This is a genomic window from Streptomyces sp. NPDC035033, from assembly GCF_040636735.1.
Taxonomy (GTDB): Bacteria; Actinomycetota; Actinomycetes; order Streptomycetales; family Streptomycetaceae; genus Streptomyces.
Genome location: NZ_JBEZUZ010000037.1, coordinates 1 through 55,551 on the forward strand (window position 1 = coordinate 1; position 55,551 = coordinate 55,551).

Below are 55,551 nucleotides of genomic sequence, written 5' to 3' on the forward strand. Positions count from 1 at the left end.
GGAGGGGGGAGGGGCCCCGGTCAGGGGGTGGGGCCGGTGACGCCGTGGAGGGCCATGGTGACGGCGGCCTCCGCGATGCGGTCGGGGTCTTCGGCGGCGCCGAGCTCGATGCGGCGGACGGCGGCGTCGACGACGCCCTGGAGGAGCATGGCGGCGAGGCGGGGTTCGGTGGTGCCGAGGTCGGCGAGGGCGTCGACGACCATGGCGACGAGGCCGCCGTGGGCGGCGCGGATCTTCTCGCGGGCGCCGTCGTCGAGCTCGCCGGCGGAGATGGCGACGACGGCCCGGTGGCGGCGGTCGCCGACGAGGTCGAGCTGTTTGCGGACGTAGGCGGCGACCTTGGCCTCGGGGGTGTCGGCGGCGGCCATGGCGGCCTCGACCTCGGCGGCCCAGACGGGGAAGTCGACCGCGCACAGTTCCTCGACGACGGCGGCGCGGGAGCGGAAGTACTCGTAGACCGACGAGCGGGCGAGGCCGGTGCGCTCGGCGAGCGCGGGGAAGGTCAGCGCCTCCGTCCCGCCCTCGGACAGCAGGGAACGCGCGGCGTCCAGCAGGGCGCCGCGTTGCATGGTCCGGTGCTCGGCCACCGAGGCCGCTCGAATCCTGGGCACGGATCCACTGTACGACCGGCGGGGCGGCGTCAGCGTCCGACGTCGGCCAGTTTGGCGCGGAGCTGGAGGACGGACTTGGTGTGGATCTGGCTGACGCGGCTCTCGGTGACGCCGAGGACGTGGCCGATCTCGGCGAGGGTCAGGCCCTCGTAGTAGTAGAGCGTGACGACGGTCTTCTCCCGCTCGGGGAGGGTGTTGATGGCGCGGGCGAGGAGGCGGCGCAGTTCGCGGTCCTCGGCGACCTCGACGGGGTTGTCGGCGGCCGTGTCCTCCAGGGTGTCCATGAGGGAGAGCCGGTCGCCGCCCTCGCCGCCGACGTGCAGGAGCTCTTCGAGGGCGACGACGTTGGCCAGGGACAACTGGCTGAAAACCGCGTGCAGTTCCTCGAGCTGGATGCCGAGTTCGGCGGCGACCTCGCTCTCGGTGGGGGTGCGGCGGAGCTGGGCCTCGAGGGTGGCGTAGGCGCGCTCGACGTTGCGGGCCTTCTGGCGCACGGAGCGGGGGATCCAGTCGAGGGCGCGCAGTTCGTCGATCATCGCGCCGCGGATGCGGGTGATGGCGTAGGTCTCGAACTTGATGGCGCGCTCGACGTCGAACTTCTCGATGGCGTCGATGAGGCCGAACACCCCGGAGGAGACGAAGTCCGCCTGTTCGACGTTGGACGGCAGGCCGACGCTGACGCGGCCGGCGACGTACTTGACGAGGGGCGAGTAGTGCAGGATCAGCTGCTCCCTCAGCCGTTCGTCACCGGTGGCCTTGTAGGAGCGCCACAGTTCTTCGAGTGAGGTCGGCGCGGGCGGCCGCACGGTGCCCCGGGCTGCTGGGGGCACCGCAGCGCGGTCAGACCCGGAGGTGTGCTGGGGCATGCGTTGCCTTGAGCCGTTCTGCTGTCGGGTGCGTCGGTCTGGGTGTCCTGTGGGGAATCCTGGTGAGCGTAGCGTGAGTGCGGTGTCGCGGTGAGCGAACGGGAACGGATGGCGCCGGTCCGGGTGGGCGTGCTCGGCCACATCTTCGAACCGGGGGCGTGGCGCGTTTCGGCCTCACGGGTTCGGCCGAGAGAACTCGGTTGCTCATCGGCTTCACCTTTTCACCCGAATGCGCCTGGTCAAGTACCGCCTCGCCGCGCGTTCGACACCGGCTTGCCGCTGTTCGTCAACCTCCATCCGTCGCCGTCCCGTTCGGCGTGACCGAGGGCGTGGAGTTCGTACAGCCGGGCGAGGGCCTCGTCGGGGGTGGTTCCGGCACGGTGGGCGATCTCGGTGGCGGGGGCGGGCGGGTGGACGGGGAGGGCTTCGAGGACCTGGGCGGTGGCGGGGTGGAGGAGGTCGCGGGGCAGGACGGGGCCGCGGCGGGCGGGGGCGAGGTCGCCGATGGCGCCGATGAGTTCGATGACCTCGTCGGCGTCGGTGACGAGGGTGGCGCCGTCCCGCAGGAGTTCGTGGACGCCGGCGGAGAGGGCGCTGGTGACGGGGCCGGGGACGCCCATGGTGTGGCGGCCGAGGCGGGTGGCGGCGCGGGCGGTGACGAGGGAGCCGCTGCGGTGCTGGGCCTCGACGACGACGGTGCCGCGGGTGAGGGCGGCGATGACCCGGTTGCGGAGGATGAAGCGGCTGGGGGTGGGGTGGCCGCCGGGTGGGAGTTCGCCGATGAGGAGGCCCTGGCGGGCGATGCGGTCGAGGAGGGCGCCGTGGCCGCGGGGGTAGGGGGTGTCGACGCCGCTGGCGAGGACGGCGGCGGTGGCTCCGCCGGCGGCGAGGGCGCCGCGGTGGGCGGCGCCGTCGATGCCGTAGGCGGCGCCGGAGACGACGACCCAGCCGTGGCGGCTGAGTCCGGTGGCGAGGTCGGCGGCGGCGTGGGCGCCGTACGGGGTGCAGGCGCGGGCGCCGACGACGGCGACGGAGCGGAGGGCCCAGGTGCGCAGGGGTGCGGGGCCGCGGGTCCAGAGGCCGATGGGGCGGGTGTCGCCGAGGTCGTCGAGCTGGCGGGGCCAGTCGGGGTCGCCGGGGACGAGGAAGCGTCCGCCGAGTCGGGCGATGTGGTCGAGGTCGGCTTCGGGGGTGGTGGTGCGGGCGCGGTGGCGCCAGCCGGCGAGCCGGCGGGGGCCGGTGCCGGGGAGCGGGGGTTCGCGGGGGTCGCGGAGGAGGGCGAGGAGCGCGGTGGCTCCGTGGGTGCGCAGGGCGTGGCCGGCCTGTTCGTCGCCGGGTTCGACGATGCGGGTGAGGGCGGCGCGGGCGAGGCGTTCGGCGTCGGGGGCGGGGTGCTCGGGGAGGGGCTGCGGGGCGGAGGGGCGCTCGGGCCCGGTGTGGTCGTGGGCGGTGTGGTCGTGGGCGGGGTGGTCGTGGGTGGGGTGGTCGGTCATGGGCGGTCTCCGGTGGTGAGGGGGGTGCCCCGGGTGATGCCGGTGCGGAGTTCGAGGGCGTGGGCGATGTCGTCGTGGCCGGGGCGGTCGTGGCCGGCGAGGTCGGCGATGGTCCAGGCGACGCGGAGGACGCGGTCGAGGCCGCGGGCGGTGAGGAGGCCGCGCTCGATGTCGCGTTCGGCGTGGGCGAGGGCGCCGGGGGCGGCGAGGTAGCGGGTGCGGAGTTCGTGGCCGGGGATCTCGCTGTTGAGGGTCCAGGGGGTGCCGGTGAGGCGGGCGGTGGCGCGGGCGCGGGCTTCGCGGACGCGGTCGGCGACGGTGCTGGTGGGTTCGCCCCGGCCGCCCTGGCCGAGGAGGTCGGCGCGGGTGATGGGTTCGGCTTCGACGCGGAGGTCGACGCGGTCGAGGAGGGGGCCGGAGAGCCGGGCCTGGTAGCGGCGGATGACGGAGGGCGGGCACTCGCAGCCGGCGCCGTGGAGGGTGTGGCGGCCGCAGGGGCAGGGGTTGGCGGCGAGGGCGAGGAGGAAGCGGGCGGGGAGGCGGACGACGCCGGCGGTGCGGGCGATGACGACGTGTCCGGATTCGAGGGGCTGGCGGAGGGCGTCGAGGGATTTCGTGGAGAATTCGGGTGCTTCGTCCAGGAAGAGGACGCCTCGGTGGGCGAGGGAGACGGCGCCGGGCCTGGGGATGCCGTTTCCGCCGCCGACGAGGGACTGCATGGTGGCGGAGTGGTGGGGTGCGCAGTAGGGGGCGCGGCGGACGAGGGGTTCGCCGGGCGGGAGGATGCCGGCGACGGAGTGGACGGCGGTGACTTCGAGGGATTCCTGGCGGCCGAGGGGCGGCAGGATGCCGGGGAGCCGTTCGGCGAGCATGGTCTTCCCGGCGCCGGGCGGTCCGGTGAGGAGCAGGTGGTGGCCGCCGGCGGCGGCGATCTCCAGGGCGCGGCGGGCGGTGTGCTGTCCGGCGACGTCGGCGAGGTCGGGGCCTTCGCCGGGGGCGGGGGCGAGGCCGGTGCCGATGCCGGCGCCGGGGACGAGGAGTCCGGCGAGCATGGCGTCGGGGCGGCCCGCTTCGGTGGGTTCCTCGTCGGGGACGGGTTCGTCGGCGAGGACGGCGATGAGCTGGCGGAGGGTGCGGACGCCGAGGACGGAGACGCCGGGGACGAGGGATGCCTCGCCGGCGGTCTGTTCGGGGACGACGACCTGGTGGTAGCCGGCGTCGGCGGCGGCGAGGACGGCGGGGAGGATGCCGCGGACGGGTCGGACGCGTCCGTCGAGGCCGAGTTCGCCGATGAGGACGAGGTCGGTGAGGGAGCGGGGGTCGACGCGTTCGGCGGCGCCGAGGACGGCGGCGGCGACGGCGAGGTCGAATCCGCTGCCTGATTTGGGGACGGACGCGGGGCTGAGGCCGACGGTGAGTTTCTTCTGGGGCCATTCGGCGCCGGAGTTGACGACGGCGGCGCGGACGCGGTCGCGGCTTTCGCTGAGGCTCTTGTCGGGGAGGCCGACGAGGGTGAAGGCGGCGACGCCGGGTTCGAGGTCGGCCTGGACCTCGACGACGACGCCTTCGACGCCGACGAGGGCGACGGAGCAGGTGCGGGCGAATCCCATCAGGCCACCCCCTGGGCGTGGGTGAGGACGGGGGCGCCGCGGCGGGGCAGGACGATGCCGATGAGGTCGATGCGGACGCCGCCGGGGGGCGGCGGGGTGGCGGTACGGGCGAGCCAGCAGTGGGCGAGGTGCCGGAGCCGTGCGGCCTTCTCGGGGGTGACGGCGGCCATCGGGTGCTCGAAGCGGCCGATGCGGCGGGTCTTGACCTCGCAGATGACGAGGGTGTCGCCGTCGCGGGCGACGATGTCGATCTCTCCTTCGCGGCCGCAGCGCCAGTTGCGGGCGAGGATGTGCAGGCCGGTCCGGGTGAGCCGGCGGGCCGCCAGCTCTTCTCCGTACCGTCCGAGTGCTCGGGTCGCGTTCATCGGGACCACCTCCGTCACCGACTGTGACGGAAGGGGTCCCTGGCGTGTGCGGGGCTGTGGACGAGGGGGCGGCTGTGGAGAACCGCCTCACCCGCGAGGGTGATCCCGCGGGGCCGACCCCGCGGGGCCGGGTCAGCTGCCGGGCAGTTCGAGGTCGCTCTTGTTGAGCTCCTCGATGTTCACGTCCTTGAAGGTGAGGACGCGGACCTGCTTGACGAACCGGGCCGGCCGGTACATGTCCCAGACCCAGGCGTCGGCCATGCTGACCTCGAAGAAGACCTCGCCCTGGACCGAGTGCACCTGCATCTCGTAGTCGTTGGTGAGGTAGAAGCGCCGTTCGGTCTCGATCACGTATTTGAACAGCCCGACGACGTCGCGGTACTCCCGGTAGAGCTTCAGCTCCATCTCGGTCTCGTACTTCTCGAGGTCCTCGGCGCTCATGGCATGTTCCCCTTCAGCCGTGCGTGCCCCCATTGTGCGTCAGTCGTGCGTGCCCTCAGACGATTTCCGGGGCGAGGACGACGGGCGCGCTCGGGGGTCCCTCGTCGAGCAGCGTGCGCAGCAGCTCGGCGAGCCTGATGGGGTACACGGTCTCATGGGCCGCCGACAGTTCGGCGGAGGTCCACCATCTCAGGCCGGAGAGACTGCGGGTTTCCAGGTCGGTGAGGGCCTGGGGGCCGGGTGCGGGGCCGGTGTGGCGGGTGCGGGCGAGGTAGTACCACTCGTCCTGGTCCCAGCGGCGGCCGGCGAAGGGGAAGGAGCAGTGGCGCCGCCACAGGACGGGGCCGAGTTCGACGTCGGTGATGCCGGTCTCCTCGGCGAGTTCGCGCAGCGCGGCCTGTTCGCGGGTCTCGTCGCCCTCCAGGCCGCCGCCGGGGGTGAACCACCAGGTGTCGGCGGGGTCGTCCGGTTCGTGGCCGTGCATGAGGAGGACGCGGTCGTCGGGGTCGAGCAGGATGACGCGGGCGACCTGCCGCACCTCTCCCCCGGCGCCGGCCGCGCGGCCGGGAGCGGAGCCCGTACCGCCGGGTGCGGGGGCCGTGCCGCCGGGAGCGGGGCCCGTACCACCGGGAACGGAGCCCGTGCCGCCGGGTGCGGGGCTCGTGCCGCTGCCCGTGTCCGCCGTGTCCGTGCCCACGCCCGTACCGCCGTCCGTGCCGTTCTCCGTGCTCACGTCCGCCCCCGTGCCGCTGCCCGGACCGTTCGCCACGTCCGCGTCCGCGTCCGCGTCCCTGTCCGTACCCGCGCCTGTGCAGCCGTACCCGTACCCGTACCCCTGCGCGCGGTCCGTCACGTCCCCGCCTTCTCGCGCGCGGGCCTGCCCCGTCCGCCCAGCCGCTGGGCCAGGGGGCCGTACGCGGCGCCGCCGAGGATCAGGACGGCGCCGGCCGCGACGGCGGTCAGGAGGGGGCGTACGGGGCCGGGGGACGAGACGCCGCCGGGGAGGGCGGCGAAGGCGGCCGGGCGTTCCACGAGGCCGCCGGTGACGGGCCAGACGACGGAGTCGACGCGGGCGACGACGGCGGAGCGGGGCACCGAGCCCCGGGCGGCGTCCTCCAGGTGGGTGCGGGAGTCGAGGGAGGAGGTCCGGTCGTCGCCGAGGAGGAAGAAGCTGTCGGCGGGGACGGTGGCGGTGAAGTCCTCGCCGGAGGCCCGGATGGTGCCGCCGGGTCCGGGCCGCAGATACGGTTCGTCGACCGGGGTGCCGTTGACGGTGAGGCGGCCGTCGTCGCCGCAGCAGGCGACGGTGTCGCCGCCGACGGCGACGACCCGCTTGACCATGGCCGAGCCGCCCCAGAGCGGGTCCTCGAAGACGACGACGTCGCCGCGCTTCACGTCCGCGCCGTCGACGCGCTGGGCGAGGACCTTGGAGCCGGTTTCGAGCGTGGGGGCCATGGAGCCGGTGGGGACGCTGTAGGGCCGGTACAGCAGGGCTCCGCCGGCGAAGCCGCCGAGGAAGAGCAGACAGCCGACGGCCACGGCCAGCCCCGACAGCGCGCTGCCGAGCCGGCCGCGGCCGTCACGGTTCTTGGTCGTTCCGCTCATGCGCACCCCAGAGGTCTGTCGACGATCTGGGACGGCACCCTACCCGCGGGAAGCTACTCGGCGGTATGCCGTGGGGTCCGCTTCCTGCGCCGCCAGAGCACCAGCGGGAGCGCTCCGGCGAAGCCGAGCGCCGCGGGGGCGGCGGCCGGGAGGGCCGTCGCCGCGGCCGGGGCGAGGCCCGGCTGGTCGAAGACGTCCGGGACCGGCAGCGTCGCCCAGCGGGTGACGGGCCAGGCGACCACGACGGCGCGGCCGACGACCTGGTCGTTGGCGATGGTGCCGCCGCCGGGCAGTTCCTGGTGGAAGCGGGAGTCGAGCGAGTTCTGCCGGTTGTCGCCCATGACCCAGATGCGGCCCTCGGGGACCTTGACGGGGCCGAAGGAGTCCTGGCAGGGGAGGGAGCCGGGGAAGAGGTACGCGGTCTCGTCGAGCTCCTTGCCGTTGAGGACGACCTTGCCGCCCTCCTTGCAGGAGACGGTGTCGCCGCCGACGGCGATGACCCGCTTGATGAGGTCCTTCTCCTCGGCGGACGGCATGAGGCCGATGAAGCTGAGGAACTTCTGGATCGCGTTGGGCGCGGGCGTCTGGGCGGTCTCCAGCCAGCCGCCCGGGTCGTGGAAGACGACGACCTCGCCGCGCTCGGGCTCGGAGCCGAACCAGGGGGTCAGTTTGTCGACGAGGACCCGGTCGCCCTTCTTCAGGGTGTTCATCATCGATTCCGACGGGATCGAGAACGCCTGGACCAGGAAGGTCTTGATCAGCAGCGCGAGGATCAGCGCGATGCCGATGAGCAGGGGCAGTTCCTTCCAGAAGGAACGCTGCTTCTTCGGCTGCGCGCCGGTCTCGCCGGTCTCGTCGGCCCGCTCCGGCTCGTCGCCGGGCGACGACGTCCCGCCGCCGCTGTTGTTCTCTTCCGTCACGTTCTCACCTCTGGCCCCGTCGGCCCTGTCCTCGGGCCCGTCGTGTCCGGAACGTGCGCCGACGGCCACTTCCCCCACATCCACTCCTCATTCGGTGCAACTGCCCGCCCCGGAACAGGGACAGGCCCGCCACTCCCATAACGAGCAGGAGTTCCGCAGGGGTCGGCGGCCAGGGCGATCCGTTCACGTTCCGCGTGGACACACTATGCGACATGCCGAGCGCGGTCCCGGTGCCCGTCCGCGCGTCCGGCACGGCGGCGAAGGTCTCCCGTTCCTCCAGGCCGCGCCAGTGTCCGATCGGCCAGGCGATCACCACGGCGCGGCCCACGACCCGCTCCTCGGCGATGGTGCCGCGGTCCGGTTCGTCCAGGTGGTAGCGCGAGTCGGCCGAGTCGGAGCGGTGGTCGCCGAGGACGAAGATCCGGCCTTCGGGGACCTTCACCTCGAAGGGGATGGTGGAGGGCCTGTCGCCCGGGTTGAGGTAGGGCTCCTCCAGCGGGACGCCGTTGACGGTGATCCGGCCGTCCTTGCCGCAGCAGCGGACGGTGTCGCCGCCGACGGCGACGACCCGCTTGATGAGGTCGCGTTCGTCGGCGGAGGGCATCAGGCCGATGAAGGTCAGTGCCTGCTTGAGCTGCTTCACCCCGAGGGGGTCCTCGGGGGCGGGGGCGGTCTCCTGGTGGAGCCAGCCGCCGGGGTCCTCGAAGACGACGACGTCGCCGCGCTGCGGTTTCGAGCCGAACCAGGGGGTGAGCTTGTCGACCAGCACCCGGTCGTGGATCCGGATCGTCTGTTCCATGGAGCCGGAGGGGATGACGAAGGCCTGGACGAGGAAGGTCTTGAGGACGAGCGCGATCAGCACCGCGACTCCGGCGAGGATGGGGATCTCGCGGAGCGCGGAGCGCTGCCGGCGCCGTTTGACCTTGCGGGCCAGCCGGCGGCGTTCGGCGCGGCCGGGCGGCGGTGCCTGCGTCCCGTCGGGGGCGGTGCCCGGCCGGCGGCCGCGGCTACCCATGTCCGCTCCCCCGCGGTCCGGTCGTGTGTCCGGCGGCCGGAGGCGGCGGTACGGGGGCGTAGGCGTCGGTCTCCGGGACGGTGGTCCAGCGGGCGAAGGGCCAGACGATCCAGTCGGCGCGGCCGACGACCTTGTCGACGGGGACCATGCCGCCGCCGGGGCTGCCGAGGTGGTCGCGGGAGTCGCTGGACTGGCTGCGGTGGTCGCCCATCACCCAGAGGGTGCCCGGGGGGACGACGATGTCGAAGGGCACGTCGGAGGGGCGGTCGCCGAGGGTGAGGTACGGCTCCTCGACGCGGGTGCCGTTGACGGTGATCCGGCCCTTGGCGTCGCAGCAGACGACCCGGTCGCCGCCGACGCCGACGACGCGCTTCACGAAGTCGGTCTCGTCGGGGGCGGCGAACCCGAGGGCGGCCGCGGCGTCGTGGAGCAGGCCGGTGACGGGGTTGCCCGCGGGTTCTTCCCGGACGAAGGATCCGGTGCCGTCGAAGACGACGACGTCACCGCGGCGCGGCTCGCTGCCGAAACGGTACGCCAGTTTGTTGACGAGGATCCGGTCGCCGACCTGGAGGGTGGGCTCCATGGAGCCGCTGGGGATCAGGAAAGGCTGGGCGACGAAGTGGCTGACGAGCAGCAGGAGAACCACGCAGGCGGTGCCGGCGAGTCCCGTCCGGCGCCAGGAGGGGCCCCGGCCGGAGGCGTCGTCCGGAGGGGCGTCCGCCGGGGCGCCCGGGGAACCGCTCCGGGAGTCGTCCGCCGGGGCGCCCGGGGTGTCGGTCCCGGGCGCGGCGCCGGTCGTTCCCGCAGTTGCTCCGCCGGTCGCTCCCCCGGTCGTTCCCGCGGTTGCTCCGCCAGCCGTTCCCGCGGCTGTTCCCCCGGTCGTTCCCCCGGTGCGGGCCGGGGCTCCGGCCGTCCCGGGAACGCGCACGGAGCGCGACCCGTCGTCCGTGGCGGGATCCGGTCGGGGATCCGGCGGGGACGAGGGGTCGCGCTCCGTGTGCTGTGCTTCGGTGTCCATCGGGGGGTGAGCCTATCCGGCCCGCCTGTACGAGGAGCGTGAAGCGTCGCGCGAGCGGTGAGCCGGAGCTCAGTTGTCGCGCTTCTCCTTGATCTTGGCGGCCTTGCCGCGCAGCTCGCGGAGGTAGTAGAGCTTGGCGCGACGGACGTCACCGCGGGTGACGAGCTCGATCTTCTCGAAGATCGGGCTGTTCACCGGGAAGGTGCGCTCGACGCCGACGGAGAACGAGACCTTGCGGACGGTGAAGGTCTCGGAGACGCCGGAGCCCTGGCGGCGGATGACGACGCCCTTGAACTGCTGGATGCGGGAGCGGTTGCCCTCGATGACGCGCACGTGGACGTTCACGGTGTCGCCGGGACGGAAGGCGGGCAGGTCGGAGCGGAGGGAAGCCGCGTTCACCTGGTCGAGCAGGGAGGCCATGGAGGTCTCTTTCCTCGCCGATGCCACAGGTCATCGGCGGTGAGGTACGAATCGATGAGAGCGCCGTCCGGTCGATGGCGGGCGGCTCCCCCTGTGGCAGGGGCGCGCGCCGGGCGGACGGCAGTCGCCTATTCTTCCACGCCCTCGACCGCGCGCCAAAATCGGCCGCCGGGCTCGGGGGCCCAGCCGAGGATCGAGAGGGTCTCGCGGTCCTTCTTGTCGAAGGCGGCGGGGTCGGTGCGCTCGATGAGGTCGGGCCGGTGGGCGGCGGTGCGGCGGAGGGCCTCGTCGCGGCGCCAGCGGGCGATCCTGCCGTGGTGGCCGCTGAGCAGGACCTCGGGGATGCCGCGGCCGCGCCACTCGGGGGGCTTGGTGTAGACGGGGCCTTCGAGGAGGTTGGCCATGGCGCCGGGGGCGAAGGAGTCGTCGCGGTGGGACTCGGCGTTGCCGAGGACGCCGGGGAGGAGGCGGGCGACGGCCTCGGTGATCACCAGGACGGCGGCCTCGCCGCCGGCGAGCACGTAGTCGCCGATGGAGACCTCGTAGACCGGCATCCGGGTGGCGTACTCGTCCATGACCCGGCGGTCGATGCCCTCGTAGCGGGCGGGGGTGAAGATCAGCCAGGGCCGCTCGGAGAGTTCGACGGCGAGTTCCTGGGTGAAGGGGCGGCCGCTGGGGGTGGGGACGACGAGGGCGGGGCCGTGGGCGCCGCTCTCGTAGCCGTCGGCGAGGGCCTGGTCGAGGGCGTCGCCCCAGGGCTCGGTCTTCATGACCATGCCGGGGCCGCCGCCGTACGGGGTGTCGTCGACGGTGTTGTGCCGGTCGTACGTCCACTGCCGCAGGTCGTGGACGTGGACGTCGAGCCGGCCGCGGGCGCGGGCCTTGCCGACGAGGGAGACGTTCAGCGGTTCGAGGTACTCGGGGAAGATCGTGACGACGTCGAGCCTCATGCGTCGTCACCCTTCCCGGGCGTCTCTTCGGCGTCGCGGGCGGAGGCGATCTCGGCGCGGTCGTCGATGAGGCCGGGCGGCGGGTCGATGACGGCCCGCTGGTTCTCCAGGTCGATCTCGGTGACGATCTGCTCGACGAAGGGGATCATCAGCTCGGTGCCGTCGGGGCGCTCCACGATGAGGAGGTCCTGGGAGGGCAGGTGGGAGATCTCGGTGATCACGCCGACCTCGGTGCCGTCGGCGAGGACCACGTCGAGGTCGACGAGCTGGTGGTCGTAGTACTCGTCCTCCTCCTCGGGGAGCTCGTCGGGGTCGATCTCGGCGATGAGGAGGGTGTTGCGCAGGGCCTCGGCGGCGTTGCGGTCGCGGACGCCCTCGAAGCGCAGCAGCAGCCGGCCGCTGTGCACCCGGCCGGATTCGACGGTCAGCGGCCCGGCGGAGGCCGGGTCGGTGAGCAGGACGGCGCCGGGGCCGAGCCGCAGCTCGGGCTCGTCGGTGCGCACCTCCACGGTGACGTCGCCCTTGATGCCGTGGGCGCGGCCGATCCGCGCGACTACCAACTGCACTGGTGAACTCTCCTGTCGTACGGCAACGGGCCGGGGTGGGCGGTCTGCCCTCCCCGGCCCGTGCCGGTGTCAAACTTTCAGCGGACCTGGTCCACGTCGACGAGGTCGACGCGGATGCCACGGCCGCCGATGGCGCCCACGACGGTGCGCAGCGCACGCGCGGTGCGGCCGTTGCGGCCGATCACCTTGCCGAGGTCGTCGGGGTGGACCCGGACCTCCAGCACGCGGCCGCGACGCAGGTTGCGCGAGGCGACCTGCACGTCGTCGGGGTTGTCGACGATGCCCTTCACGAGGTGCTCGAGAGCCTCCTCGAGCATGATCAGGCCTCGGTGGACTCGGTGGACTCGGCCGCCTCGGCCTCGTCCGCCTTGGCCTTCTTGGCCTTCGGGGTGATGGCCTCGCCCTTGTCCTCAGCGCCCTCGAGGGCCTTGGCGAACTCGTCGAAGGAGGCGCGCTTGGCTTCCTTGGTCGCCGGGGCGAGCAGCGGCTTCTCCGGGGCGGGGAGGCCCTTGTGCTTCTGCCAGTCGCCGGTGAGCTTCAGGATGGCGAGGACCGGCTCGGTCGGCTGGGCGCCGACGGACAGCCAGTACTGCGCACGCTCGGAGTCGACCTCGATACGCGACGGGTTGTACGTCGGGTGGTAGAGGCCGATCTCCTCGATCGCGCGGCCGTCACGGCGGGTGCGCGAGTCGGCGACGACGATGCGGTAGTGCGGCTGGCGGATCTTGCCGAGGCGCTTGAGCTTGATCTTGACTGCCACTGGAGTGGTGTCTCCTGGTCTTGACGTGGGTGGGCACTTGAGATGCCACGTGGGGTTGCGGTACTCGGGTGCCCGATGGACGCGTCAGCCGGAGGAGAGAGGGGTCCTGTGCGACTGTCGAGTACAGCTGACCATTGTGCCACACGCCGTGGGGTCAGCTTGCGGCGCCCACCGTCTCCGGGATGCGGAACGGCTTGCCGCATCCGCCGCAGACGATCGGGGCCTGGGCGAGCACCGAGGGGACCACGCGCACGTTGCGTCCGCAGTCGCAGACGGCCTTGACGCGGACGCCGCCGCCCGAGGAGCCGTGCCGGGCGGCCGGTCCGCGGAAGGAGCGCTTGGTGTCGGCGGCCGTGGCGACCGTGTGGGCCTTGAGGGCGCGCTGGAGCCGCTCGATGGTGGGCCGGTACCGCCGCTTCGCCTCGGGGTTGAGCGTGACCAGGGAGAAGCCGCTGCTGGCGTGCGGTTCCTCGGGATGGTCGAGGCCCAGCTCCTCGGCGATCGCGAGGAATCTGCGGTTGTGGTAGCGGCCGGCGCGGGAGGTGTCGCGGACACCCCGGGCGGCGGCGATGCCGTGGACTGCCTCGTGGAGCAGTCGCTCGAAGGAGAGTTCGGCGCCGCAGGCGGACGAGGACTCTCCGATCAGGGACTCGGGCGCGGCGAGGTCCGGCAGCTCGGGGTGGTGCCGCTGAATGTCGGCCCACGCCTGCGCCAGCTCTGCGGCGAGAACAGGTGGTGTCGTGCTCACGTCGGGTACAACGAGCCGGATCCCCTCCGGGTTCCATTCCGGGGCAACTCAAATATTTTGCACGTACCCGTCAGTCGGTACCCAGGCGTCCGGAGCTGGTGCACAGCGGCGCATACGCCCCGGAGCGCGGTCGTGTCACGCGCGCCGGAGCGGTGTGGGAGGGGACACTACCGGGCCGGTGCCCGAGTTCGGGCACCGGCCCCCTCCTTCGGCGGCGGCCGCCCCGGGAGCCTGGCCCGAACTCGTCGGGAGTCGTCCGGCCCGACCACTGGACGCCGGGCGGGAAGCGCAGTTCCCTGACTACGGGGGGCTGTCGTCCGGCACGGAATGGGGCCTGATCCATGACACCTACGCTCGTCCCGCACCACCCCGCGCGCGACTGGGCCGAGATCCAGGAGCGGATGCTCGTCCCGCTCTACGAGACCGTCTACGAACGCCTCGGCGTGGGCCCCGGCACCCGCCTGCTGGGCCTGGACTGCGGCACCGGCCTGGCCCTGCTGATGGCGGCGGCCCGCGGCGCCTCGGCCGCCGGGGCGGAACGGGACCACGCGCGCGTGGAGCTGGCCAGGGAGCGCCTCCCCGAGGGCGTGACGGTCACCTCCGGGGTGCCCGGGGACGGCCCGTACGACGTGGTCACCGCCTTCCACGCGGCCGACCGGACGGCCTTCGCGCCGGCCGACCTCACCCGGGCGGCGCAACCGGGCACGGCGGTCGTGCTGGCCGGCTGGGGTCCGCCGGAGCGGTGCGCGACGGAGCCGCTGCTGCGGCTCGCGGACCGGCTCGCCGACCGGCCCCCCTCCCCCAGGGCCGACCTCGGCGCCCTGGCGGTCCGGGCCGGGCTGCGGCCGGTGGGCGCGGGACGGGTCGCCTGCCCCTTCGGGTACGCGGACGAGGGCAGCGCGGTGCGCGGGCTGCTCTCCACCGGCGCCTTCGACGCGGCGGTGCGGGCCGGTGACCCCGCGCAGGTGGAGAAGGAGATCGAGGAGGCCCTGGCCCCGTACCGGCGCGCCGACGGCACGGTGTGGATGCCGAACGTCTTCCGGTACGTCGTCGCGCGCGTGCCGTGACCGCCGCTCAGGCGCGCCGCTCCGGATCGGGCCGGACGCCCGGCTCGGGCGCGTCCGGGGCGGGGCGCTCGATGCCCGCCGCCCGGTAGGCCGCGTCCTCCTCCAGGGTCTCGTTCTCCAGCAGCGCGGCGCTGAGGGCGTCCAGCCGGTCGCGGTGCTCGCGCAGGAGCCGTACGGCGTCCGCGTAGCACTCGTCGACGATCCGGCGCATCTCGGCGTCGACGGCGTCGAGGGTCGCGGGGGCGGCGGAGAGCCCGTACGCCTGCTGGGCGTCGCCGGGGATGGCGGTGAGCCGGCCGACGGTCTGGCTCATGCCCCAGCGGCCGACCATGCCGCGGGCGATGTTGGTGACCTGTTCCAGGTCGCTCTCGGCGCCGGTGGTGATGACGCCGAAGACGACCTGTTCGGCGGCCATGCCGCCGAGGGCGCCGATGATCCGGCCGCGCAGGTACTCCTCGGTGTAGGCGTACTTGTCGGCGTCGGGGGTGGAGAGGGTGACGCCGAGGGCCCGGCCGCGCGGCACGATGGTGATCTTGCGGACGGGGTCGGCGCCGGGCTGGAGCATGCCGAGGAGGGCGTGGCCGCTCTCGTGGTAGGCGGTGCGGCGGCGTTCCTCCTCGGGCATGACGAGCGGGCGTTCGGCGCCGAGCTGGACCTTCTCCAGGGCGTCGGAGAGGTCGGATTGGGTCACGGCCTTCTGTTCGCGTTTGACGGCGAGGAGGGCGGCCTCGTTGGCGAGGTTGGCGAGTTCGGCGCCGGTCATGCCGGGGGTGGTGCGGGCGACCTGTTCGAGGTCGACGTCCTTGGCGAGCGGGATCTGCCGGGTGTGGATCTTGAGGATGGCCTCGCGGCCGCCGCGGTCGGGCGGGTTGACGTGGACGATCCGGTCGAAGCGGCCGGGGCGGGTGAGGGCGGGGTCGAGGACGTCGGCGCGGTTGGTGGCGGCGAGCACGATGACGCCCTCGGAGCCGGTGAAGCCGTCCATCTCGGTGAGGATCTGGTTGAGGGTCTGCTCGCGTTCGTCGTGGCCGCCCATGCCGGAGCCGCCGCCGCGGGCCCGGCCGATGGTGTCGATCTCGTCGATGAAGATGATCGCGGGGGCGACCTTGCGGGCCTCGGCGAAGAGTTCGCGGACGCGGGAGGCGCCGACGCCGACGATCATCTCGATGAACTCGGAGGCGGAGGCGGAGAAGAACGGCACCCCGGCCTCGCCGGCGACGGCCCGCGCGAGGAGCGTCTTGCCGGTGCCGGGCGGGCCGGCGAGGAGGACGCCGCGGGGCATCTTGGCGCCCATCCGCCGGTAGGCGTCGGGGTTCTTCAGGAAGTCGACGACGTCGTTGAGCTCGCCCTCCACCTCGTCGATGCCGGCGACGTCGGCGAAGGTGGTGCGCTTGCCGCCCTCCAGCTCGACCGGTTTCGGCGGCTGCTTGCGGCCGAGCATCCCGCCGGCGCCGCCCATGCCGGAGCTCATCCGGCGGGCGATGAAGACCCAGAGGAGGACGAGGAGCAGCATCGGGGCGAGGGAGAGCAACAGATTGGCCAGGAACGAACGTTCCTGCACCACCGGCTCGGCGGTGACGGTGACCTTCTGCTTGGTGAGCTGCGCCCACAGGTCGTCGTCGGCGAAGGCCGGCCGCTGGGTCTGGAACTTGGTGTAGTCGCCCTTGCCGTCGGGCACCGGCCGTTTGTCCTTCAGCTGCCCCTGGATGGCGTCGCCCTTGGAGTAGATCTTGGTGACGTTCCCGGCGGTGACCTGCTTGCTGAACTCGGTGTACGAGATCGTCGGCCCGTCGCCCTCGTTGAAGAACGACAGCACGATGTTGGTGATCAGGTACACGGCCAGCGCGGTGAGGATGAGGCCGCCCCAGCCGCCGGGCATCTTCCGCTTCGGCGGCGGGGGCGGCGGCGCCCCCTCCGAGCGCCAGGGCTGGTCGGTCCGGTCGCGCGGGGGTACGGGGTTGGCCACGTCGCTCTCCTCGGGGCGGCAGTGGCCCCAGTATCGAAGATCGCGACGAAAGCGGCATTCCGGGTGGGCCGGGGGGACGAGAAGGGGCCCGGGGCGGTGTCGTACCCGCCACGGGCCCCTTCTCGCGGGGCGTCCGGAGACCGTCAGCCCATGAACTTCTTGAACTCGTCCGGCAGCTCGAAGTCCTGCGGGCCCTGGCCGGCGCCCGGCAGCCCGAAGGCGCCGCCCTGCTGGGCCTGCTCCCGCTTCGCCTGGGCGGCCTGCTCCTCGGCCTTCCGCTTCATCGGGTTGCCGCTCTTGCGCTTGCCCTTGGCCTGCTTGACCTGCTTCTTCTGGCGGCCGGGGCCGCCGCCCATGCCGGGGAGGCCGGGCATGCCGGGCAGGCCGCCGCCCTGGGCCATCCGGGACATCATCTTGCGGGCCTCGAAGAACCGCTCGACCAGGCCCTTCACGGCGCTGACCTCGACGCCGGAGCCCTTGGCGATACGGGCGCGGCGGGAGCCGTTGATGATGGTCGGGTCCTGGCGCTCGGCCGGGGTCATCGACTTGATGATGGCGGCGGTGCGGTCCACGTCCCGCTCGTCGATGTTGGCGATCTGCTCCTTCATCTGCCCCATGCCGGGCAGCATGCCGAGCAGCTTGCTGATGGAGCCCATCTTGCGGACCTGCTCCATCTGGGCGAGGAAGTCGTCCAGGGTGAAGTCCTGGCCCTTCTTCGACGCGAGCTTCGAGGCCATCTTGGCGGCCTCTTCCTCGTCGAAGGTCTGCTGGGCCTTCTCGATGAGCGAGAGCATGTCGCCCATGCCGAGGATGCGGGACGCCATGCGGTCCGGGTGGAACGCGTCGAAGTCGTCCAGCTTCTCGCCGTTGGAGGCGAACATGATCTGCTTGCCGGTGACGTGCGCGATGGAGAGCGCGGCACCACCGCGGGCGTCGCCGTCGAGCTTGGAGAGCACGACGCCGTCGAAGCCGACGCCGTCGCGGAAGGCCTCGGCGGTGTTGACCGCGTCCTGACCGATCATGGCGTCGACGACGAAGAGGATCTCGTCGGGGCTGACGGCGTCGCGGATGTCCGCGGCCTGCTGCATCAGCTCCTGGTCGATGCCGAGGCGGCCGGCGGTGTCGACGATGACGACGTCGTACAGCTTGGTGCGGGCGTACTCGATCGAGTCCTTGGCGACCTGGACCGGGTCGCCGACGCCATTGCCCGGCTGCGGGCCGTAGAAGGCGACGCCGGCGCGGTCGGCGACGACGGAGAGCTGGTTGACGGCGTTGGGGCGCTGGAGGTCGCAGGCGACGAGCAGCGGCGAGTGGCCCTGCCCCTTCAGCCAGAGGCCGAGCTTTCCGGCGAGGGTGGTCTTACCGGCACCCTGGAGACCGGCGAGCATGATCACGGTGGGGCCGGACTTGGCGAACCGCAGGCGGCGGGTCTCGCCGCCGAGGATCGAGATCAGCTCGTCATTGACGATCTTGATGACCTGCTGCGAGGGGTTCAGCGCCTTGGAGACCTCGGCGCCGAGGGCCCGCTCCTTGACGTTCTTGATGAACGCGCGGACGACCGGCAGGGCGACGTCGGCCTCAAGGAGGGCGATACGGATTTCCCGGGCCGCGCTGTCGATGTCCTGCTCGGAGAGGCGGCCTTTGCCCCGGAGGGACTTGAAAGTCGCGCTGAGGCGGTCGGAAAGCGTATCGAACACGGTGGTCGCGATCCTCGGGTCGGGGCGGATGGTCGCCACCCAGGGTATCGGGCCTCAGCACACAACCGTCCTTGCCGGTCGGATTGGACCGGCAAGGACGGTTACCCCGCGGGCGCGGGGAGCACGCCGCCTCGGACAGGCGGCCGTTGCCACGGAGTGGGCCACCCCCGCCCCAGCGGGGAGCACACCGTGCTCAACGACACACGGCGCACCCAGGTCACGCCCTCACCCCAGCGCCTCCTCCAGCGTCCGGGCCAGGTCGATCGCCTCCTCGTCCGGGAGGAGGGAGCCGTCGGGGCGGGTCACGTAGAGGGTGTCGACGGCGTTGGCGCCGAGGGTGGAGACGTGGGCGCTGCGGACGCGGACCGCCGCTCCCTCCAGGGCGCGCCCGATCCGGTGGAGCAGGCCCGGGGCGTCCTGGGCGCGGACCTCCAGGACGGTGGCGAGGCGGGAGTCGGCGGGGGCGACGGTGACGCGGGGCGGCGGGGCCTGGACGCCGCGGCGGCGCGGGTAGGCGGCCTCGCGCTCGGCGAGCCGGGCGGGGATGTCGAGGGAGCCGTCGAGGGCGCGCAGCAGGTCGGCGCGGAGCCGGTGGCCCTGGGGCAGGGAGCCGTACTCGGCGGCGACCCGCCAGTCGAGGACGAGGACGGGGCCGGGGGCGGCGCCCAGTTCCGCCGGGAGTTCGACGGCGCGCAGCTCGGCGGCGCGGACGGTGAGGCGGTGGAGGGCGAGGACGCCGGCGACGGCGGGCAGGACGCCGGGCTGGTCGGGGAGGGCGATGACGAGTTCCACGCCGACGGGTTCGGGCTCCCCCTCGTCCGGGGGCTGTTCGCCGTGGGTGTGGAGGGCGAGGACGGGTTCGCCGGTGCGCAGCGCCTCGACGGCGAGGCGTTCCTGTTCGGCGCTGGGCGCGGCGGCCTCGGGGTCGGGCAGGGGCTCGCCGGCGAGGACGCCGGTGACGCGTTTGACGAGGTCGGCGACGAGGGAGGCGCGCCAGGCGGACCAGGCGGCGGGCCCGGTGGCCAGCGCGTCGGCCTCGGTGAGGGCGTGCAGGAGTTCGAGGGTGCCGACGGTGCCGACGGCGGCGGCGACGGACTCGACGGTGGCGGGGTCGTCGAGGTCGCGGCGGGTGGCGGTGTCGACGAGGAGGAGGTGGTGGCGGACGACGGTGGCGACGGTGGCGGTGTCGGTGCGGTCGAAGCCGATGCGGGCGGCGAGGTCCCGGGCGATGGTCTCGCCGGCGACGGAGTGGTCGCCGGGCCAGCCCTTGCCGATGTCGTGGAGGAGGGCGGCGACGAGGAGGAGGTCGGGGCGGCCGACGCGGCGGGTGAGGGAGGCGGCGCGGACGGCGGTCTCGACGAGGTGGCGGTCGACGGTCCAGGTGTGGACGGGGTTGCGCTGGGGGCGGTGGCGGACGCGTTCCCAGTCGGGCAGGAGGCGGGTGACGAGCCCCTCGGCCTCCAGGGCCTCCCAGACGGGGATCGCGTCGGCTCCGGCGCCGAGGAGGGTGACGAGGGCCTCGCGGGCCTCGGCGGGCCAGGGCACGGGCAGCGGCCTGGCGGTGGCGGCGAGCCGGCGGACGGCGTGCGGGGAGAGCGGCAGGCCGTGCTGGGCGGCCGCGGCGGCGGCGCGCAGCGGGAGGGCGGGGTCGCGTTCCGGGCGCGCGGAGAGGGCGAGGACGGCCTCGCCGTCCATCTCGACGACGCCCTCGGCGAGCGGGGTCCGCTCGGCGGGGGCCTTCTGCGGGGACCGGCCGCCGAGGAGGGTGCGCAGGCGGGGGCGGGCGGAGCGGGCCTTGAGGACGCGGCCGACCTCGCGCCAGGTGACGTCGGAGGCGTACGTGACGGTGCCGGCGGCCTCGTACACCTCGCGGAGCAGGGTGTCGGCGTCCAGGAGGCCGAGTTCCTTGGCGACGGCGTCCTGTTCCTGGAGGGCGAGCCGGTCGGTGGCGCGGCCGGTGGCGAGGTGGAGGGCGTCGCGGGCGTCGAGGAGGCGGCGGCGGGCGGTGTCGAGGCCGTCGCGGGGGGCGTCGGCGAGCCAGGAGGCGGCGACGGCGCGCAGCGCCTGGGCGTCGCGGAGGCCGCCGCGGGCCTCCTTGAGGTCGGGTTCGAGGAGGAAGCGGAGTTCGCCGGAGCGTTCGGCGCGGTCGCGGCAGAGTTCGGCGAGTTCGGGGAGGCGGCGGGCGGCCTGGTTGCGCCAGTCGGCGAGGACGGTGGAGCGCAGGGAGGCGGCGAGGGCGGTGTCGCCGGCGAGGGGGCGGGCGTCGAGGAGGCCGAGCTGGACCTTGAGGTCGTCGGCGGCGGTGGCGCGGGCCTGGGCGGGGGTGCGGACCGAGTGGTCGAGGGCGAGGCCGAGGTCCCAGACGGGGTACCAGAGGCGGTCGGCGAGGGCGGCGATCTCCTTCTCGGGGGCGCTGCCGTCGTGGAGCAGGAGGAGGTCGAGGTCGCTGCGCGGGGAGAGTTCGGCGCGGCCGTAGCCGCCGACGGCGACGAGGGCGGTCCCCCGGGGCGGCGCGGCGGCGGCGAAGAGGCCGGCGAGCCAGTCGTCGGTGAGGCGGGCGAGGGCGGCGCGGCGCTCCGGTCCGGACGGCGTCCTCTCCTGGAGGAGGCGCAGCCGGGCCGCCGCGTAGCCTCCTTCCCCGAGGTCTCGGCTTCGCTCGGCCGGGGGGGACCCCCGCCCTTGCTCTCCGGTCGCGTCCTGCGGTTCGGGGGTGGTCACCGGCGGCTCCTTCTCTGCGACGGGGTGCGGAGACGGCCCGGCGGACCGGTGGGGTCCGTCGGGCCGTGTCTTCCTAGAGCGCGTCGGGGCCGCGCTCGCCCGTGCGGACGCGGACGGCGGTCTCGACCGGGACGCTCCAGACCTTTCCGTCACCGATCTTGCCGGTGCGGGCGGCCTTGACGACGACGTCGATGAGCTGTTCGGCGTCCTCGTCCTCGACCAGGACCTCGATGCGGATCTTGGGGACGAGGTCGACGGTGTACTCGGCGCCGCGGTAGACCTCGGTGTGGCCGCGCTGGCGTCCGTACCCGCTGGCCTCGGTGACGGTGAGGCCGTGGACCCCGAAGGCCTGGAGGGCCTCCTTGATCTCGTCGAGCCGGTGCGGCTTCACGACCGCGGTGATGAGCTTCATGCGTCCACCTTCTTGTTCTCCGTGACAACCGGGGCGGGGGTGGCGGTGGTGCGCCCGGTGGCGCCGCCGCCCGCTCCGCTGAAGTCGTAGGCGGTCTCGGCGTGCTCGACCTGGTCGATGCCGGAGACCTCGTCGTCCTCGCTGACCCTCATGCCCATGGTCTTGTCGATGATCAGGGCGAGGACCGCGGAGACGACCAGGGAGTAGGCGAGGACGGCGAAGACGCCGACGGCCTGCTTGCCGAGCTGTTCGAGGCCGCCGCCGTAGAAGAGGCCCTTGGCGTCGGACTGGACGCCGCCGGTGGCGAAGAAGCCGACGAGGAGGGAGCCGAGGACACCGCCGACGAGGTGGACGCCGACGACGTCGAGGGAGTCGTCGTAGCCGAACTTGTACTTGAGGCCGACGGCCATGGCGCAGACGAGGCCGGCGATCGCGCCGATGGCGATGGCGCCGAGCGGGGAGCAGGAGCCGCCGGCGGGGGTGATGGCGACGAGGCCGGCGACGGCACCGGAGGCGGCGCCGAGGGTGGTGAAGGCGCCGTGGCGGATCTTCTCGTAGAACAGCCAGGCGAGCATGGCGGCGCCGGTGGCGACCTGGGTGTTGACGAACATGACGGCGCCGACGCCGTCGTCGTTGCCGAGCCAGGAGCCGGCGTTGAAGCCGAACCAGCCGAACCAGAGGAGGCCGGCGCCGAGCATGACGAGCGGGAGGCTGTGCGGGCGCATCGGGTCCTTCTTGAAGCCGACGCGCTTGCCGATGACGAGGATGACGCCGAGGGCGGCGGCGCCGGCGTTGATGTGGACCGCCGTACCGCCGGCGAAGTCGATGACGCCCATCTCGAAGAGCCAGCCGCCGCTGCCCCAGACCCAGTGGGCGACGGGGAAGTAGACGACCGTGACCCACAGGGCGACGAAGAGGGCCCAGGCGGTGAACTTGACCCGGTCGGCGAGGGCGCCGCTGATGAGGGCGGGGGTGAGGACGGCGAACATCAGCTGGAAGACGGCGAAGACGTAGACCGGGATGGTGTAGCCGTCCCAGAGTTCGGTGACGCCGATGCCGCTGAGGCCGAGGTAGTCGGAGGACCAGCCGACGAGGCCGCCCGAGTCGGTGCCGAAGGCGACGCTGAAGCCGTAGAGCACCCACAGGACCGTGACGATCCCGAGGCTGATGAAGCTCATCATCAGCATGTTGAGGGTGGACTTGACGCGGACCATGCCTCCGTAGAAGAAGGCGAGTGCCGGGGTCATCAGCATGACCAGGGCGGAGCAGATGAGCATGAACCCGGTGTTGGCGGCGGACAGCGCGGGGGCGTCTGCTGCCAGGGTCGTGATGGCTGGTGCCATCGGCGTCTCCTCGTCGTCGGATGCGGCCTGTGCGGGGCGGGGCCGGCGGTGAGCGGCGGCCTGAGGGGTGGCCGGTTATGGGCGAGAGATTCGCGCAGCGCGGTTTCCGACGATGCCGCTCGATGTTTCGGGGCAGTGACGAAGGAGGGGGGTGTGTTACGTGACCGTGAACGCCCGGGTCGCGGGGAGGTGACGGGCGTACTCTCCCGGCCCGGCCGGCGGGCGCGGAAAAGGGGGTGGACGTGAACCGGCCGCGCCGCCGTCCGTGTGTCCTGTCGCGGCGGGGGAGCCGGTTCGGGCGGTACGGGACGGGCGGCGCGGCCGGAGGGTGCGGGCTCGCGGGGGCGGGCGGGGCGGGTCAGACGGCCTCGGCGGACTCGGGCAGGAGCTGGGTGAGCCGGTCGGTGAGGTCGAGGACCTCGGCGACGTCGCCGAAGTCGCGGGCTGCGGTGTCGACGGTCTTGCGGAGCCGGTTGTTGACCCGCTCGGAGCGGATGGAGCGGGCGACCCCGAGGGCCTTCTCGGCGAGGACGACGGACTGCTCGGGTTCGCGCTTGAGCAGGTGGACGGTGGCCATGCCGATGAGGTTGAGGGCGTACGACCGCTGGTGGTCGGGGTCCTTCTCGAAGAGTTCGACGGCCCGCTCCATGACGGGTTCGGCCAGGGAGGCGTAGGTCGGGGAGCGGCCGGCGACGTAGGCGAGGTCGCGGTAGGAGTGGGAGTTCTCGCCGTTGAGTTCGGCCTCGGTGAAGAAGCGGATCCAGTCGGGGTCGGGCTCGCCTTCGAGTCCGGCGTCGGCGAAGGTGTCCTCGGCCATCCGGACGGCCCGCTTGCACTTGGAGGGCTGGCCCATGTTGGCGTAGGCGCGGGCCTCCATCGCATACAGCATGGCCTGGGTGCGGGAGGTGGCGCAGTCCCGGCTGCCGTACTGGGCGAGGTGGATGAGTTCGAGGGCGTCGTCGGGGCGGCCGAGGTGGATCATCTGCCGGCTCATGGAGGAGAGGATGTACGAGCCGAGCGGCTTGTCGCCGGCCTCCTTGGCGGCGTGCAGGGCGAGGACGAAGTACTTCTGGGCGGTGGGCTGGAGGCCCACGTCGTAGCTCATCCACCCGGCGAGTTCGGCGAGTTCGGCGGCGACGGTGAAGAGGCGCTTGGCGGTGGCGGCCGGCTGGGGTTCCTGGAGGAGGTCGGTGACCTCGTGGAGCTGGCCGACGACGGCCTTGCGGCGCAGTCCGCCGCCGCACTGGGCGTCCCACTTGCGGAACATGGCGGTGGTGGATTCGAGGAGGTCGAGTTCGATCTCGGAGAGCCGGTGGGGGCGGCGGCCGTCGGGGGCGGGGTCGGCGGGCACCGGTTCGCCGGCGGGGGTGGGCACCAGCCAGCGCTGCATGGGCTCGATGAGGGCGGGTCCGGCGGCGAGCTGGAGCGAGGAGCCGAGGAAGCCGCGCCGGGCGAGCATGAGGTCGCTGCGGGAGAACTCGCTGAGCAGCGAGACGGTCTGCGGGCCGGCCCAGGGGAGGTCGACGCCGGAGACGGAGGGGGTCTGGTGGGCGGTGCGCAGTCCGAGGTCCTCGATGGCGACGACGGAGCCGAAGCGCTCGGAGAACAGCTCGGAGAGAATTCTCGGGATGGGTTCGCGGGGCTGTTCGCCGTCGAGCCAGCGGCGGACCCGGGAGGTGTCGGTGGAGATGTGGTGGGCGCCCATCTGGCGGGCCCTGCGGTTGACCTGGCGGGCGAGTTCGCCCTTGGACCAGCCGCTGCGCACGAACCACGAGCCGAGCCGCTCGTTGGGGCGCTTGCCGGCAGTCGTACCGTCTGTGCCGTTGCCGCCCACTGGAACGCCCCCATCCGCCTGATCGCCTGTCGTGCGAACCCCTATCAGAATGCCGTGTCCCGGCGCCTCCCGCCCGGGGTTCCGACTCCTTCGAACGGGAAACCGGGTTGCCTCCGGCATACCCACCCGCGCACGCGCCTCCGGGGTTCGGGTACCGAAAGTAATCCTACGATCACCCCTGCCGTGAGGGCGTTTCAAGAAACGCCACCATTCGCCACCCCTTCGAATGAACTCGCCGGGGGTCCCACACGATTCACTTGACATGCGACGAGCCGGAGTCGGCGGACGGGAGCGCGAAGAGGCGCGCGCCCCCGTGCGCACCACCCCGTTCACGGCCGTGCGCCACCCCGGGTGACGAGACCCGGGCGCGGCGTGACGGTCCGTGACGGGGGCGTTCCGGGTCGTAACCACCGGCGCGTCCGACCCGTTGGAGGGGGCATGGGCTTCACGATCGGCGGCATCCGTGAGATGCGGTCCGGCTCACGGCGCCGCGCACGCACCAGTGAGTGCACGGCGGTGGCCGAGTACACCGGACTCTGGGGCTGGGACGTCCAGCCCGGTGCGCGGGCCGTCTCCGGCCAGTGCTCCTGTGGCGACCGGGCCTGTACGGCTCCCGGCGCGCATCCCCTCTCCTTCGCGCCGCCCGTCCCGGCGGGCGCGGGGCTCGACGACGCGGCCAAGGCCTGGTCGGAGTATCCGGGGGCGGCGCTGCTGCTGCCGGTGGGCCGCGCCTTCGACGTGATCGAGGTGGCCGAGGCGGCGGGCCGGCGGGCGCTGGTCCGGATGGAGCGGATGGGGCTGCCGCTGGGGCCGGTGTGCGCGACGCCGACCGGCCGGGCGCAGTTCTTCGTGGCGCCGGGCGCGGCGGCGGAGCTGCCGCGGCTGCTGTACCGGATGGGCTGGGACGACGCGGACCTGGACCTGCACTGTCTGGGGCCGGGCGCCCACATCACCGCTCCCCCGTCGAACCTGGGCGGGTTCGGGCCGGTGCGCTGGCTGCGGCCGCCGACGCTGGACACGGCGGGGGCGCCGCCGCAGGCCCGGCTGCTGCTCGGCACGCTGGCGTACATGTGCCACCGGACGCACGCCTGACCGTCCCGCGGACGCGCGAAGGGCCCCCGCCGTGATCGGCGGGGGCCCTTCGCGGTGCCGTTCGCGGGGTCAGTCGCCGATGAGGGCGTCGACGAAGGCGGCGGGCTCGAAGGGGGCCAGGTCGTCCGGGCCCTCGCCGAGGCCGACGAGCTTGACCGGGACGCCGAGCTCGCGCTGGACGGCGACGACGATGCCGCCCTTGGCGGTGCCGTCGAGCTTGGTCAGGACGATGCCGGTGATGTCCACGACCTCGGCGAAGACGCGGGCCTGGATGAGGCCGTTCTGGCCGGTGGTGGCGTCGAGGACGAGGAGGATCTCGTCGAGCGGGCCGTGCTTCTCGACGACGCGCTTGACCTTGCCGAGCTCGTCCATGAGGCCGGTCTTGGTGTGGAGGCGGCCGGCGGTGTCGATGAGGACGACGTCGGCCTTCTCGGCGATGCCCTCCTTGACCGCGTCGTAGGCGATCGAGGCCGGGTCGCCGCCCTCGGGGCCGCGGATGGTGCGGGCGCCGACCCGGTCGCCCCAGGTCTGGAGCTGGTCGGCGGCGGCGGCGCGGAAGGTGTCGGCGGCGCCGAGGACGACGGACTTGCCGTCGGCGACGAGGACGCGGGCGAGCTTGCCGGTGGTGGTGGTCTTGCCGGTGCCGTTGACGCCGACGACCATGACGACGCCGGGGACGTCCTCGGGGCTCTCGGTGTGGACGGTGCGGTCGTAGTCGCCGAGGAGGGCGATCAGCTCCTCGCGGAGCAGGCCGCGCAGTTCCTCGGGGGTGCGGGTGCCGAGCACCCTGACGCGCTCGCGCAGCCGGTCGACGAGCTCCTGGGTGGGGGCGACGCCGACGTCGGCGGTGAGGAGGGTCTCCTCGATCTCCTCCCAGGTGTCCTCGTCGAGGTGCTCGCGGGAGAGCAGGGTCAGCAGACCCTTGCCCAGCGAGTTCTGGGAGCGGGCGAGGCGGGCCCGGAGGCGGACGAGGCGTCCGGCGGTGGGCTCGGGCACCTCGATCTCGGGCGCGGGGGGCGCCTCGGCGACGACCGGGTCCTCGACGGCGGCGGGGGTCTCCACCGCCTCCTCGGCGGTCGGGAAGCCGACCTCCTCGACGGTGCGGCGTGGTTCTTCCCGCGGTGTCTCCGCCTCGTCGCCGACGTGCGGCTCGGCGGGCGGAGCGGTGATGGTCGGCGTGGTGGACGGCGGCTCGGCCGGCGGCAGCTGCTTCTTCTTGCGACCGCTGATCACGAGCCCGCTGGTCACGGCGACCGCGACGACCAGAGCGATGACTACAGCAAGGATGAGTTCCATAACGCCTTCCAGTATCGGACACGACCCGCCCGGTGACGCCGTACGCACGCAGCGTGGGTCGTGTCCTTCCGGGCGTCGTGGACGTTCTCATCTGACGGTACGTCAGCTATGGTCGCCCCTCGCCGGCAGCCCACCCGCGGAGGGGACCCCATGGCCTTCAGCGTCGTACGTTTCAACCTGGTCGACCCGCGCGCCACCCCCGGGTCCCTCGCGGAGCGCTACCGGGCCGCCCTGGAGATGGCCGCGTACGCCGACGGGCACGGGGTGGACACCGTGCAGACCGAGGAGCACCACGGGGTGGAGAACAACTGGCTCCCCGCCCCCTTCGCCTTCGCGGGCGCGGTCTTCGGCGCGACCCGCCGGATCGCGGTCACGGTCTCGGCGGCCATCGGCCCGCTGCACGACCCGCTGCGGCTCGCGGAGGAGATCGCGGTGCTCGACCTGCTGAGCCGCGGCCGGCTGGTGACGGTGGCGGGGATCGGCTACCGGCCGGAGGAGTACGAGGAGCGCGGGGTCGACTGGGGGCGGCGCGGGAGGCTCCAGGACGAGCTCCTGGAGACCCTGCTCGCCGCCTGGACGGGCGAGCCCTTCGCGTACCGGGGCCGTACGGTGCGGATCACCCCGCGGCCGTTCACCCGGCCGCACCCGCTGCTGCTGGTCGGCGGCTCGTCGAAGGCGGCGGCGCGGCGGGCGGCCCGGCTGGGGCTGCCGTTCTTCCCGTCGGCGCACCTGCCGGAGCTGGAGGCGTACTACGCCGAGCGGTGCGCGGAGTACGGCACCGAGGGGTGGACGATGATGCCGGGCCCGGTGACGCCGCTGCTGCACGTGGCGGAGGACCCGGACCGGACCTGGGCGGAGTACGGGGAGCACTTCCTGCACGAGGCCCGGACGTACGCCTCCTGGCAGTCGAAGGACATCCGTTCGGCGGTGCGGTCGGCGGCGTCGACCGTGGCGGAGCTGCGGGCGGAGGGGGTGTACCGGGTGGTGACGCCCGCGGAGTGCGCGGCGCTGGGCCTGGAGAGCCTGGTGCTGCATCCGCTGTGCGGGGGGATGCCGGTGGAGGAGGGGTGGCGGAGCCTGCGGCTGTTCTGCGACGAGGTGCTGCCCCGGCTCGGGGCGTGAGCCTCGGGCCGGGGCAGCCGTGGTGAGGGGAGGGGCGGCGGGGAGTCAGCCCATCTCCTCCAACGCCTTGCCCTTGGTCTCCTTGACGTACCGGAGCACGAAGGGGATGGAGAGCACGGCGAAGACCGTGTAGATGACGTAGGTGCCGGAGAGGTTCCAGTCCGAGAGGGACGGGAAGCTGGCGGTGATGGCCCAGTTGGCGATCCACTGCGCGGAGGCGGCGACGCCGAGGGCGGCGGCGCGGATCCGGTTGGGGAACATCTCGCCGAGGAAGACCCAGACCACCACGCCCCAGGAGAGGGCGAAGAAGAGCACGAAGACGTGGGCGGCGACGAGGGCGACGACGCCCTGGGTCTCGGGAAGCTTGCCGTCGACGAGGTCGGCGGAGAAGGCCCAGGCCTCGAAGGCGAGGGCGATCGCCATGCCGGCGGAGCCGACGAGGGCGAGCGGCCGGCGGCCGACCCGGTCGACCAGGACCATGGCGACCACGGTGCCGATGATGTTGATGATCGACGTGGTGAACGAGTAGAAGAACGAGCTCGACGGGTCGATGCCGACGGACTGCCAGAGCGTCGAGGAGTAGTAGAAGGCGACGTTGATGCCGACGAGCTGCTGGAAGACCGACAGGCCGATGCCGACCCAGACGATCGGCAGGAGCCGGAAGCGGCTGCCGGGGGCGAGCAGGTCCTTGAAGGTGGACTTGTGCTCGCTGCGCATGGCGAGTTCGATCTCGGCGACCCGGTGGTCGAGGTCGACGCCGTGGCCCTCGACCTCGGCGAGGACCTCCTTGGCCCGGTCGGTCCTGCCGACGGAGATGAGGAAGCGGGGGGACTCGGGGATGGCGAAGGAGAGCAGCCCGTAGAGGAGGGCGGGGACGACCATCACACCGAGCATCCACTGCCAGGCCTCCAGGCCGCCGATCTCGCCGCGCTGGTCGCCGTCGGCGAGCTGGAGGATGCCGTAGTTGACGAGCTGGGAGATGGCGATGCCGATGACGATGGCGGCCTGCTGGAAGGAGCCGAGGCGGCCGCGGTAGGCGGCGGGGGCGACCTCGGCGATGTAGGCGGGGCCGATGACGGAGGCCATGCCGATGGCGAAGCCGCCGACGATCCGCCAGAAGGCGAGGTCCCAGAGGGCGAAGGGCAGCGCGGAGCCGACGGCGCTGACGGTGAAGAGCACCGCGGAGATCTGCATGCAGCGGATGCGGCCGATGCGGTCGGCGATCCGGCCGGCGGTCGCGGCGCCGATGGCGCAGCCGATCAGGGCGATGGCGATGACCTGGGCGAGGGTCGCGGAACCGATGTCGTAGCGGTCGCGGATGGCTTCGACGGCGCCGTTGATGACGGAGCTGTCGTAGCCGAAGAGGAAGCCGCCCATGGCCGCCGAGGCGGTGATGAAGATGACATGGCCGAGGTGGTCCGGATGCGCCGCCCTTCCTTCGGAAGGCGGCGGCGTGGGGGCCTGCGCGGTGTCGGTCACGTGGACTCCTCGATGGGGGGACAGCCCTTCCAGTGGCTTCCAGTGGCGCATACCTTCACGCCGCCCACCACATGAAGGTAAAAGCAACGTTGCAGAGACTATGCGTTCAAGTTTTGAAGTCAATAGGCGATGTCATATGACTTTTACCGAAGCTGTAGCCCGATGATCTTCATTGCTTGAAGAAGTGGAGATCGATCGATCTCAGCGGAGCCGCTGGCTGATCACCTTGGAGACGCCGTCGCCCTGCATCGACACCCCGTAGAGCGCGTCCGCGACCTCCATCGTCCGCTTCTGGTGGGTGATCACGATGAGCTGCGAGGACTCCTGGAGCTCCCGCATGATCCCGATCAGGCGCTGGAGGTTGGTGTCGTCGAGCGCCGCCTCGACCTCGTCCATGACGTAGAAGGGGCTCGGCCGGGCCTTGAAGATCGAGACCAGCAGCGCCACGGCGGTCAGGGAGCGCTCGCCGCCGGAGAGCAGCGAGAGCCGCTTGACCTTCTTGCCCGGCGGGCGGGCCTCGACCTCGACGCCCGTGGCGAGCATGTCGTCGGGGTCGGTGAGCACGAGCCGGCCCTCGCCGCCGGGGAAGAGGCGGGAGAAGACGCCCTCGAACTCGCGGGCGGTGTCACGGTACGCCTCCGCGAAGACCTGCTCGACCCGCTGGTCGACCTCCTTCACGACCTGAAGCAGGTCGGCGCGGGTCTTCCTCAGGTCCTCCAGCTGCTCGGAGAGGAAGCGGTGGCGGTCCTCCAGGGCCGCGAACTCCTCCAGGGCCAGCGGGTTGACCTTGCCGAGCTGCTGGAAGGCGCGCTCGGCCGCCTTCAGCCGCTTCTCCTGCTCCGAACGGATGAACGGGCGCGGCTGGTTGCGCGGATCCTCCGGGTCCTCGGGGAGGGTCTCCCCCTCGGCGGGGGGCGACGGCGGGACGGGCTGGTCGGGGCCGTACTCGGCGGCGAGGGCGCCCGGCTCGACGCCGAACTCCTCCAGCGCCTTCGTCTCCAGCTGTTCGATCCGCAGCCGTTTCTCGGCGCCCAGGACCTCGCCGCGGTGGACGGAGTCGGTGAGCTTGTCGAGTTCGGCCTTGAGCTCGCGGCCGCGGGCGCGGGCGGCGGCGAGGTCCTGTTCGCGGCCCGCGCGGGCGGCGGTGGCCGCGGCGCGTTCGTGTGCGGCCCGTTCGAGGGAGACCTCGACGTGGGCGAGGAGGGTACGGGCTCCGGCGGCGACGGCGGCCGCGACCCGGGCCTCGTGGCGGAGCCGGGTCCGGCGCCGCTCGGCACGCGCGCGTGCGTCCCGTTCGGCGCGGGCGGCCCGGTCGAGGGAGTCGGCCCGGCCGGCCAGGCCCTTGACCCGCTCCTCGTGGGTGCGGACCTGGAGGCGCGCCTCCATCTCGGCCTGGCGGGCGTGGGACCCGTCGAGGGCGAGGCGGTCGCGGACGGAGGTGTCGGGTTCCTCCTCGGCCGGCGTCTCCTCGGCGGCGAGCAGGCGCTCGGCCAGTTCCTCGGCCTCGGCGACGGCCCGCTCCAGGGCCTCCTGGGCGCGGGTGACGGCGGCGGCGGTGCGTTCGGCCTCGCCGGCGGCCCCGCGGGCCTGGCCGGCGAGCCGGCCGAGGGCCTGGGCGACGGAGGCCCTCTCCTTCCCGGCGGTGCGCCGGAGGGCGTCGAGCTCCTCGACGCGGGCGGCGCACTCCCGGCGGTGTTCGGCGGCCTCGTCCTCGGCGCGGGCCGACTCCTCGTGGCGGACGGCGAGTTCGGCGAGTTCGGCGGCGGCCTCGTCGACCTGGGCGCGCACTTCGAGGAGGCTGGGCGCGCCGGCGGAGCCGCCCTGGGCCCAGTGCGCCCCGAGCAGGTCGCCCTCGGCGGTGACGGCGGTGAGCCCGGGGTGGGTCCGCAGCAGGTCGCGGGCCTGGTCCAGGTCCTCGACGACCACGATCCGGGCGAGCAGCCGGCGGACGGAGCCGAGGAGTTCGCCGGGCCCCGCGACGAGTCCGGCGGCGGGCCGGGCGTGGGCGGGCAGCGGCGGTCCCGCGGGGTCGTCGGGGTCCTCCGGTCCGGGGGCGGGCTCCTGTGCCGTGAGGATCAGGGTGGCCCGGCCGGCGTCCTGTTTGCGCAGGAGGCGGAGGGCTTCGGCGGCGGTGGCGGGGCCGTCGGCGGCGAGGGCGTCGGCGGCGGCGCCGAGCGCGGCGGCGACGGGGACCTCGTAGCCGGGGGTGACGGTGAGGAGTCCGGCGGCGGGGCCGAGGACGCCGGCGAGGCCGGCGGAGAGCAGCGCGCCGGTGCCGTCCTTGCGGCGCAGGTTCAGGGCGAGGGTGTCGTGGCGGGCCCGGACGGCGGCGCGCCGGCTCTCGGTGGCGGCGGCGGCCTCGCGGGCGGCGCCCAGGGCGGTCTCCGCCTCGGCGAGGGCGCGGCGGGCCTCCTCGTACCGCTCGGCCTGCTCGGTGTCGGCGGCGTCGAGGCCGTCGACCTCGGCCCTGAGCCGTTCGTACTCCTCCTGCGCGGTGACGGCGCGGTCGGCGGCCTCGTCGCGGGCGGCGGCGAGCCGGTCGATCTCGGCCTGGGCGGAGGCGGCGCGGGAGCGGGCGGCGTTGACCTGGCCGTGCAGCCGGGCGAGGCCCTCGCGGCGGTCGGCGAGGGCGCGGGCGGCGTCCTTGAGGCGCCGTTCCTCGGCGGCGAGGGCGCCCTCCAGCTCGGCGCGGCGGTCGGAGGTCTCCTCCAGGGCCCGTTCGGCGGCCTCCAGGGCGGCTTCGAGCTCGGCCTCCTGTTCGCGGATCCGGGCGGCCTCGCGTTCCAGGTCCTCGGGGTCGCGGCCGCGCCGTTCCTCGGCGGGGGCGGCGGTGGCGCTCTTCACCCGGGCGTCGGCGAGGGAGATCGTGCCGCGGACGCGTTCGGCGAGCTGGGAGAGGGCGTACCAGTTCTGCTGGGCGCGCTCCAGGCGCGGGGCGAGGGCGCGGACCTCGGCCTCCAGGGCGGCCTCGCGGGCCAGCGCGGTGCGCAGTTCCTCCTCGGTGGTCTCCTTGCGGGCGAGGAGCGCGGCCTCGTCGGCGAGTTCGGCGCGCAGGGCGTCCTGGAGGCGGACGAGGTCGTCGGCGAGGAGGCGGAGGCGGGCGTCGCGCAGGTCGGCCTGGATGACGACGGCCCGGCGGGCGACGGCGGCCTGCCGGCCGAGCGGCTTGAGCCGGCGCCTGAGTTCGTCGGTGAGGTCCTGCACGCGGGCGAGGTTGGCCTGCATCGCGTCGAGCTTCCGCAGCGCCTTCTCCTTGCGCTTGCGGTGCTTGAGGACGCCGGCGGCCTCCTCGATGAAGGCGCGGCGGCCCATGGGGTCGGCGTGCAGCACCGAGTCGAGCTGGCCCTGGCCGACGATGACGTGCATCTCGCGGCCGATGCCGGAGTCGGAGAGGAGGTCCTGGATGTCGAGGAGCCGGCAGGTGTCGCCGTTGATCTGGTACTCGCTGCTGCCGCCCCGGAACATGATCCGGGTGATCGTCACCTCGGCGTAGTCGATCGGCAGGGCGCCGTCGGAGTTGTCGATGGTGAGCGAGACCTCGGCGCGGCCGAGCGGGGGCCGCCCGGTGGTGCCGGCGAAGATGACGTCCTCCATCTTGCCGCCGCGCAGCGACTTGGCGCCCTGCTCGCCCATGACCCAGGACAGCGCGTCGACGACGTTGGACTTGCCGGAGCCGTTGGGGCCGACGACACAGGTGATTCCGGGTTCGAACCTCAGCGTGGTGGCGGAGGCGAACGACTTGAATCCGCGGAGCGTCAAGGCCTTGAGGTGCACCTTCGCGACTCTACCCGGGGTGTCGCGTTTCGCCCGTGATCGCGCAGGGCAGACCCTCGGGTGAGGTGTGGTGTGACACGGGTGTACGGCGGGGGAAGGGAAGGCGAAGGGGGCGGGAAGAGCGTGGGAGGCAAGAAAAGAAGGGACGCCGGAGCGCCCCTTGCCTATTCAGCTGTTCCCACCTGATCCCCTCGGGGCCGGGTGTCAGGTGAGCCCCTCGGGGCTGGGTGTCAGGTGAGCGCAGGCTCCGCCTGGGGTACGTCGAGGTCGATGCGGTCGAGCAGCGACTCGCCCTGGTGCTGAGCGGCGGCAGCGGCGAGCGCGTCGTTCTCGGACTGGATCCGTACCAGCTCGGATTCCAGGTCCTGGACGCGCTGCTGAAGCCGTCGCATCTCGGCGAGGAGTCGCGGGTCGGAGCCGCCGACGTAACCGAGAAGCGCCTTTGCCATGATGAGTGGTCCTCCACACTGAGTGACCGACCGATTGCGGTGTGGGTCGTGAGGGATGGATTCGCACCCGCGGTGCTCGGCAGTACGTGAATCGTGCCGGTGTTCTACTGCCACACAGCTAAGGTGCGCGGGGCTTCCAGAGTCTCACCAAAAAGTTTGACGGTCAACACGATCACGCCCCGATCGATGGGGCGGACGGGGAGTTCGCGGCCGCTTCGCAGGCGGCGGCGCCTCTCGACCCGTCGCTCCGGGGCGTGGCGATCATCCTTACCCGGGAAGCCTTGCACGAGTGCCGGGGCTTGGCAACCACCAGGTGGTTCTCCTGTTCACCGGTGGTGTACCGGCCCTTCACCCGGTGTCGTCGGGGCGTCCGGGCGGAGGGCCGGCGGGGTGGGGCGCGGGGGCGGGGTCAGCGGATGGCGAAGCCGTCGTAGCCGCCGCGGGGGGTGCCCCATATCTCGGTGACCCCGTCCACGCGGCCGGGCGTGTCACCGGCCCGCAGCCAGTCGAGGAGACGGTGGCAATTGTCACTCGGCCCCTCGGCCACCACCTGCACCCGGCCGTCGTCGAGGTTCAGGGCGAAGCCGGTGAGGCCCCCGATCTCCAGGGCGTTTGCCCTGGTGAACCAGCGGAAGCCCACTCCCTGTACCCGTCCGCGCACCCAGGCGGTCATCCGAACATCGTCGCTCATGGCTGCACGCTAGCGGGCGGATTGCCCGAACAGCACGTCGCGGCCGCCTCTCATGGCGTACAGTCCGACGGAATGCGGCGCACCCGCACGGGTGCGCGCCCTTCGGCCGTCCGTACGTGAGGTCACGCTCCGTACGAGCCCGGGCCAAGAGCAAAGACCGCTGCCGGAAAGCAAAGGCAGCAAAGATCCGGCCGCGGGGACATCCGCAGCACCACTCGCAGGCAGAGAAACCACCAGAGAGCCAGCTCAGGGAGGCAGGCAGATGGGACGCCACCGTCGCTCCGGCGCCGCGCCCGCCGAGGCAGACTACGCGACCGGCGCCGACCGCGATCGCGGGGGTGCCCGCCGCAGGCGGCGCGGCGGCCCCGTCCGTACCGCGGTGCTCGGCGTCTCGGCGGCGGCCGCCGCCGGCGCCGTCGCGGTCGCCGCGGGACTCCTCCCCGGCGGCGAGACCCTCACGGCGGGCAGCGCCGGCAGCAGCCGGCCGGCCGCCACGGAGACCCGGCAGACCCCGGAGCTGACCACGCAGGGCGGGGCGACCCGCACCCCGGCCTCCACGGGCGCGGGCGAGGGCACGGCGAAGACCGGGAAGACCCCGGCCTCCGCGGCCCCGAAGTCCCCGAAGAAGGCCGCGCCCGAGCCCGAGCCCACGCCCACGAAGACCGCGTCCCCCTCCCCCACCCCGTCGAAGACCCGGACCGCGGCCCCGGCGCCCACCACCGCGCCGCCGAAGCCGACGCCCTCGAAGGCCGCGGCCACCACCCGGGCCGCCGCCCCGAAGCCGGCTCCCACCACCGAGGCCCCGGTGGAGGAGACGACGGCGGCGGCCGCCGGCTCCACCGCCGACCGCGCCGACGCGGCCGAGGCCGAGGTGCTGCGCCTGGTGAACGCCGAGCGCGGCAAGGTCGGCTGCTCCCCGCTCCGGCCCTCGGCCGGCCTGGCCGAGCTGGCCGGCGACTTCAGCGCCGACATGGCGAACCGCGGCTTCTTCGACCACACGGACCCCGACGGCGCCACCCCGTGGGCCCGCGCCCAGGCGGCCGGCGTCACCGGCCTCGGCGCCGAGAACATAGCCCGCGGCCAGGTGGACGCGACCGCCGTGATGGTCTCCTGGATGAACAGCGACGGCCACCGCGCCAACATCCTGAACTGCGACTTCACCACCCTCGGCGTCGGCGTCCACTTCGCCGACGGCGGCCCGTGGTGGACGCAGGACTTCGGTTACTGAGCCGCCCGGCCCGCTCGCCCTCCGGAAGCGCGGTCTGGTGGTGCGCGCGGGGGCGCGGTTACCGTGGGGGCATGGCCGACGATCCCGCCTTCGACGTGTTCGCCCGGGGATGTACCTCGCGGGTGACGCTGGAGCACATCACGGGGCGCTGGGGCGGCCTCACCCTGGGCGCGCTGTACGAGGGCTCCTTCCGCTTCAACGAGCTGCGGCGGCGGGTCGACGGCGTCAGCGAGAAGATGCTGGCGCAGACGCTGCACGCGCTGGAGCGGGACGGGCTGGTGCACCGGGAGGCCCAGCCGGTCAACCCGCCCCGGGTCGACTACCGGCTCACCCCGCTCGGGCGGGAGATCGCCGAGCGGCTCGTCGGGCTGATCGCGCTGGTGGAGGGGCGGATGCCGGAGGTCGTCGCGGCCCGGGAGGCGTACGACTCCGAGCGCGCCGCCGTCACGCGCTGAGGCGCGGCGGGCGCTGGCAGCGCGGGCAGAAGTAGCTGGAGCGGTTCATCCAGGGGCGGCGGCGCATCGGCGTGCCGCAGCGGCGGCAGGGCTCGTCCTCCCGCCCGTACGCGTCGAGCGAGCGGTCGAAGTAGCCGGACTCGCCGTTCACATTCACGTAGAGGCTGTCGAAGCTGGTGCCGCCGGCCGCGAGCGCCGCGTTCATCACGTCGCGGACGTGGCCGAGGAGTTCGGCCGAGCGCGGCCGGGTGAGGGTGGCGGTCGGCCGGTCGTAGTGCAGCCGCGCGCGCCACAGCGCCTCGTCGGCGTAGATGTTGCCGACGCCGCTGATCAGCGACTGGTCGAGGAGCGCCCGCTTGATGGTGGTGCGGCGCAGGCGGAGGGCGGCCTGGAAGGCGGCGTCGTCGAAGGCGGGGTCCAGCGGGTCGCGGGCGATGTGCCCGATCACGTCCGGCAGCCCGTCGGCGCTGTCGGGGGCCGTGTCGTGCAGCGAGAGGCCGCCGAAGGTGCGCTGGTCGACGAAGCGGAGCTCCGTGCCGGCCGCGTCGTCGAAGCGGATCCGGATGCGCAGGTGCTTCTCGTCCGGGGCGGCCTCCGGCTGGACGAGGAGCTGTCCGCTCATGCCGAGGTGGCCGAGGACGGAGGTGCCGGTGTCGGCGAGCGGCAGCCACAGGTACTTGCCCCGGCGGCGGGCCGGTTCGAAGCGCTGCCCGGTCAGCCGGGCGGCGAAGTCCGTGCCGCCCGCCGGGTGGCGGCGCACCGCCCGGGGGTGGAGCACCTCGACGGCGGCCACGGTCCGGCCGGCGACCCAGCGCTCCAGTCCGCGCCGGACGACCTCGACCTCGGGCAGCTCGGGCACGGGACTCCTCCGGAGGGACGCGGGGACGGTGGTCCTCGCAGCCTACCGCCCGGGACGGACGGGCCCCGCGGCCCCGGAAACGGCTCCGCCCGCCCCTGGCGGGGGCGGGCGGGAAGACTCCGCTGAAGGATGCGGGAGCACGCGGGGTCGCGGTCAGGCGGTGGCCGGGGCGGCCCCGTCCTTCCGGTCCTGTCCGTCGGCCGTGACGGCGTCGGCCGCGGCCTTGGCCTCGGCCGTCGCGCGCTCGTCCGCGGCCGCGCGGATCGCGCGCCACGCGGACTCGGCGGCCTGCTGCTCCGCCTCCTTCTTGCTGCGGCCGGTGCCGGTGCCGTACGAGACACCACCGACGCGGGCGGCAGCAGTGAAGGTCTTCTCGTGGTCGGGGCCCTCCTCGGAGACGAGGTACTCCGGCACGCCGAGGCCCTCGGCCGCCGTCAGCTCCTGGAGGCTGGTCTTCCAGTCCAGGCCGGCACCGAGGTTCGAGGACTTCTCGATCAGCGGGTCGAAGAGCCGGTGCACCAGCTCGGACGCCGCGTCGAGGCCCTGGTCGAGATAGACCGCGCCGATCACCGCCTCGAGGGTGTCGGCGAGGATGGATGCCTTGTCCCGGCCGCCCGTGCCCTCTTCGCCCCGGCCGAGCCGGATGAAGGAGCCCAGGTCGAGGCCGCGCCCGACGTCCGCCAGCGCACGCGAGTTGACCACCGCGGCCCGGAGCTTGGCCAGCTGGCCCTCGGGCAGGTCGGGGTGGGTGCGATAGAGGGTGTCGGTGACCACCAGGCCGAGCACGGAGTCCCCGAGGAACTCCAGGCGCTCGTTGGTGGGCAGACCACCGTTCTCGTACGCGTACGAGCGGTGGGTCAGCGCACGCACCAGAAGGGCGGACTCGAGGTGATACCCGAGCCGCCCTTCCAGAAGCGTGTGGGACGAGGCGTTGCTGATGTTGTCAGACATCGTGCCTCTCACCAGCCCGCTCAGACCGAGAGGACCTGGCGCTTGTTGTAGGTGCCGCAGCTCGGGCACGCGATGTGCTGCTGCTTCGGCTCCTGGCAACGCTCACACGAAACCAGGGTGGGGACCGCAGCCTTCCACTGCGACCGGCGGTGGCGCGTGTTGCTGCGCGACATCTTCCGCTTCGGAACAGCCACGGCTACTTCTCCTGCTTCTCGTCGACACCGGTAGCGGCGTCGCTCATGTTGTCCTTCTCGTCGGCTCCCAGCGAACCGGCGAGTTCCTGCAGTGCCGCCCAACGGATGTCGGTGGCGTCGTGGTGGTGGTCGGGGTTCTCGTTCAGGTTGATTCCGCAGTCGGAACACAGACCCGCACAGTCCTCCCGGCACACCGGCTGCATGGGCAGCGCGAGTACCACTGCGTCACGCAGCACGGGTTCGAGGTCGAACATGCCGTCCTCGAGGGGGATCATGTCCTCGTCTTCATCGTCCTCGTCGCCCGGGGTCGCCTTGGAGCGGCCCCGGTCGTCGGAGTCGGGGTACGAGAACATCTCCTGGAAGTCCGCGTCGAGCTCCAGCTCGACGGGCTCCAGACACCTTACGCACTCCCCCTCGGCCGATGCACGGGCGGTGCCTGTGACAAGCACCCCTTCCATGACCGACTCGAGTCGGAGCTCGATCTCCACCGGGGCGCCCTCGGGCACTCCGACGACCCCCGCGACACCGAGATCGGCGGGCGCGTCGACCGTGCGGGAGATCCGCTGGAGGGCACCGGGACGCCGCCCCAGCTCGTGCGTGTCGAACACGAGGGGGTTGCGGTGGTCGAGGCGCGTGCTCAGGGCTCTTCCTGCTTTCGGATCGTTCACGTCGCAAGTCTTACGGGGGCTGCCGCTTGCGGGCAGCATGGATCGCGGGCATACACGCGACCGAAGGGCCAGGATACTGGACGCTTCGCCCAGGGCCCAATCGGGGCCTTCGCCCGCTTACTGGCCCTGCTCGTACCGGCGCAGCTGCTCCAGGTCGATCATGCTCGTGTCGAAGAAGCTGGTCTCGTCGAGCGCGGCCGGCTGCGGCTGAGGCTGCTGCTGGTACGCGTAGGGGTCCTGCTGCGGGTAGCCGTACGGGTCGGCCTGCTGGGGCTGCTGGTACGCGTACGGGTCCTGCTGCGGGTAGCCGTACGGGTCGGCCTGCTGGGGCTGCTGCTGGTACGCGTACGGGTCCTGCTGGGCCGGGATCCGGGCGGCGACGGGGGCGGGCGCGGCGGGGACCGGCTCGGGGTCGGCAAGCTCCGCGAGGCCGGCGAGGTAGTCGGCGTCGCTGGTGTGGACGGACTGGCCGAGGCCCTCCTGGGCGGCCATGTGCTCGCCGAGGGCGTCGGTGGCGATCCGGCCGTGCAGCTTCTGCCGACCGCGGCCGACGGCCTCCAGGGTCTTGGAGAGGACCGCCTCGAAGGCGCCCAGCTTGGCGTCCACGTACTCGTCGGCGCGCGCGATCAGGGTCTGCGGGTCCGCGCTGTACTCGGGGGCGTCCTGGTCCGGGTAGCCGTGCTCGTCCAGGCCCGGGCCGCGGCCGAGGAGCTTCTCGCGGCCGCGGTCGACGGAGCCGATGGTCTTGTTGAGGACGACCTCGAAGTTGGCGAGCTTGGAGTCGACGTACTCGTCGGCCTCGGCGCGGATCTCCTCGGCCTCGCGGCGGGCCTCGGCGAGGATCCGGTCGGCCTCCTCCTGGGACTGCCGGGCGATCTGGGTGTCGGAGACGATCGTGCCGCGCTCGGCGTGGGCGGCCTCGATGATCCGCTCGGCCTCCCGGCGGGCCTGCTCGACCATCTGCTCGCGGCCGCCGATGAGCTCCTGGGCCTGGGCGAGGGAGTTCGGCAGGGCGTCCCGCACCTCGTCGAGGAGGGCGAGCAGTTCGGCGCGGTTGACCACGCAGGAGGCCGACATGGGCATCGAGCGGGCGCCTTGTACGGTCGCGACGATCTCGTCGAGCTTCTTCTGCACGTCCACCGGGTGCTCGCCACTCTCTACAGCTGGATGGAGACGGACGGGACGACTGTAAGGGCAGTCGCGGCCCGTCCGACACCAGGTGACGGAGCGTCAGCGGCGGTGGCCGCGCGTCACTTCTCCCGGAGGCGTTCGGCGAGCCGGCCGAGGACCGCCGGGGGCACCAGGTGGGAGACGTCGCCGCCCCAGGCCGCGACCTCCTTGACCAGGGAGGACGACAGGAAGCTGTAGGTGGGGTTGGTGGGCACGAACAGCGTCTCGACGCCCGACAGGCCGTTGTTCATCTGGGCCATCTGGAGCTCGTAGTCGAAGTCGCTGACCGCGCGCAGGCCCTTGACGATGGCGGGGATGTCGCGCTGCTTGCAGAAGTCGACGAGGAGGCCCTGGAAGGACTCCACCTCGACGTTCCCGAAGTCGGCGGTGACCTCGCGGATCAGCTCGATCCGCTCCTCGACGGAGAACAGGCCCTTCTTGGACTGGTTGATCATCACCGCGACGTGCACGACGTCGTACAGCTTGGAGGCGCGGGCGATGATGTCGAGGTGTCCGTTGGTGATGGGGTCGAACGACCCCGGGCAGACGGCGCGGCGCATCCTGCTTCCCTCGCTCTTCGGTGCGGTCATCGGGCGGCTTCGTCGGTGTCGGCCCGGTCCGGGGCGGTGACGCCGCCGTACCAGAACGTTCCTTCACCGTAACGGCGCGACCGCAGGGCCTCGAAGCCGTCCGGCCAGACGAACTCCCCGCCCCGCGTGGCGCGCTCCACGGTGACGACGGCATCCTCGCTCAGCCAGCCCCCGGCGCGCAGTGTGAGGAGGATCTCGCGGAGCTCCTCGTCGGCGACGGCGTAGGGCGGGTCGAGGAAGACCAGGTCGTACGGCTCCGCCGGGGCGGGTCCCGTGACGACCTGCTCGGCCCTGCCGGTGCGGGCCTCGGCGCCGGGCAGGCCGAGGGCGCGGACGTTCTCCCGGACGGTGCGGGCCGCCCGGGCGTCGGCCTCCACGAGCAGGGCGTGGGCGGCGCCGCGGGACAGCGCTTCGAGGCCGACGGCGCCGGAGCCGGCGTACAGGTCGGCGACCCGGACCCCGTCGAGGGTGCCGAGGAGCGCCTCCCAGGTGGAGAAGAGGCCCTCGCGCGCCCGGTCGGAGGTGGGGCGGGTGCCGTTGCCCGGGGGCACGGCCAGGCGCCGTCCGCCGGCGGTGCCGGCGATCACGCGGGTCATCGGTTTCCTCGTCCTCGGGTGCTGGTCGCGTAGGCGTACGCGCTACGTGACCAGCTTAGGGCGGCTCCCGCGGTCAGCCCTTCTCCAGGTACTCCTCCCGCTCCTCGCTCAGCAGGGCGTCCAGGGCGGTGCGCAGGCCCGGGTGGGCGTCGAGGTCCGGGTCGGCGAGGACGAGGGCGGTGGCCTCCTCGCGGGCGGCGGCGATGACCTCCTCGTCCTCGATGACGGCGAGGACCCGCAGGGAGGAGCGGGCGCCGGACTGGGCCTGGCCGAGGACGTCGCCCTCGCGGCGCTGTTCGAGGTCGACGCGGGAGAGCTCGAAGCCGTCGAGGGTGGCGGCGACCGCGCCGAGGCGTCCGCGGGCGGGGCTCGCCTCGGGCATCTCGGTGACGAGGAGGCACAGGCCGGGGGCGGAGCCGCGGCCGACGCGGCCGCGGAGCTGGTGGAGCTGGGAGACGCCGAAGCGGTCGGCGTCCATGATCACCATGGCGGTGGCGTTGGGCACGTTGACGCCGACCTCGATGACGGTGGTGGCGACGAGGACGTCGAGTTCGCCGGCGGCGAAGCGGCGCATGACGTCGTCCTTGTCGTCGGGGTGCATGCGGCCGTGCAGGGCGGCGATCCGGAGCCCGGCGAGGGGGCCGGCGCGGAGCTTGTCGGCGACGTCGAGGACGGCGAGCGGGGGGCGCTTCTCGGCCTCGTCCTCGGCGGAGGGCTTGCGCTTGGCGGCCTTCTTCTCGTCCTCCTCGTCCCCGATGCGGGGGCAGACGACGTACGCCTGGTGGCCGCCCTCGACCTCCTCGCGGACCCGCTCCCACGCGCGGGCGAGGAAGTGCGGCTTGTCGGCGGCGGGGACGACGTGGCTGGCGATCGGGGAGCGGCCGGCGGGGAGCTGGTCGAGGACGGAGGTCTCCAGGTCGCCGAAGACGGTCATGGCGACGGTCCGCGGGATCGGGGTGGCGGTCATGACCAGCAGGTGGGGCGGCTGCTTGCCCTTGCCCCGGAGGGCGTCGCGCTGTTCGACGCCGAAGCGGTGCTGCTCGTCGACGACGACGAGGCCGAGGTCGTGGAACCTGACCTTGTCCTCGATGAGGGCGTGGGTGCCGATGACGATCCCGGCCTCGCCGGTGACCAGGTCGAGCAGGGCCTGGCGGCGGGCGGCGGCCCCCATGGAGCCGGTGAGCAGCACCACCTTGGTGGCCTTCTCGGCGCCGCCGAGCATGCCGCCCTCGGCGAGCTCGCCCATCATCTCGGTGACGGACCGGTGGTGCTGCTGGGCGAGGACCTCGGTGGGGGCGAGCATCGCGGCCTGTCCCCCGGCGTCCACGACGGCGAGCATGGCCCGCAGCGCCACCAGGGTCTTGCCCGAGCCGACCTCGCCCTGGAGGAGCCGGTGCATGGGGTGGTCGGTGGCGAGGTCGTCGAAGATCTCCTTCGAGACCTTCCGCTGGCCCTCGGTGAGGGTGAAGGGGAGCTTGGCGTCGAAGGCGGTGAGGAGGCCGTCCGCGGCGGGGCGCCGGGGGACGGCGGGGAGCTGGGTGTCGGCGTGCCGGCGGCGGGCCAGGGCGACCTGGAGGACGAAGGCCTCGTCCCACTTGAGCCGTTCGCGGGCGGCGGCGACGTCGGCCTTCGTCCGGGGGTGGTGGATCATGCGCAGGGCGTCGGGCAGTTCGGCGAGGCCGCGGCCCTCGCGGAGGGCGCCGGGCAGCGGGTCGACGGCCTCGGCGGCGGCCGGCAGGACGGTGTGGACGGCCTTGGCGATCTTCCAGGACTCCAGCTTGGTGGTGGCCGGGTAGATCGGGATGAGGGCCCCGGCCCAGGTGTCCACGGCCGTGTCCTCGTCGCCGCGCAGGAGTTCGTAGGCGGGGTGGGCGAGCTGGAGGCGGCGGTTGAAGAGGGAGACCTTGCCGGAGAACATCGCCCGGGTGCCGGGCAGCAGGTCGTGGTGGGGCTTGTGCACGCCCTTGCCGAAGAAGACCAGCTGGAGCCGGCCGTAGCCGTCGGTGATGGTCACTTCGAGCCGCTGGCCGCGCCCCTTGGCGCCGTTGAAGGTGTGCACGCGGGCGTCGGCGACCTGGGCGACGACCGTGACGTGCTCGTCGAGCGGCAGGTCGGAGAGGGTCGTGAGCTCGCCCCGCTCCGCGTACCGCCGGGGGTAGTGGTGGAGGAGGTCGCCGACCGTGTGCAGGTCGAGGGCCTCGGCCATGACCTTGGCGGTGGCGGGGCCGAGGGACTTCTTGAGGGGTTCGTCGAGCGCGGGCACGTCGTCCATTGCACACCACGGCGCCGACAGCCGGGGCGAGCCTGTGGACAACGCGCCCTACTCGACGCCGATGAGGAGCGGCGGGGCGCCTTCGCCCGCGTGGTAGGTGACGGTGTCGACGGCCAGGTAGCCGCGCCGGACGTGGGCTTCGAGGACGCCGGCGAGACCGGGCGGGGTGCCGTCGGCGACGACGAGGGTGACGAGTTCGCCGCCGGCCTGGAGCATCCGGTCGAGGACGGTCCGGGCGGTCTCGGTGAGGTCCTGGCCGATGACGGCGACGTCGCCCTCGATGAGGCCGAGGACGTCGCCGGCCTGGCAGACGCCGGCGGAGGTGAAGGACCGGCGTTCGGCGACGGCGAGTTCGGCGTAGCGGGTGGCGCCGGCGGCGGCGGTCATGGCGACGACGTCCTCGTCGAAGCTCTGGCCGGGTTCGTGGACGGCGAGGGCGGCGATGCCCTGGACGGCGGCCCGGGTCGGGATGAGGGCGACGCGGATGCCCTCGGCGCGGGCGCGTTCGGCGGCGGCCGCGGCCGCCTTCCGCAGGTCGGCGTCGTTGGGCAGGAGGACGACCTCGCGCGCGTGGGCGCGGCGGATCGCGTCGACGAGCTCCTCGCCGGCGGGCGGTTCGCCGGGCCGGGCGAGGACGGTGGTCGCGCCGGACTCGGCGCACAGGCCGGCCAGGCCCTCGCCGGGCACGACGGCGACGACGGCGCGCCGGGCGCGCTCGCCCCCGGCCGGGGCGGCGGGGGCCGTGCTCGCGAAGTGGGTGATGCGGATCCGGTGCGGCCGGCCCGCCTCGATCCCGGCCTCGACGGCGGCGCCCGGGTCGTCGACGTGGACGTGGACGTTCCACAGGCCGTCGCCGCCGACGACGACGAGGCAGTCGCCGAGGGCGTCGAGCCGGGCCCTGAGGAGGTCGACGGCGGCGTCCTCGGCCTCCAGGAGGTACAGCACCTCGTAGCCGGGGCCCTGGTCGGCGGGGCCGCAGGTCTCCCCGGCCGCGGCGGGCACGGTCCGTGCCGGCGCGGAGGCGGGCGGCGGTTCCGGCGCCCGGCCGGTCACCGTCTCCACCAGCGCGCCGAGGACGGTCACCAGGCCCCGTCCCCCGGCGTCCACGACCCCCGCGCGGCCGAGCACGGCCAGTTGCCCCGGGGTGGCCTCCAGGGCCGTCCTGGCCCCGTCGTAGGCCCTCCTGGCCACGTCCGGGAGGGTGCCGCCGCCGGCGCAGGCGGCCGCGGCGGCGTCGGCGACGGTGAGGACGGTGCCCTCCTCGGGGTGGGCGACGGCCGCGCGGGCGGAGGCGGCGGCGGTACCGAGGGCCCGGGCGAGGTGGTCGCCGTCGGCGCCCCGGGCGAGCACGCCGGCCATGCCGCGCAGCAGCTGGGACAGGATGGTCCCGGAGTTGCCGCGGGCGCCGAGCAGCGCCCCGTGGGCCAGGGCCCGTACGGCGTCGGCGGTGTCGGGGGCGGAGGCCCCGGGGGCGGCGAAGACGGCCTCGACGGCCTCGTGGGCGGCCTGGGCGGTGAGGTACAGGTTGGTGCCGGTGTCCCCGTCGGCGACCGGGTAGACGTTGATGGCGTCGATCGCGGCCCGCTCCCGCCCGAGCTCCCCGGCCGTCCGCGCGCTCCAGGCCCGGACCGCCTCGGCGTCGAGGGCGAGGCGCTCGCCGCTCCGGACGGTGCGGTCGGTGCGGACGGTGCGGTCGGCGCGGTCGGAGGGCTGCGGGGCTCGCGACAACGGGGGGTCCTCCTTCGGCGGTGAAGCTCACCGCAGGGTAGACCGGGGCGTCCGGGATCCGGGGGCCGGGACGGGGCGGGCCCGGACCGTGGTAGTTTCGTTCCACGGGAGCAGCCGTTGTATGCTGCTTCGGTTGCCCGGCACTCGCCGGGCCATTCCCGGCAAGCCACTTCAGACTCCTGATTCCGGTGCGCCGGATCTCACTGTAAATCTGAAGTCTTTGGAGTGACCCGTGGCTGCCAACTGCGACGTCTGCGGCAAGGGGCCGGGCTTCGGCAACAACATTTCGCACTCGCACCGCCGTACGTCTCGTCGCTGGAACCCGAACATCCAGCGTGTGCGTGCCGTGGTCGGTCGGACGCCGAAGCGGCTCAACGTCTGCACCTCGTGCATCAAGGCCGGCAAGGTCTCGCGCTAATCGCGACGTTTCCGTGTCGTAGCGCAGCCCCTGCGGTTGCCTTGAAAGGCCGGTTCACCTCGGTGAACCGGCCTTTTGCCATGCCCGGGCACGGGCCCGGGGACCGGCTCGGGCGCTCTCCCGGGAGCGGGGGCTCAGCGGCGTAGCCGCCACCCGTGGTCCACCGGGCCGATGCCCTCCCCCAGGGCGAAGCCGGCGGCGATGGCCCCGGTCACGTACGCCTTCGCCTCCCGTACGGCCTCCGGCACCGCGCGCCCGCGCGCGAGCCCGGACGCGACCGCCGAGGCGAGGGTGCAGCCCGTCCCGTGGGTGTGCCGGTTGTCGTGGCGGGGGGCGCGCAGCCAGTGCTCCTCGGTGCCGTCGGTGAGCAGGTCCACGGCCTCGGGGGCGCCGCCGGGCAGGTGGCCGCCCTTGATCAGCGCCCAGCGCGGTCCGTACCCGAGGACCGCGTCGGCGGCCCGGCGCATCCCGTCCTCGTCCTCCACCACGATTCCCGTGAGCTGTGTCACTTCGTCGAGGTTGGGCGTGGCGACGGTCGCCGTCGGCAGCAGCCGGGTCCGTACCGAATCGAGGGCGGAGGCGGCGAGCAGCGGGTCGCCGTGCTTGGAGACGCCGACCGGGTCCACGACCACCGGCACCCCGGGGGTGCCGGCGAGGAGTTCGGCGACGGTCTCCACGAGCGCGGCGGAGGCGAGCATGCCGGTCTTGACGGCCTGGACGCCGATGTCGTCGACGACGGCCCGGTACTGGGCCCGGACGGCCTCCTCGGGCAGTTCCCAGGCCCCCCGCACGCCCAGGGAGTTCTGGGCGGTGACGGCGGTGAGCACGCTCATGCCGTGGACGCCGAGCGCGAGCATGGTCTTGAGGTCGGCCTGGATGCCGGCGCCGCCGCCGGAGTCGGATCCGGCGACGGTCAGCACCAGGGGCGGCCGGGTGGTCACTCGGTCTCCCCGAAGTGGTCCCAGCCGCCGACGCTGTGCCAGGGGGCGCCGTCGACGGTCACCTGGGGCAGCGCGGAGGGGGCGATGACCTCGCCGATGACCTTCCAGCGGGCGGGCAGCTTCACGTCGGGCGGGAAGGTGGCCACGATGGCGTGGTCCTCGCCGCCGGTGAGGACCCACTGGAGCGGGTCGACGCCGACGGCCTGGCCGATGTCGTGCATCTGGCCGGGGATGTCGATGAGGCCGGAGCGCAGGTCGATGCGGACGTTGCTGGCCTCGGCGATGTGGCCGAGGTCGGCGATCAGGCCGTCGCTGACGTCGCACATGGCGGTGGCGCCGAGCCCGGCGGCGGCGGGACCCGCGTGGTAGGGCGGTTCGGGGCGGCGGTGGGCCTCGACGAAGGCGCGCGGGGAGCGGAAGCCGCGGGAGAGGACCGCGTAGCCGGCGGCGGACCAGCCGAGCCAGCCGGTGTAGGCGACGACGTCGCCGGGCTCGGCGCCGCCCCGGGTGACCGGGTCGGCGTTGCGGAGGTCGCCGAGGGCGGTGATGGAGACCATGATCGTGTCGCCCCGGACGACGTCGCCGCCGACCACCGCCGCGCCCGCGACCTGACATTCGTCGCGCAGGCCGTCCATGAGTTCCGTGGGCCAGGTGACGGGGAGTTCGGCGGGGACGACGAGGCCGAGGAGGAGCGCGGTGGGGACCGCGCCCATGGCGGCGATGTCGGCGAGGTTCTGCGCGGCGGCCTTGCGGCCGACGTCGTACGCCGTCGACCAGTCGCGCCGGAAGTGGCGCCCTTCGAGCAGGATGTCCGTGCTGGCCACCACGCGCCGGTCGGGGGCGGAGACCACGGCGGCGTCGTCGCCGGGCCCGATCCGTACCGCCGGGGTGGAGGTGAGCCGGGACGTGAGCTCTCTGATGAGCCCGAACTCGCCCAGTTCTCCGACTGTGCCCTTCACCGCGTCTCACCTCGTGTCGTCGTGCCGGCCGGCGGTCGGCGGAGCGTCCGCTCGCGCCGCGGGTCGCGGGCCGTCACCGTGCTGGGTACCGTCAAGTTGACCGTCAACTTCTGTCCTGTGTACGCCACACCCCGGGCACTCCGGAAGGCGCGGGTCTCCCCGCGCACCTCGGCGACGCGGTACCGTGGCGTCCCTTTCTCCCACAAGATCCTCGTGGTCGCCCTGGAGGTTCCGTGGTACAGGCGTACATCCTGATTCAGACCGAGGTGGGCAAGGCGTCGACCGTCGCCGACACCATCGCCAAGATCCCGGGGGTGATCCAGGCCGAGGACGTGACCGGGCCGTACGACGTGATCGTGCGGGCCCAGGCCGACACGGTCGACGAGCTCGGCCGCATGGTGGTCGCGAAGGTCCAGCAAGTGGACGGCATCACGCGCACCCTGACCTGCCCGGTCGTCCATCTGTAGCCCCCGTCTACGCTTGGCCGGTGACGTCTTCCCACCGGCCCTTCGGCCTGCCCGCCTCAGCCGCCGTCCTGCTGCTGGCCGTCACCGGCTGCTCCGCCGACGCCCGGGCGTCCGTGCCGGTGCCGACTCCGCCCGCGGCGGAGGCGGCGCTCTGCCGTGCGCTGGCGAAGGAGCTCCCGGACGCCGTGGCGGGGCGGGAGCGGAGCGATCCGTCCCCCGACTCCGAGCTGACCGCCGGGTGGGGTGACGGAGCGATCGTACTGCGCTGCGGAGTCCCCCGGCCCGAAAAGATGAGCGATCCGCAGGCGGAGGCCGTCTCCGCGGAGGGCGTCCGCTGGATGCTGGAGCGGACGGAGGGCGGCGGGCCCCGGTTCACCTCGGTGTACCGGAGGACGTACGTCGAGGTGACCCTGGACGAGCGGTACGCGCACGACGCCGGGCCGCTGGCCGACCTCGCCGGCCCGGTGGACCGGACGGTTCCCTGCGCCCTGGAGCCGGAGTGCCGTTAGGGCCCGGTCCCCCGGCCGGGCCCGTCCGTGCTAGCGCAGGCCCGTGGAGCGGGTCAGCGCGGCCTGGATGAGCCGGTCGACCAGCTCGGGGTAGCTCACGCCGCTCTCCTGCCACATGCGCGGGTACATGGAGATCGGGGTGAAGCCGGGCATGGTGTTGATCTCGTTGATGACGAAGTCGCCGTCCTCGGTGAGGAAGAAGTCGGCGCGGACCAGGCCCTCGCAGGAGACCGCCTCGAAGGCGGCGACCGCCAGGCGCTGGACCTCGGCGGTGGCCTCGTCGCCGATCGGGGCGGGCACCAGACCGGAGGCCGAGTCGATGTACTTGGCCTCGAAGTCGTAGAAGTCGTGGTCGGTGACCGGCGGGATCTCGGCGGGCACGCTGGCGCGCGGGCCGTCCTCGAACTCCAGGACGCCGCACTCGATCTCGCGGCCGCGCACCAGCGCCTCCACGATGATCTTCGGGTCGTGGCGGCGGGCCTCCTCGACGGCCTCGTCGAGGCCGGAGAGGTCGTCGACCTTGGTGATGCCCATGGAGGAGCCGCCGCGGGCCGGCTTCACGAAGAGCGGCCAACCGTGGTCGGCGGCGAACTCGACGATCTTCTTGCGGGCCTCGGCCGGGTTGCGGTCCCACTCGCGCGGCCGGATGACCTCGTACGGGCCGACCGGCAGGCCGTAGGAGACGAAGACCCGCTTCATGTACTCCTTGTCCTGGCCGACGGCGGAGGCGAGGACGCCCGCGCCGACGTACGGGATGCCGGAGAGCTCCAGGAGGCCCTGGAGGGTGCCGTCCTCGCCGTAGGGGCCGTGGAGCATCGGGAAGACGACGTCGACCTCGCCGAGGGCCTGCGGCAGCGAACCGGGCTCGTGCAGGACGACCTCGCGGCTGGCCGGGTCGACCGGGAGGACCACGCCGCCGGTCTCCGACTCGGCGAGCTGGTCGACGTCCGGCAGGGCGCGGTCGGCGATCGCCATCCGCTCGGGGGCGTCGGCGGTCAGCGCCCAGCGCCCCTCCCGGGTGATGCCGATGGGCAGCACGTCGTACTTGGTCCGGTCGATCGCCTTGAGGACGGCGCCGGCGGTGACGACGGAGATGGCGTGCTCGGAGCTGCGTCCGCCGAAGACGACGGCCACGCGCGGCTTGCGGGGGCTCTGGGTGTTCTCGCTCATATCGCGATGAGCGTACCTTGCGGTCTCCGAACTCCTGAGCGCCCCGCTGGCCGCCTCGCGCGGACGGCGCAGCGGCCCCCGGTCAGCGCCGTTCGGGCTTGGCGCTGCGCGACATCAGTTCCTTGAGGGCGACCGTCGGCGGCTTGCCGTCGTGGACGATGGAGACGACGGTCTCGGTGATGGGCATGTCGACGCCGTGCCGGCGGGCGAGATCGAGCACCGACTCGCAGGACTTGACGCCCTCGGCGGTCTGCTTGGTGACCGCGATGGTCTCCTCCAGGGTCATCCCGCGGCCCAGGTTGGTGCCGAAGGTGTTGTTCCGGGAGAGCGGCGAGGAGCAGGTGGCGACGAGGTCGCCGAGGCCCGCGAGGCCGGAGAAGGTGAGCGGGTCGGCGCCCATGGCGAGGCCGAGCCGGGTGGTCTCGGCGAGGCCGCGGGTGATGAGCGTGGCCTTGGAGTTGTCGCCGAGGCCCATGCCGTTGGCGATGCCGACGGCGAGGCCGATGACGTTCTTCACCGCGCCGCCGAGTTCGCAGCCGACGACGTCGGTGTTGGTGTACGGGCGGAAGTACGGGGTCATGCAGGCGGCCTGGAGCCGCTGGGCGACCGACTCGTCGACGCAGGCGGCGACGGCGGCGGCGGGCTGCCGGGCGGCGATCTCACGGGCCAGGTTGGGGCCGGTGAGGACGGCGACACGCTCGGCGGGGACGCCGGCGACCTCGGTGATGACCTCGCTCATCCGCTTGGCGGTGCCGAGTTCGATGCCCTTCATGAGGGAGACGAACACCGTGCCGGGGCCCAGTTCCGGCCCCCAGGCGGCAAGGTTCTCGCGCAGGGTCTGGGAGGGGACGGCGAGGACGGCGAAGTCGGCGCCGGCGGCGGCCTCGGCCGGGTCGGCGGTGGCCGTGACGCCCCGGGGGAGCTCGACGCCGGGCAGGTAGTCGGGGTTGGTACGGGTGGCGTTGATGGTCTCGGCGAGCGCGGGGCGGCGGCCCCAGAGGCTCACCTCGCAGCCCGCGTCGGCCATCACCATGGCGAAGGCGGTGCCCCAGGACCCGTTGCCGAAGACGGCGGCCTTGGTCACTTGGCTCCCCCTTCGGCGGCCTTGCGCCGCTGCTCCCGGCGGGCGCGGCGCGGGTCGTACGGCTCGGCGGGGGCCCGCTCGCCGCGGACCTCCTCCAGGAGGGCGGTGATGGCGGCCATGATCGTCTCGGTGGCCTCGCGCAGCACCTCGGGGGTGGGCTCCAGGCCGTCGAAGCGGGAGAGGTCGACCGGCGGGCCGGCCTGGACGATCAGCGTCTTCCGGGGGAAGAAGCTGAACTTGTCCTTCTTGGCGTACGGCGGCATCGCGAGGTTGGCGCCCCACTGCGCCACCGGGATGACGGGCGCCTTGGTGAGCAGCGCGACGCGGGCGGCGCCGGTCTTGCCGGGCATGGGCCACATGTCGGGGTCGCGGGTCAGGGTGCCCTCGGGGTAGAAGGCGACGCACTCGCCCCGCTCGATGGCGTCGACGGCGGCCCGGAAGGCGTCCAGGGCGTTCGCGGTCTCGCGGTAGACGGGGATCTGGCCGGTGTTGCGGAGCATGGTGCCGACGAATCCGGCCTTGAAGAGGCCGGCCTTGGCGAGGAAGCGGGGCACCCGGCCGGTGTTGTACTGGTAGTGCGCGTAGGAGAGCGGGTCCAGGTACGAGTTGTGGTTGACCGCGGTGATGAATCCGCCGTCGGCCGGAATGTGCTCCATGCCGCGCCAGTCCCGCTTGAACAGAACCACCAGGGGGGGTTTGGCGATGACCGCCGCGAGGCGGTACCAGAAGCCGATTCTGCGGCGGGGCACTCGGGGCACCTTTCTCCGGGTCTTGCTGGCAGGGGGTCAAGTGTCGCCCCATGCTCCTGCTCTGTCGAGGACACCGTACGCCCCGGCGCCGGGGGCGGTCCCGCCCGGGCGGGAAAGAATGGTCGGCGATGAACACGGATGCGGACGACGGCTGGTCCCTGGTCGTACCCCTCAAGCCCCTGGCCCTGGCGAAGAGCCGGCTCGCTCCCGCGGCCGGGGAGCGGCTGCGCCCCCGGCTGGCCCTGGCCTTCGCCCAGGACACGGTGGCGGCGGCGCTGGACTGCCCGGAGGTGCGGGACGTGGTGGTGGTCACGGACGATCCGGCGGCGGGCCGGGCGCTGGCCGCGCTGGGGGCGCGGATCGTGCCGGACGCCCCGGCGGCGGGGCTCAACGCGGCCCTGGCGCACGGGGCCCGGGCGGTGCGGGAGCGGCGGCCGCACGCGCGCGTGGCGGCGCTGAACGCGGACCTGCCGGCACTGCGTCCGGCGGAGCTGGCGCGGGTCCTGGCGGCGGCCCGCCAATTCCCCCGGGCATTTCTCGCGGATGCGGCCGAAATAGGTACGACATTCCTCTCGGCGGGGCCGGGGGTGGAATTGGAACCGGCTTTCGGGGGGCCGTCGCGACTTCGGCATTTGTCGTCGGGGGCGGTGGAAATCCGGATGGCCGGGGTGGATTCCGTCCGGCGGGACGTGGACACCGGCGACGACCTGGCGGCGGCGGGGGCGCTGGGGCTCGGCCCGCGGACGGCGGCCCGGCGGCCGGTGGCGGTGCCGGCGCCGCGCGGGGGCCTGGAGGCCCGGCACGGCCCGGAGGGGATGCCCTAGGCTGCGGTCCATGCAGGCGACCGCGTACACGTACGACTCCGAGACCCGCAGCGGCAGTGTGCTGCTCGACGACGGCACCCCGGTGGAGTTCGGGGCGGAGGCCTTCGACGCGGGCGGCCTGCGGCTGCTGCGTCCGGGGCAGCGGGTGCGGATCGAGGCGGAGCCCGGCACCTCGGGCGCGGGCCTGCGGATCACCCTGGTGACGCTGCAGACCTTCTGAGCGCTCCCCCGGCGGCCGTGCGGCCGCGGGAACGCGCCGCGGGCCGGGCTCCCGTGCGGGAGCCCGGCCCGGCGGACGTGCGGTGGCCGTCCTACTTCTTGGCGGCGGCCTTCTTGGCCGTGGCGGTCTTGCGCGCCGTGGTCTTCTTGGCGGGCGCCTTCTTCGCCGTGGCCTTCTTGGCCGGGGCGGTCTTCTTGGCCGTGGCCTTCTTGGCCGGGGCGGCCGGGGTGGCCTTCTTGGCGGCGGCGGTGGTCTTCTTGGCGGCCGCCGTCGTCTTCTTGGTCGCGGCGGCGGTGGTGGTCTTCTTCGCGGCCGCGGTGGTGGTCTTCTTCGCCGGGGTCGCCTTCTTCGTGGCGGCGGCGGTGGTGGTCTTCCTGGCCGGCGTGGCCTTCTTGGCGGCGGCCTTCTTGGCCGTGGTGGCCTTCTTGGCGGCGGCCTTCTTCACCGTGGCGGAGGCGCCGCCGGTGAGGCTGCCCTTGGGGGCCTTCTTGACGGAGACCTCGCCGCCCTTGGGGAGCTTCTTCGAGCCGCTGACCAGGTCCTTGAAGCCCTGGCCCGCACGGAAGCGCGGAACGGAGGTCTTCTTGACCCGGACGCGCTCGCCCGTCTGCGGGTTGCGGGCGTACCGGGCGGGGCGGTCGACCTTCTCGAACGAGCCGAAGCCGGTGACCGAGACACGGTCGCCGGCGACCACGGCGCGCACGATGGCGTCGAGCACGTGGTCGACGGCATCGGCGGCCTGCTGGCGACCGCCCATCTTGTCGGCAATCGCTTCTACGAGCTGCGCCTTGTTCACGTCTTCCCCTTCGGAGACTTTGCCGGAACGAAAGTGTTCAAGCTTTTTCGCACGTTAGGCATGTATATACCGCAAATCAAACACGAAACGGGCTAATCACCCTAGTGCCGCAACGCGGAAGTGCCGTTGCGGAGTTCCTGGTGTCAGTCGTCTTCAGGGAATCGGCCCTCGTCGAGGTCCTTCATCAACCGGTCCAGACGCGTTGCCGCGTCCGCGAGATCGTGCTTCGCCGCGGCCGTGACGACCAGCAGCTTCCGGGACAGCGCCATCCTTACGCCCTCCGGGACTTGCAGTGCGCGCACTCGGGAGTGCGCTTCTTTCAATCGGGCGGCGACTGCCTCGTAGAGCTCGAGTTGGCTGTCGCGTTCCATGCACAGATTGTGCCATCTAGGGCGAGTTGTCGCCCGACGGGGTCTCAACAAGCGACTGCGCCCCCCACCGGGAGGTGGGGGGCGCAGTCGGGGAAAAGCGCTGCTCAGGCCGTAATTGTACGGGGCTTGAAGGACGGCCGGGCCGCCTCGTAGGCCGCGATGTCGGCTTCGTTCTGAAGGGTGAGGCTGATGTCGTCGAGGCCGTTCAGGAGCCGCCAGCGGGCGTTCTCGTCGAGCTCGAAGTCGGCGTCGATCCCGGCCGCCAGGACCTTGCGGGCCTCCAGGTCGACGGTGACCTCGGCGGTGGGGTCGGCCTCGGTCAGCTCCCAGAGGGCGTCGACCGTCTCCTGGGGCAGGACGACGGTCAGCAGACCGTTCTTCAGCGAGTTGCCGCGGAAGATGTCGGCGAAGCGGGAGGAGATGACGGCCTTGAAGCCGTAGTTCTGGAGCGCCCAGACGGCGTGCTCGCGGGAGGAGCCGGTGCCGAAGTCGGGGCCGGCCACCAGGACCGTGGCGCCCTGGCGCTCGGGCAGGTTGAGGACGAAGGTCTCGTCCTTGCGCCAGGCCTCGAAGAGCCCGTCCTCGAAGCCGTCGCGGGTGACCTTCTTGAGCCAGTGCGCGGGGATGATCTGGTCGGTGTCGACGTTGCTGCGGCGCAGCGGGACGGCCCGGCCGGTGTGCGTGGTGAAAGCTTCCATGGTTCCTCAGACCCCCGCGGTGGTGACGGCGTCGGACAGGTCGGCCGGGGAGGCCAGGTGGCCCAGGACGGCGGTGGCGGCGGCGACCTGGGGGGAGACCAGGTGGGTGCGGCCGCCCTTGCCCTGCCGGCCCTCGAAGTTGCGGTTGGAGGTGGACGCGGAGCGCTCACCGGGTGCCAGTTGGTCGGGGTTCATGCCCAGGCACATGGAGCAGCCCGCGTGCCGCCATTCGGCGCCGGCCTCCTTGAAAACCTTGTCCAGGCCCTCCTCGACGGCCTGGAGGGCGACCCGGACGGAGCCGGGGACGACCAGCATGCGGACGCCGTCGGCGACCTTGCGGCCCTCCAGGAGGGAGGCGGCGTTGCGCAGGTCCTCGATGCGGCCGTTGGTGCAGGAGCCCACGAAGACGGTGTCGACCTTGATGTCGCGCAGCGGCTGCCCGGCGGTCAACCCCATGTACTCCAGGGCCTTTTCGGCGGCGAGGCGCTCCGAGGGGTCCTCGTACGAGGCCGGGTCGGGGACGTTCGCCGAAAGCGGGGCGCCCTGGCCGGGGTTGGTGCCCCAGGTGACGAACGGGGCGAGCTCGGCGGCGTCGATGACGACCTCGGCGTCGAAGACGGCGTCCTCGTCGGTCCGCAGGGTCTTCCAGTACGCGACGGCGGCGTCCCAGTCCTCGCCCACGGGGGCGTGCGGGCGGCCCTTGAGGTAGGCGAAGGTGGTCTCGTCGGGGGCGATCATGCCCGCGCGGGCGCCGGCCTCGATGGACATGTTGCAGATGGTCATGCGGCCCTCCATCGAGAGTTTCTCGATGGCGGAGCCCCGGTACTCCAGGACGTAGCCCTGGCCGCCGCCGGTGCCGATCTTCGCGATGACGGCGAGGATCAGGTCCTTGGCGGTGACGTCGGCGGGCAGCTCGCCGTTCACGGTGATGGCCATGGTCTTCGGGCGGGCCATCGGCAGCGTCTGGGTGGCGAGGACGTGCTCGACCTGGCTGGTGCCGATGCCGAAGGCCAGGCCGCCGAAGGCGCCGTGCGTGGAGGTGTGGGAGTCGCCGCAGACCACGGTCATGCCGGGCTGGGTCAGGCCCAGCTGGGGGCCCACCACGTGGACGACGCCCTGCTCGACGTCGCCGAGCGGGTGGAGCCGGACGCCGAACTCGGCGCAGTTCTTCCGCAGGGTCTCCAGCTGTGCGCGGGAGACCGGGTCGGCGATCGGCTTGTCGATGTCGAGGGTGGGGGTGTTGTGGTCCTCGGTGGCGAGGGTGAGGTCGAGGCGCCGCACCTGGCGGCCGTTCTGGCGGAGACCG

At 73.2% G+C, this 55,551-nt stretch carries 55 protein-coding genes and 1 pseudogene (1 of these 56 only partly in view); 10 read left to right on the top strand and 46 right to left on the bottom strand.

What is annotated here, in order from left to right; translation table 11 throughout:
* Window positions 1-20: 20 nt before the first annotated feature.
* From AB0E83_RS17095 to AB0E83_RS17175, 17 genes and pseudogenes are all read right to left on the bottom strand, one after another.
* Window positions 21-587 carry a TetR/AcrR family transcriptional regulator gene (locus AB0E83_RS17095; protein ID WP_362111761.1) on the bottom strand — a complete coding sequence of 189 codons (567 nt, stop codon included), beginning with the start codon at window positions 585-587 and terminating at the stop codon, window positions 21-23.
* A 53-nt stretch (window positions 588-640) separates the two neighbouring features.
* Window positions 641-1,477 (bottom strand): RNA polymerase sigma factor WhiG, encoded by an 837-nt coding sequence (gene whiG / locus AB0E83_RS17100; protein ID WP_362111621.1) that lies wholly within the window; start codon window positions 1,475-1,477, stop codon window positions 641-643.
* Between the two features lie 239 nt (window positions 1,478-1,716).
* Complete coding sequence (gene dprA, locus AB0E83_RS17105) at window positions 1,717-2,970, bottom strand: DNA-processing protein DprA (RefSeq protein WP_362111624.1); 1,254 nt, start codon at window positions 2,968-2,970, stop codon at window positions 1,717-1,719.
* Window positions 2,967-4,580, bottom strand: a complete 1,614-nt coding sequence (locus AB0E83_RS17110; protein ID WP_362111627.1) for a YifB family Mg chelatase-like AAA ATPase — start codon at window positions 4,578-4,580, stop codon at window positions 2,967-2,969. The genes dprA and AB0E83_RS17110 overlap by 4 nt, the downstream gene beginning before the upstream one ends.
* On the bottom strand, window positions 4,580-4,945 hold the full coding sequence (locus tag AB0E83_RS17115) for a YraN family protein (protein WP_362111630.1): 366 nt from the start codon (window positions 4,943-4,945) through the stop codon (window positions 4,580-4,582). Before AB0E83_RS17115 ends, AB0E83_RS17110 begins: the two co-directional genes overlap by 1 nt.
* Before the next feature lie 132 nt (window positions 4,946-5,077).
* On the bottom strand, window positions 5,078-5,386 hold the full coding sequence (locus AB0E83_RS17120) for a DUF2469 domain-containing protein (protein ID WP_005311352.1): 309 nt from the start codon (window positions 5,384-5,386) through the stop codon (window positions 5,078-5,080).
* A gap of 55 nt (window positions 5,387-5,441) precedes the next feature.
* On the bottom strand, window positions 5,442-5,924 hold the full coding sequence (locus AB0E83_RS17125; RefSeq protein WP_362111764.1) for an NUDIX hydrolase: 483 nt from the start codon (window positions 5,922-5,924) through the stop codon (window positions 5,442-5,444).
* A gap of 311 nt (window positions 5,925-6,235) precedes the next feature.
* Window positions 6,236-6,991, bottom strand: a complete 756-nt coding sequence (gene lepB, locus AB0E83_RS17130) for a signal peptidase I (protein WP_362111632.1) — start codon at window positions 6,989-6,991, stop codon at window positions 6,236-6,238.
* Between the two features lie 53 nt (window positions 6,992-7,044).
* Window positions 7,045-7,980: a signal peptidase I gene (gene lepB / locus AB0E83_RS17135; protein WP_362111635.1), complete on the bottom strand. Its 936-nt coding sequence runs from the start codon at window positions 7,978-7,980 to the stop codon at window positions 7,045-7,047.
* A complete protein-coding gene (lepB, locus tag AB0E83_RS17140) occupies window positions 7,916-8,926 on the bottom strand; it encodes a signal peptidase I (protein ID WP_362111638.1) in 1,011 nt (336 codons plus the stop codon). The genes lepB (AB0E83_RS17135) and lepB (AB0E83_RS17140) overlap by 65 nt, the downstream gene beginning before the upstream one ends.
* A pseudogene (lepB, locus tag AB0E83_RS17145) lies at window positions 8,919-9,593 on the bottom strand (signal peptidase I); the annotation flags it as partial. The pseudogene lepB (AB0E83_RS17145) and the gene lepB (AB0E83_RS17140), both read right to left, overlap by 8 nt.
* Before the next feature lie 420 nt (window positions 9,594-10,013).
* Window positions 10,014-10,364: a 50S ribosomal protein L19 gene (gene rplS / locus AB0E83_RS17150; RefSeq protein ID WP_030496989.1), complete on the bottom strand. Its 351-nt coding sequence runs from the start codon at window positions 10,362-10,364 to the stop codon at window positions 10,014-10,016.
* Window positions 10,365-10,492: 128 nt separating this feature from the next.
* Window positions 10,493-11,314, bottom strand: coding sequence for a tRNA (guanosine(37)-N1)-methyltransferase TrmD (gene trmD / locus AB0E83_RS17155; protein WP_362111641.1), 822 nt, complete (start codon window positions 11,312-11,314; stop codon window positions 10,493-10,495).
* Window positions 11,311-11,880, bottom strand: coding sequence for a ribosome maturation factor RimM (rimM, locus tag AB0E83_RS17160; RefSeq protein WP_362111644.1), 570 nt, complete (start codon window positions 11,878-11,880; stop codon window positions 11,311-11,313). Before rimM ends, trmD begins: the two co-directional genes overlap by 4 nt.
* A 77-nt stretch (window positions 11,881-11,957) precedes the next feature.
* A complete protein-coding gene (locus tag AB0E83_RS17165; RefSeq protein WP_005311361.1) occupies window positions 11,958-12,197 on the bottom strand; it encodes an RNA-binding protein in 240 nt (79 codons plus the stop codon).
* A gap of 2 nt (window positions 12,198-12,199) precedes the next feature.
* Window positions 12,200-12,640 carry a 30S ribosomal protein S16 gene (gene rpsP, locus AB0E83_RS17170; RefSeq protein ID WP_362111647.1) on the bottom strand — a complete coding sequence of 147 codons (441 nt, stop codon included), beginning with the start codon at window positions 12,638-12,640 and terminating at the stop codon, window positions 12,200-12,202.
* Between the two features lie 154 nt (window positions 12,641-12,794).
* Complete coding sequence (locus AB0E83_RS17175; protein WP_362111650.1) at window positions 12,795-13,388, bottom strand: hypothetical protein; 594 nt, start codon at window positions 13,386-13,388, stop codon at window positions 12,795-12,797.
* A 341-nt stretch (window positions 13,389-13,729) separates the two neighbouring features.
* Between AB0E83_RS17175 and AB0E83_RS17180 the strand changes: the two genes are divergently transcribed.
* Window positions 13,730-14,455 (top strand): methyltransferase type 11, encoded by a 726-nt coding sequence (locus tag AB0E83_RS17180; RefSeq protein ID WP_362111653.1) that lies wholly within the window; start codon window positions 13,730-13,732, stop codon window positions 14,453-14,455.
* A 7-nt stretch (window positions 14,456-14,462) separates the two neighbouring features.
* Here the strand turns inward: AB0E83_RS17180 and ftsH are convergent, their stop codons facing one another.
* The 6 genes from ftsH to AB0E83_RS17210 form a co-directional block, all read right to left on the bottom strand.
* Window positions 14,463-16,421, bottom strand: coding sequence for an ATP-dependent zinc metalloprotease FtsH (gene ftsH, locus AB0E83_RS17185; RefSeq protein ID WP_362111656.1), 1,959 nt, complete (start codon window positions 16,419-16,421; stop codon window positions 14,463-14,465).
* 143 nt (window positions 16,422-16,564) lie between these two features.
* The gene (gene ffh / locus AB0E83_RS17190; protein ID WP_362111659.1) at window positions 16,565-18,118 is read right to left on the bottom strand and encodes a signal recognition particle protein; all 1,554 of its coding nucleotides are present in this window, start codon (window positions 18,116-18,118) and stop codon (window positions 16,565-16,567) included.
* A gap of 225 nt (window positions 18,119-18,343) precedes the next feature.
* Window positions 18,344-20,836, bottom strand: a complete 2,493-nt coding sequence (locus tag AB0E83_RS17195; protein WP_362111662.1) for a [protein-PII] uridylyltransferase — start codon at window positions 20,834-20,836, stop codon at window positions 18,344-18,346.
* Between the two features lie 73 nt (window positions 20,837-20,909).
* Entirely contained in the window at window positions 20,910-21,248 is a 339-nt protein-coding gene (locus AB0E83_RS17200; RefSeq protein ID WP_015036464.1) for a P-II family nitrogen regulator, read from the bottom strand.
* Window positions 21,245-22,591, bottom strand: coding sequence for an ammonium transporter (locus AB0E83_RS17205; protein WP_362111665.1), 1,347 nt, complete (start codon window positions 22,589-22,591; stop codon window positions 21,245-21,247). Before AB0E83_RS17205 ends, AB0E83_RS17200 begins: the two co-directional genes overlap by 4 nt.
* 358 nt (window positions 22,592-22,949) lie before the next feature.
* Window positions 22,950-24,425 carry a hypothetical protein gene (locus AB0E83_RS17210; RefSeq protein WP_362111668.1) on the bottom strand — a complete coding sequence of 492 codons (1,476 nt, stop codon included), beginning with the start codon at window positions 24,423-24,425 and terminating at the stop codon, window positions 22,950-22,952.
* A gap of 438 nt (window positions 24,426-24,863) precedes the next feature.
* Between AB0E83_RS17210 and AB0E83_RS17215 the strand changes: the two genes are divergently transcribed.
* Window positions 24,864-25,517, top strand: coding sequence for a bifunctional DNA primase/polymerase (locus tag AB0E83_RS17215; protein WP_362111671.1), 654 nt, complete (start codon window positions 24,864-24,866; stop codon window positions 25,515-25,517).
* Between the two features lie 69 nt (window positions 25,518-25,586).
* On the opposite strand, the gene ftsY is transcribed toward AB0E83_RS17215, so the two are convergent.
* Window positions 25,587-26,813 (bottom strand): signal recognition particle-docking protein FtsY, encoded by a 1,227-nt coding sequence (gene ftsY / locus AB0E83_RS17220; RefSeq protein WP_362111674.1) that lies wholly within the window; start codon window positions 26,811-26,813, stop codon window positions 25,587-25,589.
* A 150-nt stretch (window positions 26,814-26,963) separates the two neighbouring features.
* Between ftsY and AB0E83_RS17225 the strand changes: the two genes are divergently transcribed.
* Entirely contained in the window at window positions 26,964-27,935 is a 972-nt protein-coding gene (locus AB0E83_RS17225; RefSeq protein ID WP_362111678.1) for an LLM class flavin-dependent oxidoreductase, read from the top strand.
* A 45-nt stretch (window positions 27,936-27,980) separates the two neighbouring features.
* Here AB0E83_RS17225 and AB0E83_RS17230 read toward each other — a convergent pair whose 3' ends face one another.
* The 4 genes from AB0E83_RS17230 to AB0E83_RS17245 form a co-directional block, all read right to left on the bottom strand.
* Window positions 27,981-29,414, bottom strand: a complete 1,434-nt coding sequence (locus AB0E83_RS17230; RefSeq protein ID WP_362111681.1) for a sugar porter family MFS transporter — start codon at window positions 29,412-29,414, stop codon at window positions 27,981-27,983.
* 201 nt (window positions 29,415-29,615) lie between these two features.
* A complete protein-coding gene (smc, locus tag AB0E83_RS17235; RefSeq protein WP_362111684.1) occupies window positions 29,616-33,188 on the bottom strand; it encodes a chromosome segregation protein SMC in 3,573 nt (1,190 codons plus the stop codon).
* Between the two features lie 230 nt (window positions 33,189-33,418).
* The gene (locus tag AB0E83_RS17240; protein ID WP_362111687.1) at window positions 33,419-33,637 is read right to left on the bottom strand and encodes a hypothetical protein; all 219 of its coding nucleotides are present in this window, start codon (window positions 33,635-33,637) and stop codon (window positions 33,419-33,421) included.
* 409 nt (window positions 33,638-34,046) lie between these two features.
* Entirely contained in the window at window positions 34,047-34,328 is a 282-nt protein-coding gene (locus AB0E83_RS17245; protein ID WP_362111690.1) for an acylphosphatase, read from the bottom strand.
* A gap of 262 nt (window positions 34,329-34,590) precedes the next feature.
* Here AB0E83_RS17245 and AB0E83_RS17250 point away from each other — a divergent pair, with 262 nt between their 5' ends.
* Together AB0E83_RS17250 and AB0E83_RS17255 are read left to right on the top strand one after the other, a co-directional pair.
* The gene (locus AB0E83_RS17250; RefSeq protein WP_362111693.1) at window positions 34,591-35,556 is read left to right on the top strand and encodes a CAP domain-containing protein; all 966 of its coding nucleotides are present in this window, start codon (window positions 34,591-34,593) and stop codon (window positions 35,554-35,556) included.
* A 71-nt stretch (window positions 35,557-35,627) separates the two neighbouring features.
* Entirely contained in the window at window positions 35,628-36,011 is a 384-nt protein-coding gene (locus AB0E83_RS17255) for a helix-turn-helix domain-containing protein (RefSeq protein ID WP_362111696.1), read from the top strand.
* Here AB0E83_RS17255 and mutM read toward each other — a convergent pair.
* The 9 genes from mutM to AB0E83_RS17300 form a co-directional block, all read right to left on the bottom strand.
* Window positions 36,001-36,870, bottom strand: a complete 870-nt coding sequence (gene mutM / locus AB0E83_RS17260; protein ID WP_362111699.1) for a bifunctional DNA-formamidopyrimidine glycosylase/DNA-(apurinic or apyrimidinic site) lyase — start codon at window positions 36,868-36,870, stop codon at window positions 36,001-36,003. The two genes, AB0E83_RS17255 and mutM, sit on opposite strands and share 11 nt — an antisense overlap.
* Before the next feature lie 153 nt (window positions 36,871-37,023).
* On the bottom strand, window positions 37,024-37,821 hold the full coding sequence (gene rnc / locus AB0E83_RS17265) for a ribonuclease III (protein WP_362111702.1): 798 nt from the start codon (window positions 37,819-37,821) through the stop codon (window positions 37,024-37,026).
* A 20-nt stretch (window positions 37,822-37,841) separates the two neighbouring features.
* Complete coding sequence (gene rpmF, locus AB0E83_RS17270; protein WP_030496967.1) at window positions 37,842-38,015, bottom strand: 50S ribosomal protein L32; 174 nt, start codon at window positions 38,013-38,015, stop codon at window positions 37,842-37,844.
* A 2-nt stretch (window positions 38,016-38,017) separates the two neighbouring features.
* A complete protein-coding gene (locus tag AB0E83_RS17275) occupies window positions 38,018-38,656 on the bottom strand; it encodes a DUF177 domain-containing protein (RefSeq protein ID WP_362111767.1) in 639 nt (212 codons plus the stop codon).
* A 144-nt stretch (window positions 38,657-38,800) separates the two neighbouring features.
* A complete protein-coding gene (locus AB0E83_RS17280) occupies window positions 38,801-39,823 on the bottom strand; it encodes an ATP synthase F0 subunit B (RefSeq protein WP_362111705.1) in 1,023 nt (340 codons plus the stop codon).
* A 110-nt stretch (window positions 39,824-39,933) separates the two neighbouring features.
* Window positions 39,934-40,413: a pantetheine-phosphate adenylyltransferase gene (gene coaD / locus AB0E83_RS17285; RefSeq protein WP_362111770.1), complete on the bottom strand. Its 480-nt coding sequence runs from the start codon at window positions 40,411-40,413 to the stop codon at window positions 39,934-39,936.
* Window positions 40,414-40,439: 26 nt separating this feature from the next.
* A complete protein-coding gene (gene rsmD, locus AB0E83_RS17290) occupies window positions 40,440-41,039 on the bottom strand; it encodes a 16S rRNA (guanine(966)-N(2))-methyltransferase RsmD (protein WP_362111708.1) in 600 nt (199 codons plus the stop codon).
* Between the two features lie 73 nt (window positions 41,040-41,112).
* The gene (gene recG, locus AB0E83_RS17295; protein ID WP_362111711.1) at window positions 41,113-43,311 is read right to left on the bottom strand and encodes an ATP-dependent DNA helicase RecG; all 2,199 of its coding nucleotides are present in this window, start codon (window positions 43,309-43,311) and stop codon (window positions 41,113-41,115) included.
* A gap of 48 nt (window positions 43,312-43,359) precedes the next feature.
* Window positions 43,360-45,039, bottom strand: coding sequence for a DAK2 domain-containing protein (locus AB0E83_RS17300; RefSeq protein ID WP_362111714.1), 1,680 nt, complete (start codon window positions 45,037-45,039; stop codon window positions 43,360-43,362).
* Window positions 45,040-45,271: 232 nt separating this feature from the next.
* Here AB0E83_RS17300 and rpmB point away from each other — a divergent pair, with 232 nt between their 5' ends.
* Window positions 45,272-45,457: a 50S ribosomal protein L28 gene (gene rpmB / locus AB0E83_RS17305; RefSeq protein ID WP_003957616.1), complete on the top strand. Its 186-nt coding sequence runs from the start codon at window positions 45,272-45,274 to the stop codon at window positions 45,455-45,457.
* A 134-nt stretch (window positions 45,458-45,591) separates the two neighbouring features.
* Here the strand turns inward: rpmB and thiD are convergent, their stop codons facing one another.
* Both thiD and AB0E83_RS17315 read right to left on the bottom strand, forming a co-directional pair.
* On the bottom strand, window positions 45,592-46,398 hold the full coding sequence (gene thiD / locus AB0E83_RS17310) for a bifunctional hydroxymethylpyrimidine kinase/phosphomethylpyrimidine kinase (protein WP_362111717.1): 807 nt from the start codon (window positions 46,396-46,398) through the stop codon (window positions 45,592-45,594).
* A complete protein-coding gene (locus tag AB0E83_RS17315) occupies window positions 46,395-47,357 on the bottom strand; it encodes a thiamine-phosphate kinase (RefSeq protein WP_362111720.1) in 963 nt (320 codons plus the stop codon). Before AB0E83_RS17315 ends, thiD begins: the two co-directional genes overlap by 4 nt.
* A gap of 233 nt (window positions 47,358-47,590) precedes the next feature.
* On the opposite strand from AB0E83_RS17315, the gene AB0E83_RS17320 reads away from it, so the two are divergent.
* Both AB0E83_RS17320 and AB0E83_RS17325 read left to right on the top strand, forming a co-directional pair.
* A complete protein-coding gene (locus AB0E83_RS17320) occupies window positions 47,591-47,824 on the top strand; it encodes an Lrp/AsnC ligand binding domain-containing protein (protein ID WP_030496958.1) in 234 nt (77 codons plus the stop codon).
* A 20-nt stretch (window positions 47,825-47,844) separates the two neighbouring features.
* Complete coding sequence (locus tag AB0E83_RS17325; protein WP_362111723.1) at window positions 47,845-48,333, top strand: DUF3515 domain-containing protein; 489 nt, start codon at window positions 47,845-47,847, stop codon at window positions 48,331-48,333.
* Between the two features lie 30 nt (window positions 48,334-48,363).
* On the opposite strand, the gene AB0E83_RS17330 is transcribed toward AB0E83_RS17325, so the two are convergent.
* The 3 genes from AB0E83_RS17330 to AB0E83_RS17340 all read right to left on the bottom strand — a co-directional run bounded on the left by AB0E83_RS17330 (window position 48,364) and on the right by AB0E83_RS17340 (window position 51,336).
* On the bottom strand, window positions 48,364-49,503 hold the full coding sequence (locus AB0E83_RS17330; RefSeq protein ID WP_362111726.1) for a D-alanine--D-alanine ligase family protein: 1,140 nt from the start codon (window positions 49,501-49,503) through the stop codon (window positions 48,364-48,366).
* Between the two features lie 82 nt (window positions 49,504-49,585).
* Entirely contained in the window at window positions 49,586-50,587 is a 1,002-nt protein-coding gene (locus AB0E83_RS17335) for an NAD(P)H-dependent glycerol-3-phosphate dehydrogenase (RefSeq protein WP_362111729.1), read from the bottom strand.
* Window positions 50,584-51,336: a lysophospholipid acyltransferase family protein gene (locus tag AB0E83_RS17340; RefSeq protein ID WP_362111732.1), complete on the bottom strand. Its 753-nt coding sequence runs from the start codon at window positions 51,334-51,336 to the stop codon at window positions 50,584-50,586. The genes AB0E83_RS17335 and AB0E83_RS17340 overlap by 4 nt, the downstream gene beginning before the upstream one ends.
* A 128-nt stretch (window positions 51,337-51,464) precedes the next feature.
* On the opposite strand from AB0E83_RS17340, the gene cofC reads away from it, so the two are divergent.
* Both cofC and AB0E83_RS17350 read left to right on the top strand, forming a co-directional pair.
* Complete coding sequence (gene cofC / locus AB0E83_RS17345; protein WP_362111735.1) at window positions 51,465-52,160, top strand: 2-phospho-L-lactate guanylyltransferase; 696 nt, start codon at window positions 51,465-51,467, stop codon at window positions 52,158-52,160.
* A gap of 10 nt (window positions 52,161-52,170) precedes the next feature.
* Entirely contained in the window at window positions 52,171-52,380 is a 210-nt protein-coding gene (locus AB0E83_RS17350; protein WP_282693978.1) for a hypothetical protein, read from the top strand.
* 91 nt (window positions 52,381-52,471) lie between these two features.
* On the opposite strand, the gene AB0E83_RS17355 is transcribed toward AB0E83_RS17350, so the two are convergent.
* The 4 genes from AB0E83_RS17355 to leuC all read right to left on the bottom strand — a co-directional run.
* Complete coding sequence (locus AB0E83_RS17355; RefSeq protein ID WP_362111738.1) at window positions 52,472-53,176, bottom strand: HU family DNA-binding protein; 705 nt, start codon at window positions 53,174-53,176, stop codon at window positions 52,472-52,474.
* 143 nt (window positions 53,177-53,319) lie between these two features.
* Complete coding sequence (locus AB0E83_RS17360; protein ID WP_030496950.1) at window positions 53,320-53,547, bottom strand: hypothetical protein; 228 nt, start codon at window positions 53,545-53,547, stop codon at window positions 53,320-53,322.
* A gap of 104 nt (window positions 53,548-53,651) precedes the next feature.
* Window positions 53,652-54,245: a 3-isopropylmalate dehydratase small subunit gene (gene leuD, locus AB0E83_RS17365; protein WP_362111741.1), complete on the bottom strand. Its 594-nt coding sequence runs from the start codon at window positions 54,243-54,245 to the stop codon at window positions 53,652-53,654.
* 6 nt (window positions 54,246-54,251) lie between these two features.
* Window positions 54,252-55,551, bottom strand: the 3' portion of a protein-coding gene (leuC, locus tag AB0E83_RS17370) for a 3-isopropylmalate dehydratase large subunit (protein ID WP_362111744.1). It continues 125 nt past the right edge of the window; 1,300 of the gene's 1,425 nt are visible here — the last part of the coding sequence; its start codon lies off the right edge, out of view — the gene reads right to left on this strand; the stop codon is at window positions 54,252-54,254.

Bases quoted from the DNA above. Each gene is read 5' to 3' on its own strand.
- AB0E83_RS17240 (WP_362111687.1), bottom strand. From the start codon at position 33,637: ATGGCAAAGGCGCTTCTCGGTTACGTCGGCGGCTCCGACCCGCGACTC.
- ftsY (WP_362111674.1), bottom strand. From the start codon at position 26,813: ATGGAACTCATCCTTGCTGTAGTCATCGCTCTGGTCGTCGCGGTCGCC.
- cofC (WP_362111735.1), top strand. From the start codon at position 51,465: ATGAACACGGATGCGGACGACGGCTGGTCCCTGGTCGTACCCCTCAAG.
- leuD (WP_362111741.1), bottom strand. From the start codon at position 54,245: ATGGAAGCTTTCACCACGCACACCGGCCGGGCCGTCCCGCTGCGCCGC.
- trmD (WP_362111641.1), bottom strand. From the start codon at position 11,314: ATGAGGCTCGACGTCGTCACGATCTTCCCCGAGTACCTCGAACCGCTG.
- AB0E83_RS17165 (WP_005311361.1), bottom strand. From the start codon at position 12,197: ATGCTCGAGGAGGCTCTCGAGCACCTCGTGAAGGGCATCGTCGACAAC.
- AB0E83_RS17350 (WP_282693978.1), top strand. From the start codon at position 52,171: ATGCAGGCGACCGCGTACACGTACGACTCCGAGACCCGCAGCGGCAGT.
- AB0E83_RS17360 (WP_030496950.1), bottom strand. From the start codon at position 53,547: ATGGAACGCGACAGCCAACTCGAGCTCTACGAGGCAGTCGCCGCCCGA.
- whiG (WP_362111621.1), bottom strand. From the start codon at position 1,477: ATGCCCCAGCACACCTCCGGGTCTGACCGCGCTGCGGTGCCCCCAGCA.
- rsmD (WP_362111708.1), bottom strand. From the start codon at position 41,039: ATGACCCGCGTGATCGCCGGCACCGCCGGCGGACGGCGCCTGGCCGTG.
- AB0E83_RS17120 (WP_005311352.1), bottom strand. From the start codon at position 5,386: ATGAGCGCCGAGGACCTCGAGAAGTACGAGACCGAGATGGAGCTGAAG.
- AB0E83_RS17180 (WP_362111653.1), top strand. From the start codon at position 13,730: ATGACACCTACGCTCGTCCCGCACCACCCCGCGCGCGACTGGGCCGAG.
- rplS (WP_030496989.1), bottom strand. From the start codon at position 10,364: ATGGCCTCCCTGCTCGACCAGGTGAACGCGGCTTCCCTCCGCTCCGAC.
- AB0E83_RS17245 (WP_362111690.1), bottom strand. From the start codon at position 34,328: ATGAGCGACGATGTTCGGATGACCGCCTGGGTGCGCGGACGGGTACAG.
- AB0E83_RS17225 (WP_362111678.1), top strand. From the start codon at position 26,964: ATGGCCTTCAGCGTCGTACGTTTCAACCTGGTCGACCCGCGCGCCACC.
- AB0E83_RS17330 (WP_362111726.1), bottom strand. From the start codon at position 49,503: ATGAGCGAGAACACCCAGAGCCCCCGCAAGCCGCGCGTGGCCGTCGTC.
- recG (WP_362111711.1), bottom strand. From the start codon at position 43,311: ATGGACGACGTGCCCGCGCTCGACGAACCCCTCAAGAAGTCCCTCGGC.
- AB0E83_RS17255 (WP_362111696.1), top strand. From the start codon at position 35,628: ATGGCCGACGATCCCGCCTTCGACGTGTTCGCCCGGGGATGTACCTCG.
- AB0E83_RS17200 (WP_015036464.1), bottom strand. From the start codon at position 21,248: ATGAAGCTCATCACCGCGGTCGTGAAGCCGCACCGGCTCGACGAGATC.
- AB0E83_RS17115 (WP_362111630.1), bottom strand. From the start codon at position 4,945: ATGAACGCGACCCGAGCACTCGGACGGTACGGAGAAGAGCTGGCGGCC.
- dprA (WP_362111624.1), bottom strand. From the start codon at position 2,970: ATGACCGACCACCCCACCCACGACCACCCCGCCCACGACCACACCGCC.
- lepB (WP_362111638.1), bottom strand. From the start codon at position 8,926: ATGGGTAGCCGCGGCCGCCGGCCGGGCACCGCCCCCGACGGGACGCAG.
- coaD (WP_362111770.1), bottom strand. From the start codon at position 40,413: ATGCGCCGCGCCGTCTGCCCGGGGTCGTTCGACCCCATCACCAACGGA.
- lepB (WP_362111632.1), bottom strand. From the start codon at position 6,991: ATGAGCGGAACGACCAAGAACCGTGACGGCCGCGGCCGGCTCGGCAGC.
- AB0E83_RS17205 (WP_362111665.1), bottom strand. From the start codon at position 22,591: ATGGCACCAGCCATCACGACCCTGGCAGCAGACGCCCCCGCGCTGTCC.
- AB0E83_RS17110 (WP_362111627.1), bottom strand. From the start codon at position 4,580: ATGGGATTCGCCCGCACCTGCTCCGTCGCCCTCGTCGGCGTCGAAGGC.
- AB0E83_RS17250 (WP_362111693.1), top strand. From the start codon at position 34,591: ATGGGACGCCACCGTCGCTCCGGCGCCGCGCCCGCCGAGGCAGACTAC.
- AB0E83_RS17215 (WP_362111671.1), top strand. From the start codon at position 24,864: ATGGGCTTCACGATCGGCGGCATCCGTGAGATGCGGTCCGGCTCACGG.
- rnc (WP_362111702.1), bottom strand. From the start codon at position 37,821: ATGTCTGACAACATCAGCAACGCCTCGTCCCACACGCTTCTGGAAGGG.